43 protein-coding genes, 1 pseudogene and 1 riboswitch (2 of these 45 running past the window's edge) are annotated in these 57671 nt (G+C 66.3%); of the genes and pseudogenes, 18 read left to right on the forward strand and 26 right to left on the reverse strand.

Annotation, left to right across the window (positions count from 1 at the left end):
* Positions 1-218, reverse strand: partial view of a bifunctional aspartate kinase/homoserine dehydrogenase I gene (gene thrA, locus ACZ9YD_RS03760; RefSeq protein ID WP_465073816.1) — the 5' portion only. 2302 nt of this gene lie to the left of the window's left edge; only the first 218 of its 2520 coding nucleotides appear in the window; it begins with the start codon at positions 216-218; its stop codon lies beyond the left edge, outside the window.
* Between the two features lie 434 nt (positions 219-652).
* Between thrA and ACZ9YD_RS03765 the strand changes: the two genes are divergently transcribed.
* The 6 genes from ACZ9YD_RS03765 to ACZ9YD_RS03790 all read left to right on the forward strand — a co-directional run bounded on the left by ACZ9YD_RS03765 (position 653) and on the right by ACZ9YD_RS03790 (position 11965).
* Positions 653-2425: a methyl-accepting chemotaxis protein gene (locus tag ACZ9YD_RS03765; RefSeq protein WP_465073817.1), complete on the forward strand. Its 1773-nt coding sequence runs from the start codon at positions 653-655 to the stop codon at positions 2423-2425.
* Positions 2426-2478: 53 nt separating this feature from the next.
* Positions 2479-2573: riboswitch (TPP riboswitch) on the forward strand.
* A gap of 118 nt (positions 2574-2691) precedes the next feature.
* Positions 2692-4569: a phosphomethylpyrimidine synthase ThiC gene (thiC, locus tag ACZ9YD_RS03770; RefSeq protein ID WP_465073818.1), complete on the forward strand. Its 1878-nt coding sequence runs from the start codon at positions 2692-2694 to the stop codon at positions 4567-4569.
* 123 nt (positions 4570-4692) lie between these two features.
* Positions 4693-5289, forward strand: a complete 597-nt coding sequence (locus ACZ9YD_RS03775; RefSeq protein WP_465073819.1) for a DUF4136 domain-containing protein — start codon at positions 4693-4695, stop codon at positions 5287-5289.
* A gap of 370 nt (positions 5290-5659) precedes the next feature.
* A complete protein-coding gene (locus ACZ9YD_RS03780; RefSeq protein WP_465073820.1) occupies positions 5660-7984 on the forward strand; it encodes a winged helix-turn-helix domain-containing protein in 2325 nt (774 codons plus the stop codon).
* 111 nt (positions 7985-8095) lie between these two features.
* The gene (locus ACZ9YD_RS03785; protein ID WP_465073821.1) at positions 8096-8968 is read left to right on the forward strand and encodes a helix-turn-helix domain-containing protein; all 873 of its coding nucleotides are present in this window, start codon (positions 8096-8098) and stop codon (positions 8966-8968) included.
* A 189-nt stretch (positions 8969-9157) separates the two neighbouring features.
* Positions 9158-11965, forward strand: a complete 2808-nt coding sequence (locus tag ACZ9YD_RS03790; RefSeq protein WP_465073822.1) for a TonB-dependent receptor plug domain-containing protein — start codon at positions 9158-9160, stop codon at positions 11963-11965.
* Between the two features lie 335 nt (positions 11966-12300).
* Here the strand turns inward: ACZ9YD_RS03790 and ACZ9YD_RS03795 are convergent, their stop codons facing one another.
* Positions 12301-13410: an HDOD domain-containing protein gene (locus ACZ9YD_RS03795; protein ID WP_465073823.1), complete on the reverse strand. Its 1110-nt coding sequence runs from the start codon at positions 13408-13410 to the stop codon at positions 12301-12303.
* A 128-nt stretch (positions 13411-13538) separates the two neighbouring features.
* Positions 13539-14069 (reverse strand): inorganic diphosphatase, encoded by a 531-nt coding sequence (ppa, locus tag ACZ9YD_RS03800; RefSeq protein WP_232150232.1) that lies wholly within the window; start codon positions 14067-14069, stop codon positions 13539-13541.
* A 194-nt stretch (positions 14070-14263) separates the two neighbouring features.
* Between ppa and ACZ9YD_RS03805 the strand changes: the two genes are divergently transcribed.
* Complete coding sequence (locus tag ACZ9YD_RS03805; RefSeq protein WP_465073824.1) at positions 14264-15823, forward strand: M91 family zinc metallopeptidase; 1560 nt, start codon at positions 14264-14266, stop codon at positions 15821-15823.
* Positions 15824-16083: 260 nt separating this feature from the next.
* A complete protein-coding gene (locus ACZ9YD_RS03810) occupies positions 16084-16620 on the forward strand; it encodes a hypothetical protein (RefSeq protein ID WP_465073825.1) in 537 nt (178 codons plus the stop codon).
* A 260-nt stretch (positions 16621-16880) separates the two neighbouring features.
* On the opposite strand, the gene ACZ9YD_RS03815 is transcribed toward ACZ9YD_RS03810, so the two are convergent.
* Together ACZ9YD_RS03815 and ACZ9YD_RS03820 are read right to left on the reverse strand one after the other, a co-directional pair.
* Positions 16881-18932, reverse strand: a complete 2052-nt coding sequence (locus ACZ9YD_RS03815) for a sodium-translocating pyrophosphatase (RefSeq protein ID WP_465073826.1) — start codon at positions 18930-18932, stop codon at positions 16881-16883.
* A gap of 165 nt (positions 18933-19097) precedes the next feature.
* A pseudogene (locus tag ACZ9YD_RS03820) lies at positions 19098-19903 on the reverse strand (ABC transporter ATP-binding protein).
* 141 nt (positions 19904-20044) lie between these two features.
* On the opposite strand from ACZ9YD_RS03820, the gene ACZ9YD_RS03825 reads away from it, so the two are divergent.
* The 3 genes from ACZ9YD_RS03825 (at position 20045) to ACZ9YD_RS03835 (ending at position 22238) form a co-directional block, all read left to right on the forward strand.
* The gene (locus tag ACZ9YD_RS03825) at positions 20045-21253 is read left to right on the forward strand and encodes a DesA family fatty acid desaturase (protein WP_465073827.1); all 1209 of its coding nucleotides are present in this window, start codon (positions 20045-20047) and stop codon (positions 21251-21253) included.
* Between the two features lie 80 nt (positions 21254-21333).
* A complete protein-coding gene (locus ACZ9YD_RS03830; protein WP_465073828.1) occupies positions 21334-21633 on the forward strand; it encodes an EF-hand domain-containing protein in 300 nt (99 codons plus the stop codon).
* A gap of 149 nt (positions 21634-21782) precedes the next feature.
* Positions 21783-22238 carry a hypothetical protein gene (locus ACZ9YD_RS03835; RefSeq protein WP_465073829.1) on the forward strand — a complete coding sequence of 152 codons (456 nt, stop codon included), beginning with the start codon at positions 21783-21785 and terminating at the stop codon, positions 22236-22238.
* Positions 22239-22257: 19 nt separating this feature from the next.
* On the opposite strand, the gene ACZ9YD_RS03840 is transcribed toward ACZ9YD_RS03835, so the two are convergent.
* Positions 22258-23160 carry an NAD-dependent epimerase/dehydratase family protein gene (locus ACZ9YD_RS03840; RefSeq protein ID WP_465073830.1) on the reverse strand — a complete coding sequence of 301 codons (903 nt, stop codon included), beginning with the start codon at positions 23158-23160 and terminating at the stop codon, positions 22258-22260.
* Between the two features lie 130 nt (positions 23161-23290).
* On the opposite strand from ACZ9YD_RS03840, the gene ACZ9YD_RS03845 reads away from it, so the two are divergent.
* Positions 23291-24190: a LysR substrate-binding domain-containing protein gene (locus tag ACZ9YD_RS03845; protein WP_465073831.1), complete on the forward strand. Its 900-nt coding sequence runs from the start codon at positions 23291-23293 to the stop codon at positions 24188-24190.
* A 19-nt stretch (positions 24191-24209) separates the two neighbouring features.
* On the opposite strand, the gene ACZ9YD_RS03850 is transcribed toward ACZ9YD_RS03845, so the two are convergent.
* The 4 genes from ACZ9YD_RS03850 to ACZ9YD_RS03865 form a co-directional block, all read right to left on the reverse strand.
* Positions 24210-24728, reverse strand: coding sequence for a hypothetical protein (locus ACZ9YD_RS03850; RefSeq protein WP_465073832.1), 519 nt, complete (start codon positions 24726-24728; stop codon positions 24210-24212).
* Positions 24729-24868: 140 nt separating this feature from the next.
* Positions 24869-26641: a sodium:solute symporter family protein gene (locus tag ACZ9YD_RS03855; RefSeq protein WP_465073833.1), complete on the reverse strand. Its 1773-nt coding sequence runs from the start codon at positions 26639-26641 to the stop codon at positions 24869-24871.
* Between the two features lie 10 nt (positions 26642-26651).
* Positions 26652-27104, reverse strand: coding sequence for a DUF4212 domain-containing protein (locus ACZ9YD_RS03860; protein WP_465073834.1), 453 nt, complete (start codon positions 27102-27104; stop codon positions 26652-26654).
* 8 nt (positions 27105-27112) lie between these two features.
* The gene (locus tag ACZ9YD_RS03865) at positions 27113-28489 is read right to left on the reverse strand and encodes a DcaP family trimeric outer membrane transporter (protein ID WP_465073835.1); all 1377 of its coding nucleotides are present in this window, start codon (positions 28487-28489) and stop codon (positions 27113-27115) included.
* Positions 28490-28697: 208 nt separating this feature from the next.
* On the opposite strand from ACZ9YD_RS03865, the gene acs reads away from it, so the two are divergent.
* Entirely contained in the window at positions 28698-30656 is a 1959-nt protein-coding gene (acs, locus tag ACZ9YD_RS03870) for an acetate--CoA ligase (RefSeq protein WP_465073836.1), read from the forward strand.
* A gap of 196 nt (positions 30657-30852) precedes the next feature.
* A complete protein-coding gene (locus tag ACZ9YD_RS03875; RefSeq protein ID WP_465073837.1) occupies positions 30853-31518 on the forward strand; it encodes a response regulator transcription factor in 666 nt (221 codons plus the stop codon).
* Between the two features lie 225 nt (positions 31519-31743).
* Here ACZ9YD_RS03875 and ACZ9YD_RS03880 read toward each other — a convergent pair whose 3' ends face one another.
* Positions 31744-33045 carry an amidohydrolase family protein gene (locus tag ACZ9YD_RS03880; RefSeq protein ID WP_465073838.1) on the reverse strand — a complete coding sequence of 434 codons (1302 nt, stop codon included), beginning with the start codon at positions 33043-33045 and terminating at the stop codon, positions 31744-31746.
* The gene (locus tag ACZ9YD_RS03885; RefSeq protein ID WP_465073839.1) at positions 33042-34427 is read right to left on the reverse strand and encodes an amidohydrolase; all 1386 of its coding nucleotides are present in this window, start codon (positions 34425-34427) and stop codon (positions 33042-33044) included. Before ACZ9YD_RS03885 ends, ACZ9YD_RS03880 begins: the two co-directional genes overlap by 4 nt.
* A gap of 176 nt (positions 34428-34603) precedes the next feature.
* Between ACZ9YD_RS03885 and ACZ9YD_RS03890 the strand changes: the two genes are divergently transcribed.
* Positions 34604-35380 (forward strand): AMP nucleosidase, encoded by a 777-nt coding sequence (locus ACZ9YD_RS03890; RefSeq protein ID WP_465073840.1) that lies wholly within the window; start codon positions 34604-34606, stop codon positions 35378-35380.
* 257 nt (positions 35381-35637) lie between these two features.
* On the opposite strand, the gene ACZ9YD_RS03895 is transcribed toward ACZ9YD_RS03890, so the two are convergent.
* Complete coding sequence (locus ACZ9YD_RS03895) at positions 35638-36057, reverse strand: hypothetical protein (RefSeq protein ID WP_465073841.1); 420 nt, start codon at positions 36055-36057, stop codon at positions 35638-35640.
* Positions 36058-36163: 106 nt separating this feature from the next.
* On the opposite strand from ACZ9YD_RS03895, the gene ACZ9YD_RS03900 reads away from it, so the two are divergent.
* Positions 36164-36706 (forward strand): DUF924 family protein, encoded by a 543-nt coding sequence (locus ACZ9YD_RS03900; protein ID WP_465073842.1) that lies wholly within the window; start codon positions 36164-36166, stop codon positions 36704-36706.
* 13 nt (positions 36707-36719) lie between these two features.
* Here ACZ9YD_RS03900 and cls read toward each other — a convergent pair whose 3' ends face one another.
* The 7 genes from cls to ACZ9YD_RS03935 form a co-directional block, all read right to left on the reverse strand.
* Complete coding sequence (gene cls / locus ACZ9YD_RS03905) at positions 36720-38144, reverse strand: cardiolipin synthase (RefSeq protein WP_465073844.1); 1425 nt, start codon at positions 38142-38144, stop codon at positions 36720-36722.
* Positions 38145-38792: 648 nt separating this feature from the next.
* Positions 38793-38957 (reverse strand): 50S ribosomal protein L33, encoded by a 165-nt coding sequence (gene rpmG / locus ACZ9YD_RS03910; protein WP_096296520.1) that lies wholly within the window; start codon positions 38955-38957, stop codon positions 38793-38795.
* An 11-nt stretch (positions 38958-38968) separates the two neighbouring features.
* Complete coding sequence (gene rpmB, locus ACZ9YD_RS03915; protein WP_096209782.1) at positions 38969-39205, reverse strand: 50S ribosomal protein L28; 237 nt, start codon at positions 39203-39205, stop codon at positions 38969-38971.
* 318 nt (positions 39206-39523) lie between these two features.
* Entirely contained in the window at positions 39524-40135 is a 612-nt protein-coding gene (locus ACZ9YD_RS03920; RefSeq protein WP_465073846.1) for a DUF2894 domain-containing protein, read from the reverse strand.
* Positions 40125-40766 (reverse strand): OmpA family protein, encoded by a 642-nt coding sequence (locus ACZ9YD_RS03925; RefSeq protein ID WP_465073847.1) that lies wholly within the window; start codon positions 40764-40766, stop codon positions 40125-40127. Before ACZ9YD_RS03925 ends, ACZ9YD_RS03920 begins: the two co-directional genes overlap by 11 nt.
* Positions 40763-43114, reverse strand: coding sequence for a DUF802 domain-containing protein (locus tag ACZ9YD_RS03930; RefSeq protein WP_465073848.1), 2352 nt, complete (start codon positions 43112-43114; stop codon positions 40763-40765). The genes ACZ9YD_RS03925 and ACZ9YD_RS03930 overlap by 4 nt, the downstream gene beginning before the upstream one ends.
* A 10-nt stretch (positions 43115-43124) precedes the next feature.
* A complete protein-coding gene (locus tag ACZ9YD_RS03935) occupies positions 43125-43835 on the reverse strand; it encodes a DUF3348 domain-containing protein (protein WP_465073849.1) in 711 nt (236 codons plus the stop codon).
* A gap of 368 nt (positions 43836-44203) precedes the next feature.
* Between ACZ9YD_RS03935 and ACZ9YD_RS03940 the strand changes: the two genes are divergently transcribed.
* Positions 44204-45046: a toll/interleukin-1 receptor domain-containing protein gene (locus ACZ9YD_RS03940; protein ID WP_465073851.1), complete on the forward strand. Its 843-nt coding sequence runs from the start codon at positions 44204-44206 to the stop codon at positions 45044-45046.
* Positions 45047-45056: 10 nt separating this feature from the next.
* Here ACZ9YD_RS03940 and ACZ9YD_RS03945 read toward each other — a convergent pair whose 3' ends face one another.
* Positions 45057-46796 (reverse strand): MutS-related protein, encoded by a 1740-nt coding sequence (locus tag ACZ9YD_RS03945; protein WP_465073852.1) that lies wholly within the window; start codon positions 46794-46796, stop codon positions 45057-45059.
* A 125-nt stretch (positions 46797-46921) separates the two neighbouring features.
* Between ACZ9YD_RS03945 and ACZ9YD_RS03950 the strand changes: the two genes are divergently transcribed.
* Positions 46922-48682, forward strand: a complete 1761-nt coding sequence (locus tag ACZ9YD_RS03950) for a DUF2207 domain-containing protein (protein ID WP_465073853.1) — start codon at positions 46922-46924, stop codon at positions 48680-48682.
* A gap of 55 nt (positions 48683-48737) precedes the next feature.
* Here the strand turns inward: ACZ9YD_RS03950 and ACZ9YD_RS03955 are convergent, their stop codons facing one another.
* The 5 genes from ACZ9YD_RS03955 to ACZ9YD_RS03975 form a co-directional block, all read right to left on the reverse strand.
* On the reverse strand, positions 48738-51665 hold the full coding sequence (locus ACZ9YD_RS03955; protein WP_465073854.1) for a bifunctional diguanylate cyclase/phosphodiesterase: 2928 nt from the start codon (positions 51663-51665) through the stop codon (positions 48738-48740).
* 179 nt (positions 51666-51844) lie between these two features.
* Positions 51845-55012, reverse strand: a complete 3168-nt coding sequence (locus tag ACZ9YD_RS03960) for an efflux RND transporter permease subunit (protein WP_465073856.1) — start codon at positions 55010-55012, stop codon at positions 51845-51847.
* A gap of 293 nt (positions 55013-55305) precedes the next feature.
* A complete protein-coding gene (locus ACZ9YD_RS03965) occupies positions 55306-56295 on the reverse strand; it encodes an efflux RND transporter periplasmic adaptor subunit (RefSeq protein ID WP_465073858.1) in 990 nt (329 codons plus the stop codon).
* Positions 56292-57587: a TolC family protein gene (locus ACZ9YD_RS03970; RefSeq protein WP_465073859.1), complete on the reverse strand. Its 1296-nt coding sequence runs from the start codon at positions 57585-57587 to the stop codon at positions 56292-56294. The genes ACZ9YD_RS03965 and ACZ9YD_RS03970 overlap by 4 nt, the downstream gene beginning before the upstream one ends.
* 53 nt (positions 57588-57640) lie before the next feature.
* On the reverse strand, positions 57641-57671 hold the end of the coding sequence (locus tag ACZ9YD_RS03975; protein WP_465073861.1) for a DUF2946 family protein. It continues 317 nt past the right edge of the window; only the last 31 of its 348 coding nucleotides appear in the window; the start codon falls outside the window, past its right edge; it ends in the stop codon at positions 57641-57643.

A 57671-nucleotide genomic window follows, 5' to 3' on the forward strand; every position in this document is an offset into this window, starting at 1 on the left:
GCAGCGGCCGCATCGCCGAGTGCGACCAGCGCATTGGTGGTGCCCGCCATCGCCGAGACCACGACCGGCCGCAAGCGCGCGTCGGCAGGCACGAGGACGGCGAGCCTGCCGATATGTGCGGCATCGGCCAGGCTGCTGCCACCGAACTTGTGCACGTGACAGGCGAGTGCGGGCGATGCCAAGGGGGCGGGTGAAGCGAGTGGCGCGACAGCGGACATCGGAGAACTCCTCATGGAGCTCCGCAGCCGGCAGGGTCGGGACGAGGCGTCCGCACCCCGGGTCGGGATGCGGAGCGGGCGGTCAGATCAACTGGCGCACGTCCACATCCCGGGGCCGGTGGTACCGGTGCCGGGGATGGTGGTCGTGGTAATGGTCATCGTCAGGGAGGCAGGAGTCGTCGCACGTGGCTGCTCACCGGCATGACCGGTAGCGAGGCTGCGGGGCGAGTGCGTGTTGCGATGCGTCATGGCCGCAGAACAGCATGGGGCTTCGTGCGGTGTCAACAGTTCGATCTGAAACGATGGGACGTCCTGCCACCGAGCATCGCGCTGGACCTCAATTCGGCGGGCCTACGGCCGCTAACGAGGCGGGGCGGAAGCGCAACGGATTGATCATCATGTCGGAGTGCGGGAACGTCGCGACCTCATGCGTCATGGACGGTTTGCCGGACGCACCCATTGGCCTGTTGCGCCTGACCAGTCACGGGCGCATTGACGAGGCGAATGCCGTGGCACGGGATCTGCTCGGCCTGGGGGCCAGGCCGGATACCGGTTGGCCGGCACCCTGGGGCGTTCCACGCGACGCACTTCAAGCGCCCGAGGGTGTCTGGATCGCACCCGGCGGCGACCCCGCGCGTCGGCTGCGTTACCGGCGCGCAGGCGAGGGCTGGCTGGTATCGCTGCCGCACGCCGAGACTGCAGCACTGCTGCGCGACCAGGCACGTCGGGAAGCAGGTGCGCCTGCGCTGTCGATGTCGATGTCGGTGGCCAGCGCCGAACCGGCGGACGACGCGCGCGGTCTGCTGGTCCGGGTGGGTGCCGGCCTGACCGCCTGCGATCTGGACCTGGACCTGGAGCTGGGCGACAGCGCACTGGCGGCCGAGTGTCACCTGTCCGCTGGCTTCGGCAATCTGACCGAGGCGATCCGACAGGCGGTGGCGCTGTCGGTTGATATCGCTGGTGCGGTGCCGGAGGTGGTCGCGGACAACGATCGCCTGGTGCAGCAGTCGCAGACCCAGGTCGATGCACTCGTCGAGGTCATGGCTGCAAGCCGTCGCCTGCTCGACGGTGTACAGGCCGCCGCCAACGAATTGTCGGCCGTCCGCGCCGAAGCCGCGCGCGCGGATGCCAGCGTGCGCGCCGGTCGCGAGGCGGCGGCGGTCCTGGCGGACGCGATCTGCGAGGTGGAGCGTCGCGTCACGCGGGCGACTGAAGTCATCGCAGTGATCGATGCGGTGTCGATGCAGACCAACCTGTTGTCGGTCAACGCCGGCATCCAGGCCGCACACGCCGGGCCGGCGGGACGCGGCTTCGCGGTCGTGGCGACCGAGATCCGGTTGCTCGCCGAGCGCGCCGCCAAGGCGTCGCGGGAAGTGCGCGGCATCGTCGAAGACACAGTCGCTGCGCTCGGCGACGGTACGGCGTCCGCACATCAGACCGGCCACGTCCTTTCGGAGGTCGGCGATCTGCTGACGCGCGCGGGTGGGGCGATGGCCTCGGTCGCGAACCGGATCGGCGCGCAGGATGCCGAGATCCTCGCGATCGACCAGGCAGTCGAACACGCCACCGGTCTCGGTCGGAGCAATCTGGAGCGTGCCGCGCGCGTTGCCGAGCGCAGTGAAGCGCTGGGTCGCAGCGTCGCCGAACTGCAGGACTGCGTGGGATTGTTCAAATTACCCGCCGATCCGATGCGTGTGGCGCGGCATGCCCAGGTGCGGGATCTGGCGCGCGTCACTGCGGCGGACATCGGTCGCACCCTGGACGCGGCAGTCGCACGCGGCGACATCGACGTCGACGCGTTGTTCGACCGGAATTACACACCCGTGCCGGGTATCGAGCCGCCGCGATTCCGTACCGCATTCGATGCCGTGTGCGACCGGCTGCTGCCTGCGTTGCAGGAGCCCGTGCTCGACGCGCATCCGTGGGTCGCATTCGCGATCTGCGCGAATCCCGACGGCTACGTACCGACGCACAATCTGCGTTTCTCCAAGCCGCTGACCGGTCGCCGCGAAGCCGATCTGGTCGGCAACCGCACCAAGCGCATCTTCGGCGACCGCGTGGGACGAAGCGTCGGCGCGCACACCGATCCCTGGCGGCTGCAGGTGTACCGCCGCGATACCGGCGAGATCATGTTCGACCTGTCCGCGCCGGTGTTCGTGCAGGGCCGGCATTGGGGCGGCTTCCGCCTGGGCTACGCACTGGACTGAATTACAGCGTCCCGGAGCATGCTGGTATGCCTCCCGGTTTCGCGGTCTAATGCGCCCCGAAGCGGGGGTACCGGCATTGCCGGTTGAGAGAGTCCCTTCGAACCTGATCCGGTTAATACCGGCGTAGGGAAGCTTCGCAGGACTCGCCGCAGAACCGTCCTCCGCATCCATGTGCGGCGGTTGCCGCGTCAGGCCCGCGCCGCCGCTTCGTCCGCGAGAAGGAGAGCCCGCCCTCGGGCTCCCGTCGCCACCACAGGACGAATGCCATGAATGCCGTGCCTTCCACGCTGCTGCAGCAGACCGACCAGCTCTCCGAATCGGTGACGCGCCCGATCCCGGGCTCGCGCAAGATCCACGTCGAGGGCTCGCGCCCGGACCTGCGCGTGGCGATGCGCGAGATCGTGCAGACGCGCACGCCGACGTTGTTCGGCGGCGAGGAGAACCCGCCGATCACGGTCTACGACCCTTCGGGCCCGTACACCGATCCGGGCGTCACGATCGATCTCGCCGCGGGCCTGGCGCCACTGCGCGCGCGCTGGATCGAAGAGCGCGGCGACACCGAAGCACTGCCGGCATTGAGTTCGGCGTTCGGCCGCGGCCGCGAACACGACCCGAAGCTCGCGCACGTGCGGTTTCCGTCGCGCACGCTGCCGCGCGTGGCGAAGGCCGGCGCCAACGTGACCCAGATGCACTACGCGCGCCGCGGCATCGTGACGCCGGAGATGGAATACGTCGCGATCCGCGAGAACCAGCGCCTCGAACTCGTGCGCGATGCGCTGCTGCGCCAGCAGCATCCGGGCGAAGCATTCGGCGCGAACATCCAGCAGGTGATCACGCCCGAGTTCGTGCGTGACGAAATCGCACGCGGCCGCGCGATCCTGCCCAACAACATCAATCACCCCGAAAGCGAGCCGATGATCATCGGCCGCAATTTCCTGACCAAGATCAACGCGAACATCGGCAACAGTGCGGTGTCGTCGGGCATCGCCGAAGAAGTGGAAAAACTGGTCTGGTCGATCCGCTGGGGCGGCGACACGGTGATGGATCTGTCGACCGGCAAGCACATCCACGAAACGCGCGAGTGGATCATCCGCAATTCGCCGGTGCCGATCGGCACGGTGCCGATCTACCAGGCGCTGGAGAAAGTGGACGGTCGTGCCGAGGAACTGACCTGGGAGATCTTCCGCGACACGCTGATCGAGCAGGCCGAGCAGGGCGTCGACTACTTCACCATCCACGCGGGCGTGCTGCTGCGCTACGTCCCGCTGACCGCGAAACGCGTCACCGGCATCGTCTCGCGCGGCGGTTCGATCATGGCGAAGTGGTGCCTCGCGCATCACCGCGAGAGCTTCCTCTACGAACATTTCGAGGACATCTGCGAGATCATGAAGGCCTACGACGTGGCCTTCTCGCTCGGCGACGGCCTGCGGCCGGGCTGCATCGCCGACGCCAACGATGCCGCGCAGTTCGGCGAGCTGGAGACGCTCGGCGTGCTGACGAAAATCGCGTGGAAGCACGATATCCAGACCATGATCGAAGGCCCCGGCCACGTGCCGATGCAGCTGATCAAGGAGAACATGGACAAGCAGCTGCGCGAGTGCGGCGAGGCGCCGTTCTACACGCTGGGGCCGCTGACCACCGACATCGCGCCGGGGTACGACCACATCACCAGTGCGATCGGCGCGGCGATGATCGGCTGGTTCGGCACGGCGATGCTCTGCTACGTGACGCCGAAGGAGCACCTCGGCCTGCCGAACCGCGAGGACGTGCGCGACGGAATCATGGCCTACAAAATTGCCGCACACGCATCCGATCTCGCCAAGGGCCATCCCGGTGCGCAGGTGCGCGACAACGCACTCAGCAAGGCGCGGTTCGAGTTCCGCTGGCAGGACCAGTTCCACCTTGGCCTGGATCCGGAAAAGGCCGAAGCTTTCCACGACGAGACCCTGCCCAAGGACGCGCACAAGGCCGCGCATTTCTGCTCGATGTGCGGGCCGCACTTCTGCTCGATGAAGATCACCCAGGACGTGCGCGAGTACGCGGCCGAGCACGGGGTCGGAACCGAGGACGCGCTAGCCGCGGGCATGGCGGAGAAGTCGGCGGAGTTCCGCGCACAGGGCGCCGAGGTCTACCGCCCGGGCTGAATGCACAGCGGCCGGATGAACCGTTCCTCCGGCCGTCGCATCCGCGCGACGCTGCACCGCGTATGTTCAGTAACGGTATCGGGACAGCGCGTCACGATCCGCCCCAGAACAGGGAGATCCGATATGAAGACTTCGACGTCCCGCGTCGCCGCATGGCTCGTGGCGCTGTGCGGCCTCGCACTGCTTGCAGGCTGTGCCACCGGCCCCCGCATCACCACCGAGGCCGATCCGCGCGCGGACTTCTCGGCGTACCGCACCTGGTCCTTCTACACGCCGCTGGCGATCGAGAAGGAAGGTTACGAGACCCAGACCAGCGAGATCGCCAAGGCGGCCGTGCGCGCCGAGATGGAGCGCCGTGGCTACCGCTACAGCGAAGCCAACCCGGACCTGTGGGTGAACATCAACGCCTACATGGAACGCCGCACCGACGTCAGCAGCTATCCGACGGTTGACTACGCGTACTACTACAGCTACCGCGCCCGCGGTTACTTTGCGGTGCCGTACTGGAACGAGCGCACCAACGTGTACCGCTACACCGAGGGCACGATGAATATCGACCTGGTCGATGCGCGCGCGAAGCGTCTGGTGTGGGAAGGTATCGCGGTCGGCCGCGTCTCCAACAACAAGCCGGATCAGCGGGCCCAGCGGATCAACTCGACGATCGCGGAGATCTTCGCGAACTATCCGCACCAGGCCGGCGCACGCGCGCAGGCGATGTAAGCCGGGCACCTCACTGCAGCAATTAAAGAAGCGGGCCATACGGCCCGCTTTTTTCGCGCTGACGTGCGCTGTGCTGTTTCCAGTCCGTCCGCTGGGCTGATGTCGCGGAAACCTGCCGCTGCAGAATCTGGCCGCTCGGCTGCGATGCAGCGGCGGAGCGCCGTGTCGGAGTGGGCATCACCGACGCTGATGTCCTGTCATGGAATGGCCTGACGATAGAGCTTGAGCAGGCTTCCGGGTGTTTTGAACTGGCCGGGGCCGGCAGACCAGCCATGACCTGTGTCACGCGCGCTGTGCCGAATCCGGCCGCAGACTGCACGTCATTCAGCCTTCCTTGGCTACCCTCGCTCACCTGCAAGTTGGTGCTCCGATGCCGAACCCGATGTCTCCCGACGTGCCGACGCCATTGCGTCTTCGCGTGGGCGACGGCGTCGTCGATCTCGCGACGCGCGAGATCCTCATGCCCGAAGCGCGTGGTCCCCGTCGCGTCACACCGAAGGCGATCGGTGTGCTGCGGATGCTGGCGCGCGTGCCAGGCGCTGTGGTCGGGCGCAATGATCTGCTCACCGAAGTGTGGCCCAATACGCTGCCCACCGATGATGTCCTCACACAGGCGATAACCCAGCTGCGCAAGGCGTTCGGTGCTGGGGCCGCCGGTGAGGATGTGGGCAAGCGTTATATCGAGACGATTGCCAAGGGAGGCTATCGTCTCAACGTCGCGGTGGAAGTGCTCGCATTCGATCCAGCGCACGTCCTGTCAGATGGCGGGTTGACGACTGACCCTGCGTTTGAAGCCGCGACACTGCTTTCGTCCCCGGCGTCGGCGCCCCCGATCAGGCCCCGGAACGTTGCGCTGGAGCGTGGCGTCTGGCTGCTGGCTACGGCGGTACTCGCGCTGGTCGCCTTGGTGCTAGGCGGGCTCTGGGCAACGTTCGAGTCCTCGCGTCTTTCGGGCGATCCTGTGGAGATTGCGCCCGGGCCTGCGCCAGTCAGTCGCCCCTATCGCCTGATCACCAGCGCTACCGGCTTTGCATTGTCTCCATCCTTGTCGCCCGATGCCTCGATGGTGGCCTACTCCGCCTCCGGTAACGGCCATAACACACAACAGTCGGTGATCTTCGTCCAGACGACATCGAGCGCATCGCCCCGCGCGCTCTCGCGGCCATCGCCTGGTGCGCGAGACGACCTGCCGGCCTGGTCGCCGGACGGTCGCGAGATCGCGTTCGCGCGTTGGGAGATCGATGGGGCATGCCGCGTGCTGCTGGTATCCGCCAACGGAGTCGGCGATGAGCGCGAGATCGCACGTTGCGATGGCAGCGACCTGCTGAGCTTCGACTGGCTTCCCGATGGTACCGGACTGCTGTTCGGCACCATGACAGGCAGTGGAAGCGAGACGCGTCTGCGGATCCTCGATCCGGTCGCCGGCCGTTGGCGCGATCTCGATTACGCCGGTGCTGCCGGTGATATCGACTACGCGCCGCAGGTGTCTCCGGACGGGCTGTGGATCGGATTTATCCGCAATCCGCAAATGGGCGATCTGTGGAGGGTGCCTGTCGAGGGCGGCGCGCCACAGCAAGTGACCCGGCTGGGCGCAGAACTGCGGGGCTGGAGCTGGGCGCCGGACAGCAGTGCGATGGTGTTCGGCCTGCGCGTCGACAGCGAAGCGCGTCTGTATCGGGCAGATGTGGACACTGGCGCAGTCATAGATCTTGGCATCGAGGATGCGCAGTCGCCCTCGATCTCGCCGCGTGCCGGGATGATGGCATTCGTGCATCGGCGGCCGCAGTTCGGGATCTTTAGCGTGGACTCGGCAAGCGGAGAGTGGCATCGCCTGTTCACATCCTCAGGTCGGGATTCCCAGCCGACGCTTGCGCCTGACGGCGAACAAATGGTTTTCACATCCGATCGCGCGGGTCTCTTCGAGCTGTGGTGGGCTCGTTTGGGTGCGCCAGATTCATTGCGTCCGATCGAGGGGGTGCGACCTGATACCCGTCAGGCGCCATCCTGGTCTTCAGATGGAAGGCGGTTGCTGGTCACAGCACTGGATGCTGCCAATTCGCCGATGATCCTCGAGATCGAGCCGGCGAGTGGGCGGATAACCCCGCTTGAAGTGCCCGGCGAGCGCCCTGCACAAGCCGTGTATGGGCCTGCGGATACTGTATTCGTGCTTGAAGACGATCGTGACGCAGGGGGTACCTCGCTCGTGGCCTATGATCGCGCGGCGTGGCGGGTTCGAGGCCGTATCGAAGGGGTATCGCAGGTCAAATTTGACGCCATGCATGATCGGGTGCTCTACACCCGGATCGATGCCAGCGGTCTTTGGATGGCGCCGTCGTCGCTTGACGAAGCCGGGATCGTCCGTTTGAGCGCCACCATGCCGTCACGTTGGCGCTATCGCAGCTGGTCGTTGGCACCGGATGGTCGCATTGCGTATCTCGACGCGACGGCAGCCTGCTGGGCCAGACTGTCCAGGTACCGCATTGATGCTGCACGACTTGTCACCGATGGCGATGAGTGCGTCGATCCGGTCACGCGTAGCGCAACCAATGGCTTCTCGTTCGATGGCGCTTCTTCGTATGTTTCGCTGGCTTCCGAGGATGGCAGCGGCATCGGCTTCATGCCACTTTCGCGAACGCGGCCTGGAAGTGGCGGGATTTTTAAGTGGCTGATATCACTGAAGAATAAGCTTTCGTAAATCCTTCGGGTCTCATTTCGCCACGATTTCGGCAAACTCTACGTCCTGCTTCGGGCAAATTCCGGGCATATCCGGCAAAACGTGCGCCTGCAAAGTATTCCGGGTGCCGAAATGTCGAATTGTCTGTGGGCTGCACGCGGCCAGATGCAAGCGCTGGAAGGCCTGTCACAAGCAGCCCGTTGTATCGGTGCGTCCCGATTGGGTGCTGTGCAGGTGACCGCGCCCGTCTTCAGTCTCTGGATCCAGGTACGCGGTGACGGCTGGATCGAATCGCGGGAAGGCCGTTTCCGGATGCGCCGTGGCGACTGGATGGCGTTCGAGAAGGAATCGTCGCCACTGGTGCAGAGTGGTCCGCAGGGGCTGTGTGTTGGCATCGCACTGGACGGCAGTGCCTTGGAATCAATGCAGGCACTGAGTGATGGAAGTCTTTACGCAGGTCGTGGGCGATTGCCTGGCAGCGAGGTGCGAATCTTGCTGCGGCTCTGGCGCGAAGCGGCACAGGCGGACGGTGATGCCCTGTCGGTGCGTCCGCTGCTGCTGCAGCTTGCGCACGTCCAGCGTGACCTTGCAGCGCGCGTCCGCCGCTGCCCAGGCCGCTCGCGCAGTCGCAAGCGGCAGGTGTTCGGCCGCATGCAGCGAGCACGGCTATATCTTGAAGGCAACGCGGATCGCGTCGTCAGGATCAGCGAGCTGGCGGATCTCACGAGCTTCTCCAGCTGGTACTTCTCCAAAGCGTTCCATGCGTTATATGACGAGAGCCCTCAAGCGCTTTCTGTCCGGCTGCGATTGGAGCGAGCGGCGCAGCTGCTGGGTACAACGTCGATGATGGTGGGCGAGGTGGCGGCAGCCAGCGGATTCGACAACTGCTGCAGCTTCGCGCGCGCGTTCAAGAACCACCATGGTGTGCCGGCGAGTCGGTATCGCAGTAATTTGAGCCGCCCCGACGGCGGGATGAGCGGTAACGAGACGTGCGCATCCGCTTAACATGAAGGCGTGACGCAGATCGCTTCAAAGCAGCCCAGCTTCCACATGCGCCAGATTCGGCAAAGCGAGTGGCTGGCAGCGGCAAGGCAGTGAAGGTGGCTCCGGACGTAACGTGCGAATGGCGTCTTAACGCCTCAGTAACGCACACACTCTGGAGAGAGAATTTTGAAGAACCTTCGCACTCCCGCTATGCGGAAGGGCCTTTTGCCGGCGGCGATCCTCGCTGCCTTTGCGCCGGCGGTCACGTTCGCGCAGGAGCAGGCCGCGACTGGCACAACTGAGCTCGACCGTATCCAGGTCACCGGCTCGCGTATCCGCGGCGTCGAGATTGAAAACTCGCAGCCGATCCTGACTGTGTCGCGTGAAGAAATTGCGCGCTCGGGTCAGGCGACGGTGGCCGACCTGCTGCAGAACATCTCGTCCGCGGGCTCGCCGGCCATCTCGCGCGCCGACGCGCTGGCATCCGGCGAGAATGTCGGTGGCTACTACATCGATATCCGTAACCTCGGCGCCAACCGCACGCTCGTCCTGCTCAACGGTGTGCGCCTGGGCGCAACGACCGGCGGCCTGCAGGATCTGAGCCAGATCCCGGTGTCGGCCATCGAGCGCATCGACATCCTGAAGGACGGTGCATCCGCCCTGTACGGCTCCGATGCGATTGCGGCTGTGGTCAACGTCATCACCCGCTCGCGCTTTGACGGCGCGGAAGCCTCGGTCCAGTACGGCCAGTACACCGACGGCGACGGTGGCGAGACGATCTACTCCGCTACCTTCGGCACCAGCAACGACCGTGGCGGCATCACGCTCTCGGCCGAGTTCCTCGAGAACGACCCGGTGTTCGCAGGCGATCGTTTCTTCAGTGCGTTCGGTAATGCCGGTCCGGATTACCCAGGCTCGGGCTTCAGCCCGGTTAGCCAGAATGGCTCCTGGTTCAATGAAGCACTTCAGCAGTGGGTCACCCTGCGTGATGGCGGTGACCCGACCAATGCAGCCGATTACGTGCCGCATACGGCCGATTACAATGCCAACTCGAACCAGCAGATGCTGCTGCAGACGGGTCTGGAGCGTAAGTCGGTGTTTGCGAACATCAATTACGACCTGACTGACAGCATCACGTTCAACAGCGACATCCTCTACAACAAGCGCGCCACCGACCAGCAGATCGCTGGTTACCCGTACCAGTCGGCTGCCTTTGGCACCCCGCTGTCCGGTGACAGCGTGTTCAATCCGGTCGGCGAGGACATCGAATTCCGTCGTCGTCTGTGGGAGGTGCCGCGCACTACGCGCAGCGAGCTGACCACGTTCCGTGTCGTGGCTGGTCTCAGTGGCTATTTCGAGGTCAACGAGCGTCCGTGGGACTGGAACGTCAGCTACGCGAACAACCGCAACGAGCTGACCAAGACCGGCCACGGCGATGCCAGTCTGCTGGCAACCGCGCCTGCCCTTGGTCCGTCGTATCTCGATGCCAATGGCGTGGCGCGCTGTGGTACGGCTGCGGATCCAATCGACGGCTGCACACCGTGGAACCCGCTGCTTCCGTTCGGCGTGGCCGGCCAGGGTTCGCTTGCTAATCCCGAACTCCAAAACTTCCTGTTTCCGACCTATACCGATACCGGCGAAACCAGCAGCAAGATCTATTCGGCCAATCTGAGTGGCGGCCTGTTCGAGCTGCCGGCTGGCGATCTGGGGTTCGCGGTTGGCGTCGAGCGTCGTGAAGAGACGGGTCGTTTCGTACCGGACGCGTTCAACCAGAGTGGAAACTCGACCGGCCTGCCGGCGACGACCACCCAAGGTGAGTACGAGGTCAACGAGGCCTACGCCGAGCTCAACATCCCGGTGTTGTCCGACATGGCATTCGCGCAGGAGCTGACCTTCAATCTGGCGTCGCGTTACTCCGATTACAGCAACTTCGGTGAGACGACCAACTCCAAGGCTAGCTTCATCTGGCGTCCGATCGAGACGGTTGCGTTGCGCGGCACATGGGCGCAGGGCTTCCGCGCGCCGTCCATTGACAACCTCTTCGGCGGCATCGGCGGCAGCTTCGAGAGCTACACCGATCCTTGTTCGGTTGGCGTGTCGGGCAGCGTTGCGGGAAATGCGGCATGTACGGCGGCCGGCGTGTCGCCGACCTACGTGCAGCTGGGTCAGGGTCTCGAGCCCTGCACCGCGTGGCCGTGCCAGACGCCGGACCAGTTCCTGTCCGGCTCCAACCCGGATCTCGGCCCGGAAGAGTCCATCAGCAAGACCGCGGGCATTGTCTGGAGCCCGGGCTTTGCAGAAGGCCTGACGCTGAGCCTGGATTGGTACAACTACAAGCTGTCCAACTTCATCATCTCCGACAGCGTCGACCGCATCCTGCGTGACTGCTACGTGTTGGGCGATGCCAGCCGTTGTGCCGGCATCACGCGTGCTGCTGACGGCCACATCAGCAACATGTTCTTCGGTCTGACCAACCTCGGTGAACTCGAGACGGAAGGCTGGGACTTCGGTGCGCGTTACCGTCTTGCCGATACCGCAATCGGTCGCTTCAACTTCGATTGGCAGACCAGTTACGTCTCCAAGTACGACACGCTGGGCCAGAACGCCGATGGCGACAACATCTACGTCGGCGGTGTGGGCGATCCGGGCGTCTTCCGTATCCGTTCGACGCTGGGCACCAACTGGGAAATCAACGAAGAGTGGAACTTGACGTGGAACATGCGTTACTACTCCGGTATCAACGACGGCTGCGTCACGAACCGTCCCTGCACGGATCCGGATCGCTTCCAGAACGGTGAGACCGCTCCGCGTAACCGACTGGGTTCCAACACGTTCCACAACGTCCAGGTGGCTTACAACGCACCGTGGGACGCGACGGTTTCGCTCGGCGTGGACAACGTCTTCGATAAGGAAGCGTCGATCATGTTCAGCGGCGGCAATGTCAGCACGGCATTCCCGTACTACCCCGAGTTCGATATCGGCCGCTTCATGTACATGCGTTACACCCAGCGCTTCTGATCCATCGAAGCCCTGTGTGATTTACTGCGGCCCCGAAAGGGGCCGTAGTTCTGTGTGGTGCCACCGCGTGTCGAACATCCATACCTGTTCAAGAAAAGGCCGCCCGAGGGCGGCCTTTTTTTTGCTGTCGGCGCGGCCGATTCTCCACGTGATTCACGCTTCGCTCTTCTGCCGCGCCATCAATTCGACGCGTATAAGCCCAATCGGTTGGTAAAAAAGATGGCCATGTCGCCGCCGTACGCGTCGCCACAGGATGACGTCTCACCCAGACGTAGGGCCACTACGCAGACGCTGGCGTAAGTGTCGCGCCCCGGGTGATGCAGGCGCGCGTCAAGTCAGGCAGGCTGCGCGTCTTCCACACCACGCAAGCGGTCTGCATGCGCACGCCATCCGTCGAGCTTGTCGAGGACGCCGGTGCGCTGCAGATACTCCTCGCGCACGGGCTCGCCTGAGGCGAGTGCGGTCGCGACATGGACTGCGCCGGTGATCCAGAAGCTGCGTGTGCCAGCCCGGGCGGGATCGCGCTGGAACGCTACCGCTTCAATGATCGGCATCGGCAGGCCCCACAGGCCGAGCAGATAGGCGCCTGCTTCGGTATGGCCCGGTGCGTCTTCGGGCTGTGTCTCCGCGGGCGCGCGTTCGTCCCGGACGCCCGGCAGCAGCAGGCCGATGTCGGCAAGCAGGGCTGCGGTGGCGCCGAGCTCGGCGCTGGATTCGGGCAGCAAGCGTCGGGCGAGCTGTGACGCCACCAGGGCGCGCTGTTGCATCGCCGGGCGGTCGAGATCGCTGCGCGCCGCGTGCGCAAACACCTCGCTGGCCAGCACCAGATCGCGCATCGTCGCCATGCCCAGCCGGGTCACGGCCGAGCGCAGATCGGTGATGGTGCGGCCAGCCGAGAAATACGCCGAATTGCACAGCTGCAGGACCTTGGCCGCGATCGCAGGATCTCCCGAAATCAGCTGCGCGATGTCGTTGGCGCTGGTGTCGTCGTCGGATTCCAGCGCGTGCGCAAGCGCCAGATAGGTCTGTGGCGGCGATGGCAGTTTTTCGATCTGGCCGATGCGCTCGCGCAGAACCGGGTTGTCGAGCAGCTCGCGCAGTTCCTCGAGGCTGCCGATCGCTTCCAGCAACTGGGCCTCGCCAACCGGCAGCGGTAGAAAACGATGCGCCAATGACAGCACGCGCGCAGGCGGCTGGCCGCCGAACACCGCGATGCGCGAGGTTTCGGGACGCAAGGTGCGGATCTGGCCGAGCAGGGTCGCAACCGGCATGTCCGGCAACGTCGGCGCAACGACCACGACATCCTGCGGCGCGTCGGCAATCAGGGCAGTGGCGGCCGTGCCGTCGACGGCGCGCTGGACCTGCCAGGCGTCGTCCATGTCGGACACGAGATCGATGAGGCCGGACGGCAGGCTGTCTTCGCCGCCCACGAACAGAATACGCACGATGGAAATCCCCTGATCGTCGCGGGCACCCACCCGGTGGCGCGACTGGCGACGATAGTAGCAATCACGCCGCTCCTGTATCTGCGGCGTGTTGCGAACTGTGACGGCAGCGACGCCGTCGCGACGCTTTACTCGGCCGCGTAGGCAGCGATGGCCTCGTTGAGCAGCGCCTTGGCCTCGGCCGCGTCGCCCCAGCCGCTGATCTTCACCCACTTGCCCTTCTCGAGATCCTTGTAGTGCTCGAAGAAGTGGCCGATGCGCTCGAGCCAATGTGCCGACACCTTGTCGAGGTCGTCGACATGCGCGTAACCGCCGAACACCTTGTCGATCGGCACGGCGAGGATCTTCTCGTCGCTGCCGGCCTCGTCGGTCATCTTCAGCACGCCGACCGGGCGGCAACGGATGACTGAGCCCGGGATCAGCGGCAGCGGCAGCACCACCAGAACGTCGGCCGGGTCGCCATCGCCGCAGACGGTGTTGGGCACGTAGCCGTAGTTGCAGGGGTAGCGCATCGGCGTGGACAGGATGCGGTCGACGAAGATAGCGCCGCTTTCCTTGTCCACCTCGTACTTGACCGGCTCGGCGTCCTTCGGGATTTCGATGATGACGTTGATTTCGTCCGGCGGATTCTTGCCGGTGGAGACGGAGCCCAGGCCCATAGCGATGCACTTCCAGTGGTCGTAAGAGCGCCCATTTTACGGCCTGTGATGTTGCGGCGCAGCGGTGATCGTGCGCGGTGGTTTCCGATGCAACAGCAAACGCGTCGACGGACCAAGGGTACGCCCCAGTATGGTCCGGCCATACGGTGGCGTACATATGGACGCCCGACTTTCGCTGACGCAGGCCCGTCCCGATGACCACGCTCGATTCGCTGTCCCCGACCGCCACCGCCGCGCAAGGCTACTGGCAGAACCCGCTGGCCCCGAACGACACGCACACGCATGACGGTCCAGCCGCCGGCGGTGTCGACGACCACGCCGACATCGGGGGTCTGGGCGATGGTCCCGATATCTCGACGCTGGATGCGCCGGAGCGTGCGCCCAATGGCGCGATCGGCATCGACGGCGGCAGCACCAACGCCACCGGGCGCACGACCGGCAGCACGCCGGACGGCAAGCCGGTCGTCAGCGACAAGCTGCACAGCGATGCCAATGTCGACGTGACCCGCGAGCGTACCCAGGCGCAGGGCTACATCAGCCGTGACCAGGTGGTGTTCACCACCGGCACCGGCGACGACAACGTCGGTGTGAGCCAGCGCGACGACGGCACCCTGGACGTGTCGGTCAACGGCGACAGTTACGAAGTGCGTCTGGCCGAAGGCCAGGAACTGACCCTGCGCACCGGCGCCGGCAACGACACCATCCAGGTCGCGTCGAACGTGCAGGTCAATGTCGTGGTCGATGCCGGCGATGGCGATAACAACCTCGACATCGAGGGCGACGGCGACAACCGCATCACCAGTGGCGACGGGGATGACACCATCCGCGCCACCGGCAGCGGCCGCAACGACATCCACACCACTGGCGGCACCAACGAAATCTTCGGCGGTAGCGGCGTCAACGTGATCTACGGCGGTGATGGCAGCGACACCATCCATGCCGGTAGCGGCACCAACTACATCGAAGGCGGCCGCGGTGACGATGTGATCCACGGCGGTGGCACGTTCGACATTCTTTCCGCGGGCGGTGGCGACGACGTGGTGAACGTGGGTGACGGCCGCACGACGGTCTATGCCGGCGCAGGCAGCGACACGATCGAAGGCGCGAACGCGCAGGCCACGATCTATTCGGAAGCCAGCGACGTCGTCAATGCGGCGACGGGTGCACGGCCGACCGTCGTCAATGTCGAGATCGACAACACCGTCGGCGATCGCGGCGTGCGCGTGCAGGGCTCCGATGCCTTCGTGCAGCGCATGCAGTCCGAACTGGATTTCCTGCGCGCCTCGCCGAACGGCCAGCAGATGATGGCCGAGTTCGACAAGGCGGCCGAGGCCAAGGGCAACACCGTGACGATCCAGGAGTTGTCGAACGAGGACAACGGCTACGCCCAGACCTTCAGCAATGACGCCGACATCGTCAATGGTCGCCCGGGCGCCGGTGGTGACGTGACCATCAGCTACAACCCGTCCTTCCACATGGACGCGTTCCCGGCACCGTCAGTGGTCCTGTTCCATGAGATGTCGCACGCCTACAACGGCGTCAACGGCTCCTTCCTGCAGGGCACGTATCGCGGCACCGGCCCTGACAATGGCCAGGTGCCCAACGCCGAACGACAGGCCGTTGGACTGGAGACCAGTGCCACGCCATACGACTTCGACGGTAGCGGCGCGATCACCCACAATCCGATTTACTTGACCGAGAACGGCATCCGCCGCGAACTGGGCATGCCCGACCGTCCGAGCTACGCGCTCTGACAGTAGGTCGTGACGTGGGGGCGGTGCATGCGTGCATCGCCCCTTTCCTGTTGAGGCGCCTGCATCCAGCGTCGTGACAACCCCCCAGGATCACTGTGCCGATGACCGACGATCCGCGCGCTCTCGTCAGCGCGCCACCCTCACACCTGCACGACCATGCTCCGTTCCGGAGTGCCGTCGCCGCCGTGTGTCTCGCCTGCGCAGTACTGCCGGCACCGGCGGTGTCCAGCGACTCCCCACGTCCCGTCCCGAGGTCCGCAATGCCCCCTAGCGATTCCGCGCGCGCCCACGTCGACGCCGAAGGTGTCGGACTGGAAGCGGTGTTCGCGCGCGAAGACGAGGGTGTGCGTGTCGACTACCGCATCCGCAATACCGGCACGGTGCCGCTGGTCGTATTCGACCGCGGCGATCGCCATGCGGTGCTAACGAAGCGCATGGCGTCCGGCGATGTCGGTGTGCCTGCACTGCGCGAATATGCCGGCACGCGCGCGACGCTCTCGCATGTCGCGCGTGCGTTGCCCACGCCTGCGCCGACCGTGCCGCCCACGCCCCTCGCGCGCCGGGTCGAGCCTGGCGCGAGCGTCGATGCCACCTTCCGCTTCTCCAACTGGCTCGCTTCGACGCCGGCGCAGGTGCAGTGGTGCGTCGGCATCGGCATTGCGGACGACGCGCGTCTGTTCGCGTCCGACGACAGCGGCGACGTGCAGGTCTGGCAGGCCGACTTCGGCTATGCCGACGACCAGCAGGTGCTGTGTACGCCGTGGTTCGATATGACGAGTGGGACATTCGAGAAGTAGGTGTGCGTCGAGCGATGGGACCGTGAAATCCGCGACGCATCACCCGCGTGCATCGTTGCCGATCCCGAGATCACGCTTCGTAGGATGGGTAGAGCGCAGCGAAAACCATCGGCGCATCGATCAACCGGCGCGAGGTTCGAAACCTCGCGTGCTTGTCTGGCGCGGCGTCTGCTTCAGCCCTCACCCCAACCCCTCTACCCCGGCGGGCACGTAGTCCCGGAGGGAGAGGGGCTAGAAGCAATGCAAAGTGAGGCGCTCAATTAGAGCAGCGGCACCAGCAGCAACGCCACGATATTGATGATCTTGATCAATGGGTTGATCGCCGGCCCCGCGGTGTCCTTGTAGGGATCGCCGACGGTATCGCCGGTCACTGCGGCCTTGTGGGCTTCGCTGCCCTTGCCGCCGTGGTGGCCATCCTCGATGTACTTCTTGGCGTTGTCCCAGGCGCCGCCACCTGTCGTCATCGAGATCGCGACGAACAGGCCGGTGACGATGGTGCCGATCAGCAGACCACCGAGTGCGCGGATGCCGGCGCCCGGTCCCATCAGGGCATTCATGCCGAGCGCCACCACGACCGGCACCAGCACCGGCAGCAGCGACGGCACGATCATTTCCTTGATCGCCGATTTCGTCAGCATGTCGACCGCGCGCGAGTAGTCCGGCTTCGCGGTGCCGGCCATGATGCCGGGGATCTCGCGGAACTGGCGGCGCACTTCCTCGACCACCGCGCCTGCCGCGCGACCCACCGCTTCCATCGCCATCGCGCCGAACAGGTAGGGAATCAGGCCGCCGATGAAGAGGCCGATGATCACCGCGGGATCCGCGAGGTCGAACCGGAACTCGGTGCCCGGATACTTCGCTTCCAGGTTGTGGGTGAAGTCGGCGAACAGCACCAGCGCCGCGAGCGCCGCCGAGCCGATCGCATAGCCCTTGGTCACCGCCTTTGTCGTGTTGCCGACGGCGTCCAGCGGATCGGTGACATCACGGACTTCCGACGGCAGTTCCGCCATCTCGGCGATGCCGCCGGCGTTGTCGGTGATCGGCCCATATGCATCGAGTGCGACGATCATGCCGGCCATCGACAGCATCGCCGTCGCCGCGATCGCGATGCCGTACAGCCCCGCGAACGAGAAGCACGCCCAGATCGCGAAGCACACCGCGATCACCGGCATCGCGGTGGACTTCATCGACACGCCGAGGCCGGCGATGATGTTGGTGCCGTGGCCGGTCGTCGACGCCTGCGCGATGTGCTGCACCGGTGCGTATTGCGTGCCGGTGTAGTACTCGGTGATCCAGACGATCGCGCCGGTCAGCACCAAGCCGATCAACGCACACCAGTAGAGATTGGCGGCGCCGTGTACGTTGTCGGCCATCAGTTGCATCGTGATCGGCCAGAACAGCGCGGCGGCGATGACGCCCGACACGATGACGCCCTTGTACAGCGCGCCCATGATCGAGCCGCCGGCTTTGACCTTGACGAAGAACGTGCCGACGATCGACGCCAGGATCGACGCGCCACCGAGCACCAGCGGATACAGCACGCCGTTCGCGCCGACGGTGGGCGCCATCAGGAATCCGAGCAGCATGGTCGCGATCACGGTGACCGCGTAGGTCTCGAACAGATCGGCCGCCATGCCCGCGCAGTCGCCGACGTTGTCGCCCACGTTATCGGCGATCACCGCGGGATTGCGCGGGTCGTCCTCCGGGATACCGGCTTCGACCTTGCCCACCAGATCCGCGCCGACGTCGGCGCCCTTGGTGAAGATGCCGCCACCGAGACGCGCGAAGATCGAGATCAGCGAACTGCCGAAGGCGAGGCCCACCAGCGCATGCAGCGCGGCTTCGTTCGCGATGCCGAAGTGGGGCAGCAGCATCCAGTACCCGGCCACGCCAAGCAGACCGAGGCCGACGACCAGCATGCCGGTGATCGCGCCGCCGCGGAACGCGACGTCCATCGCCGGCCCGATGCCGCGGCGCGCGGCTTCGGCCGTGCGCACGTTGGCCTTCACCGACACGTTCATGCCGATGTAGCCCGCCGCGCCCGACAGGACCGCGCCGAGCAGGAAGCCGATGCCGGTCGCCCAGCCCAGAAACACGCCGATCAACACGAACAGCACGGCGCCGACGATCGAGATCGTCAGATATTGTCGATTGAGATACGCGCGGGCGCCTTCCTGGATCGCGCCTGCGATTTCCTGCATCCGTGCGTTGCCGGCAGGTTGCCGGTTGATCCAGCCGGCGGAGATCACGCCGTAGAGAATCGCGATGGCGGCACAGCCCAGTGCCAGCCACAAACCGTGTTGCTCGAGCATGGAAACCCCTCCCAGAGTCGGTATGCCAAGACGGACAGCGGTGATGCGGTGATGCGCGCCGACTATCGCACAGCGCGCGCGGGCCGGCGCACTGGCTTGAGGACAGGTCCTCGGATGGGGCGACGCCTGCGATGCCGTGCCAAAAGACACCGGCAGCCGAAATGCCTAGCCGGCCATCGTCAGTGCCAACGTGCCGTCTGCATCGGTGCGTATATGCACCGGCGCGTCGAAGGCCTGCGACAGCAACGCATCGGTCAACACGAGGTCGCGCGGACCGTCGGCGAGCACGCGGCCCGCGCGCAGTAACACGACGTGACTGATCTCGGGGATCAGTTCTTCGAGGTGATGGGTGACCAGCACCAGCGTGGTGCCGGCGCGAGCGATTTCGCCGATCTGTGTCATCAGATGTGCGCGGGCGACGACGTCGAGTCCGCTCGAGGGCTCGTCGAGCAGCAGTGCGGCCGGTGCATGGAACAGCGCGCGCGCCAGCAACACACGGCGCGCTTCTCCGGCCGACAGCGTGGCGTAACGACGTGCGGCGAGATGGCCGGCCTGCATCCGCTGCAGCGCCGCAAGTGCCCGCGCATGCAGCGCTGGATCCGTGGCGCTGGTGTCGGCGATCGCGCCGAGCGTCGCGCCGGCGACCACCGCGCTCGCGGTCAGCGACGGCAATGTGCGCAGATCTTCGTGCAACCGTTGGGTCACGATGCCGAGCTGACCGCGGAGGCTGCGCACATCCCACAGATGCGCGCCCAACACGCGCACCGGAACGCGGCCGTCGTCATGGGCCAGCGGATGCAGTTCGCGGGTCAGCAGTTGCATCAGCGTGGATTTGCCGCTGCCGTTCGCGCCGAGATCGCGGTGTGCCGGCCGAGCGGAATCGTCAGATCGAGCGCATCCAGGACGACATGGGCGCCGCGACGCACCGTGGCGCGATCCAGTTGCAGCAGGTGCGTGAGGCTTCGATTCATGCGGATGCGCGCCGCGCCGTCGCATGAATGGGACCCGGGCGGCGAGTCTGAATCGCGGGGTCTTCCATACGTGACGGGAGGGATGGAAAGGGGGTGGGGATGGCGCCATGATGCATGGGTTCACATCTTTCAGACGCGCCCATGTCCCCCACGATTCTCGAATTCCTGTCCGGTGGCCTGCTGCAGTTCGGCTGGGTCGCGATGCTCGTCTACCTGCTGATCGCCACGCAGCTGACGATCCTCGCGGTCACGCTGTACCTGCATCGCAGCCAGGCACATCGTGGCGTCGACTTCCATCCGGTGATCGCGCATTTCTTCCGGTTCTGGACGTGGCTCACCACGTCGATGATCACCCGTGAGTGGGTCGCGATCCATCGCAAGCACCACGCGAAGTGCGAGACCGAGGACGACCCGCACAGCCCGCGCTTCAAGGGCATCAAAACGGTGTTCTGGCAGGGCGTTGAGCTGTACCGCGAGGCGCGCGGCATGCGCGCCGACATCGAGCAGTACGGCAAGGGCGCGCCGAGCGACTGGATCGAGCGCAAGGTCTATACGCCGTGGGCGACGTTCGGCCCCACATTGCTGCTGTTCGTCAGCTTCGCGCTGTTCGGTTTCAAGGGCGTCGCGGTGTGGGCGATCCAGATGGCGTGGATTCCGTTCTGGGCCGCCGGCGTCGTCAACGGCCTCGGCCACTGGTGGGGTTACCGCAATTTCGAAACCACCGACACTGCGACCAATCTGACGCCTTGGGGTCTGTGGATCGGCGGCGAAGAGTTGCACAACAACCACCACGCATTCCCCAGTTCGGCCAAGTTCGCGCTGCGCAAGTGGGAGTTCGACATCGGCTGGGCGGTCATCAAGGGACTGGAATCGGTGGGCCTGGCGAAAGTGCTGCGCGTGGCGCCTTCGCTCGACATCCGTCCCAACATCCATGCGCCGGACACCGACACCATGAAGGCGTTGCTCACGCATCGGTTCCAGGCGATGACCGACTTCCAGCGCAACGTGCTGAAGCCTGCGCTGCGCGAAGAGGCGCGGGCGGCCGGTGCGCGGCTGCGCGCGCTGTTGCCGCGCAAGTTGCGCAAGGGTCTGGTCGATGACGGTCGCTGGCTGCAGCCCGACGCACGCCAGCAGTTGCAGCAATGGGTCGACCAGCGCCCGCGCATCCGCACGCTGGTCGAACATCGCGCGCGTCTGACTGCGCTGCTCGAAGCACGTTCGCACAACGCCAGCGAAGCGCTGCATAGCCTGCAGGTCTGGTGCCGCGAGGCCGAGGCCAGCGGCATCCGCGCGTTGCAGGAGTACTCGGCGCGGCTCAAGGGTTACTCGCTGCAGAGCGCGCACGCCTGAAAACGCACGGCTCGATCGCGACACCACGGCCGGTCCGGCAGCGGGCCGGCCGCATCGCGTGTGCAATCGTCGCGCTTGCGATGAGTACTGCCGCCGGCGCGCAGGTCACGCGCACGTCCGAGTATCTCGAGCACATGGACACCGACGGCGATGGCCGCGTTTCGCTCGCCGAGTACCAGGCGTGGATGCGTTACGGATTCGACCAGATGGACCGCAACGGCGATGGCGTACTGACGGCGGATGAGCTGCCGGGCGGCAAGGGCCGACCGGTGACGTTGTCCGAACACATGACCAGAATCGCCGCGACGTTCAACCGCCAGGACACCAACCGCGACGGCTATCTCGACGCGCGCGAACTCGCGGCGCCACCGCAGAAATAGATGTGCGTTCTTACGCGCATGCACGCGGATGGATTCGAGCAGCGTTCGTAGGACGGAACTCGCGCGATATCTGCGCGGGTCCACGTGACCGGAGACGGCGTTGTTATCCTCGGGGCGGGATCGATCGGATCCGCTTCAGGGAGGAAGACATGACGCATCTCGTGCACCTGCGCCGCGCAGTCGGCTGGTTCCTGGTCGCGCTGCTCGCCACCGCGGTGCTGATGAACCTGATCGGATTCTTCAGTCCGTTCTGGGGCTACTGGCGTCATCCGGGCGATACGACGCAGTCGCGCGCCTTGCTGGATGCGTCGGCGCCGTGGGCGGCGGGCCTGTCGCTGCTGTTCCTGTTGCCGGCCTGGCATGTGTCGCGGACGTTGGGGTCGCCGTTCGCGCGCGGCATCGTGCTGGCGATGGGTGCGCTGGTCGTCATCGCAGATCTGCTGTTGCTGTGGGCCGCCCACGGCATCGACGATTCCCTGGTTGCGCGACTGGTGGCGAGCCTTGCGGCGGGCTATCCGTTCGTCGCGTTCGTCGTCTTCCTCTGGCTGCTCTGGCGCGCACTGCGCATCGCAGCGCCGCGGCAGGCGGCGCCGGGCGGGACCTGACCGCCCGGCTGCGTCGAAGTCAGTCCAGCGGCATCTCCGTTTCGATCCAGTGCGTGACCGAATCGTGGCGAGGCGCCCAGCCCAGTTCGCGGCGCGCGCGCGTGCCGCGGACGCGGCTGTTGGACCCGAACGAATAACGCGCGTGCCCTTCGCCCCAGACCTGTGCGGCTTCGTCGACGGTCCACGATTCGACCGCGCCGAGCCCGAGCCGCGTCGCGATCGCCGCACCCAGCTCCGCGTACGAGGCTTCGCCGTTCTCGACGAAATAGAACGCGCCTGCAGGTGCGTCCGCGAGTGCGAGACGGTACAGCGCGACCACATCCTCGATGTGCACGTTCGACCAACGGTTGATGCCGCGGCCGACAATGCGGACCACGCCGCTGCTGCGCGCCTGCTGCACCAGCGGCGGGATCTGCACGCTGTCACGCGCCAGGCCCGTGCCGCTGCCGTAGATCATCGTGTTGCACAGCACGACGCTGCGTACGCCGTCACCGGCCGCGGCGAGGATCAGCGTGTCGACCGCATGGCGGGCCTGCTTGCCGGGCTCGACGATCAGCGGCGTGTTCTCGTCGAAGATGTGGGGCGACAGCGCATTGCCCGCGACGTCATCGCCGATGACGCTGGACCCGCTGGTGTGCAGGAAGGCCTTGCCTGAACCGCGCAGCCCGTCGAGCAGGGCCTCGACCGCGCCGCGGTGGTCGCTGCTGGCGGCGTTGATGACCGCGTGCGCGCCTTGCGCCTCTCGGGTCAGCAGTTCGCGGTCTTCGAGCGTGCCGAGCACCGGCACGATGCCGAGCGACTCGACCCGAGCGGCGGCCTCGGCTGAGCGGACCAGGCCGCGGACCGTGTGGCCGTCGCGCAGCAGGGCGGTAGCGAGCGAGCCGCCGATGAAACCGGTCACGCCGGTGATGAAGAGATCCATGGAGACGTCTCGATGCGGGGAAGACGGCCAGTCTGCGCCGGCCGATTTGCATCAGAAACCCGTCGTTCGGAAGATGTCTTTTGATTTATGGTCAATAATCAAGCCCTGATTTTCCGCGAAAGGCCTGCCCATGAAGACCACGCTGGACGAACTGCAGGTCTTCGTGGCGGTCGTCGACAGCGGCTCGATCACCGCGGCCGCCCGTCAGCTCGAGCAGACGGTGTCGGGCATCAGCCGTGCGCTGGGCCGCCTGGAGGACAAGCTCGGCACCACGCTGCTGCAGCGGACCACGCGTCGGATCTCGCTCAGCGAGGAAGGACGCGCGTTTCTCGGGGACGCACGCGACGTGCTCGCGCGCATGGACGCTGCCGAGGACCGCATGCGCGGTTTGCGCGCAGGACCGTCAGGCGTGCTGCGCGTCGATGCGGCGACGTCGTTCCTGCTGCACGTGCTGGTGCCGCGGGTCGCCGCGTTCCGTGCCGCGTATCCGAAGATCACGCTGGAACTCACCAGCAGTGATCGCACCATCGATCTGCTCGAGCATCGCACCGACATCGCCATTCGTGTCGGCCCGCTGAAGGATTCGGGTCTGGTCGCGCGGCACCTGCTCGACAGCCGTTTGCGCGTCCTGGCGTCACCGGCGTATCTGGACGCACATGGCACGCCCATGTCGGTCCCCGCGCTTGCCGATCACGCCTTGCTCGGCTTCACCGGACTGCCGCATCTCAACGTCTGGCCGTTGCCCGGCCCGGATGGCGAAACACTGACGATCGCGCCGACAGTCGCCGGTTCCAGTGGCGAAACCGTCCGCGCGCTCGCGGTGTCAGGCGCCGGCATCGCGTGCCTGTCCGACTTCACCACGGAACAAGATCGCCGCGCGGGGCGGCTGGTGGAACTGCTCGTAGACGAGACGCGCGACGTGCGCCAGCCGGTGCACGCGGTGTATTACCGCAATTCCGGCGTGTCCTCGCGGATCCGCGCTTTCGTGGATTTCATTGCCGGCGCACTGGCCGGCCACGGTGTTGCCTGATGCGGTCAGCGGTCAGCGGTCAGCGGCCACAGGCTTCGCGCAGTACCGGATCGTTTGCATCCAGCGGATTCCACTTGGCGTTCGCAAGCGTGCCGTCGTCGGCAAACACCACCTGGTCGAGCAGATCGGCGCGGCGGTGTTCGACGCAGTCGAACATTGCGCCGAACTGCCGGGTCGGTTCCCAGCGACCGGCCAGCACGACCTGGGTGAGCACCATCTGCGGATGGGTCGGATTGCGCCGGTCGGCGCGATGGTCGATCGCGATCAGCCGGTTGGTCACGGGCGCCACATAGGTCCAGGGGCGGTACCAGGAGTTGGCCTGGTTGGTGGACGCGATCACGACACCGTCGGGGTAGGCCGAGGTTGTGCGGTCGAACCAGGAATATTCGAACCAGATCGCCATCGCCAGCATGCCCGCCCCGGCCGCAGCGGGCACGATCCACTGCGGCAGGCGCTTGCGCATGGCGATATTGATCGAGAGCGCGATACCGGCCAGGCCGAAGCCGGCGGCGATGATGGCGATGAATTCAAGCAGCATGGAAGGCAGTTCCGGCGACGGGCGAAGACGCCCACGATTATCGAACAGACCCGGGTGGCGCATGCATCGGCATGGGCCCGGAAACGAAAACGGCCCGCCCCCGGAGGGGCGGGCCGCGTCACATCAGGATTGCAGTGCGGTCAGTGATTGATCGCCGCGCCTGCGCCGCGCGGAACGCGGATGTCCTCGACCATATGCTCGATGTGCGCCGGCACCGGTGCGGTCATCTTCATCGTGATGTAGGCAGCGATGAAGTTCAGCAGTGCGCCGATCGCGCCGAAGCCCAGCGGCGAGATGCCGAACAGCCAGTTCTCGGGCGAGTCGGCCAGCATGTTCGTCCCCGGGATGAAGAACCAGCCCTTGTAGGTGAACAGGTACACGCTGGTGGATGCCAGACCGACCACCATGCCCACGACCGCGCCGGTGGAGTTCATCTTCTTGGAGAAGATGCCCATCATGATCGCCGGGAACAGCGAGCTTGCCGCCAGTCCGAACGCGAACGCCACGGTCTGGGCCGCGAATCCGGGTGGATTCATGCCCAGCCAGGTGGCCACTGCGATGGCCGCTGCCATCGACACGCGCGCGGCCAGAAGCTCGCCCTTGTCGCTGATGTCAGGCTTGAACGTGCGTTTGATCAGGTCATGACTGACCGCCGACGAGATCGCCAGCAGCAGACCGGCTGCCGTCGACAGCGCCGCTGCCAGGCCACCGGCCGCGATCAGGGCGATCACCCAGCCGGGCAGACCTGCGATCTCCGGGTTTGCCAGCACCAGGATGTCCTGGTTGAAGGTGATCATCTCGTTGCCCTGCCAGCCACGCTCTGCCGCCACCGCTGCGAACTCGGGGCTGGCTTCGTTGTAGGACTGGATCATGCCGTCGCCGTTCTTGTCCTCGAACGCCAGCAGGCCGGTCTTTTCCCAGTTGTGCATCCAGTCCGGGCGCGCCTCGTAGGTGAGCGACGGTGCCTGGGTGCCTTCGGGGTAGATCGTCGTCATGATGTTCAGACGCGCCATCGCGCCCACGGCCGGGGCCACGGTGTAGAGCAGGGCGATGAACACCAGCGCCCAGCCCGCCGACTTGCGGGCATCGGACACCTTGGGCACGGTGAAGAAGCGGATGATCACGTGCGGCAGGCCCGCGGTGCCGACCATCAGCGACAGCGTGAACAGCGTCATGTTGAGGGTGGAATCGTGCAGGCCGGTGTAATCGTTGAAGCCCAGGTCCACCAGGATCTGGTCGAGCCTGGCCAGCAACGGCATGCCCGAATCAGTGTGGGTGGAGAACAGTCCCAGCTGCGGGATCGCGTTGCCGGTCAGCTGCATCGAGATGAACACCGCCGGGATCGTGTAGGCGATGATCAGCACGATGTACTGCGCCACCTGGGTGTAGGTGATGCCCTTCATACCGCCCAGCACGGCGTACACGAACACCACGCCCGATGCGATCAGCAGGCCGGTGTTGGTGTCGACCTCGAGGAAGCGTGAGAACGCCACGCCGGCACCGGTCATCTGCCCGATGACGTAGGTGATCGAGATCATCAGCAGCGACGCCACCGCCACCAGGCGTGCCGTGCGGCTGTAGTAACGATCGCCGATGAAGTCGGGCACGGTGAAGCGGCCGAACTTGCGCAGGTACGGTGCCAGCAGCATCGCCAACAGCACGTAGCCGCCGGTCCAGCCCATCAGATACGCAGAGTTGCCGTAGCCGACGAAGGCAATCAGGCCCGCCATCGAGATGAAAGATGCCGCCGACATCCAGTCGGCGGCGATCGCCATGCCGTTGGTGATCGGGTGGACGCTTCGGCCCGCTGCGTAGAACTCGGACGTGGACGCGGCGCGTGCCCAGATCGCAATCGCGATATAGACCAGGAACGAGCCGCCGACGAAGATGAGATTAAGTGTGAATTGATCCATGGCCGGCCCCTTATTTCTCGTCCACGTCGTACTCGCGATCGAGCCGGTTCATGTACCAGGTGTAGAAAACAATGATCGCGATGAAGGACAGGATCGAACCCTGCTGCGCGAACCAGAAGCCCAGATCCGTGCCACCGATGCGGATGCCGCTGAGCAGCGGGCGCAGGAGGATGCCGAATCCGTACGACACCAACGCCCAGATCCCCATGCAGATGAAGATGATTTTGAGGTTGGCCTTCCAGTAGTTACTTGCGGTCTTGTCTAGCATGTGCCGTCCCTCCTCGGTCGGGATGTGGAGCCGTCGGTTCGATGCGGTTGCGGTCGTGCGGATGCAGGTGTCGTCGTGGACATGCGTCGCTTTCCCCATGTGTCTGTAACGTCGACTGCGACTGTCTTCGGGCGTCATGCCCGTGACATCGTCATACGATGCGGCGTGGATGACGCCGGCCAATGCCGGCGCCATGACTCACGTCAGAACGAGTAGCGCGCCATCGTGTGCAGGCGCATCAGCTCGCCGTCGGTTCCGGATTCGAGCGTGCGCTCGCCCCAGATCGCTTCGACGCCGAAGTCGAGCTTGGGCACCGGCGACCAGATCATGTTGGCGTGCACCGAATGCACCTTGCGGGTGACACCCAGGCCGGTCCAGGCCGCGTCGTTGTCCCACTGCGAGCGCGAATAGAACAGGTTGCCGCGGACCTTCGGGGTGAACACCTGGCGCAGGCCGACATAACCGGCCCAGCCGCCGAGCGCGTCGATGTCGCCGGCCGAATCCACCATCGCATCCTGCTGGATCGTGGCCAGGCCGATGTAGCGGCCGATGCCGTCGCCACCGCTGACCTGGTAGCGGATGTCGGTGCTCTCGCCCAGCTTGACCAGGCCGCTGACCTGCGCGCCGTAGCCGGTGTCGGTGCTCTCTGCGCCCACCACGGGTTCGTACTTCAGCTGGCGTGCCATGCCGGCGAAGCTGACATGGCCCCAGTCACCCTTGTGGGTGTAGCGGGCAATGACGTCGGGAATCGCGCTGTTGTCGCCGCCGATCACGCGCGCGCCGCCGCCGAAAGGCTGCACCGTGGTTTCGGGACGTTCGATCGAGATCGCCCATGGGCCGCTGGTGTAGCGCAGCTGCGGCTGGCGCACGAAGGCCACGCCGTCGGTCGGGCCGACGAAGTCGACCGCGTCGAGCAGGGCGCCGGTGTCCATGAAGTTCGACCACGTCTGACCGACCAGCCAGTTGTTGTAGGTCAGGTAGGCGTGGCGCAGCGTCGCACCGTAGGTGTTGGTGGCCGCCGGATTGCCGAGCGCGCCGCCGAAGAAGTCGAGTTCCACGCGCGCGCCGAGCTTGTCGCCCGAATCCAGCACCGTGCTGGCGTCGAACCACAGGCGCGAGAACTTCAGATGCGCGTCGGAATAGGTGTCGGGACCTTCGCCGCCGACCGGAATCGCACCGGGCACATAGAAGTCGCGGCCCGCCGATCCCTGGGCGATGTCGCCGTCGGTGGTCTTGGTGACCATCGCGTCGGTGCGGATCATGCCGCCCACGGTGAACTTGGTGCCGGGATTGGCGCCGGGCGTGATCGTCGTGGTCTGGATCGGCGCCGCGGCGCCGGTGCCTGCGGCCACCGCAGGTGCGACGGGCTGGGCCGCCTGCGCGGTCCGGACCTCGGTCACCACGGTGTCGGTCTGCTGCTGTTGCGTCACCAGCTGCTGGACCATGGCCTCGAGCTGGGCCACGCGGGCTTCGAGCTCGCGTTCCTTGGCGGTCTGCGCAAATGCCACGCCGGGCAGGGTGAGCGCGGCGAGCACAGCGGCAGCCAGCAGGCGCGGCCGCGCCTTCGTTATATGAGTCATTGGTTCCCCTCCCACGGGTATTCGAAAAAGCGGCGACACGAGCGGATGCCGATCGGGTCCACAGCGGAGACTGCACCCATGCAGGGCGCACGCCCATTCGCCATTGGTCGTACCCCGTCCCGGGCCTGAGCGGTTAGACCAAGGTCTATCGGATCGCAGCGGCGAATCCGTCACACTGGCCGGACGCGTCTGAAGGAGGCTCCATCCCATGTCCCATTCCGCAGAAATCCATCCGGCGCCGGCCGGCTTCGCCGGTCCCGACACCATCACCGCCGAGGCCTACGCGCGCGATTACGCGCGCTCGGTGCAGGACCCGGACGCCTTCTGGGGCGAGGCCGCCAAGCGCCTCGACTGGTTCAAGGCGCCGACGAAGATCCGCAACGTCAGCTACGACCTGCAGGACTTCCGCATCCGCTGGTTCGAGGACGGCGAGCTCAATGTCAGCGTCAACTGCCTCGACCGGCACCTGGCGACCAAAGGCGACAAGACCGCGCTGATCTGGGAGGCCGACGGCCCCGACACCGAATCGCTGCACGTCAGCTACCGCGATCTGCATGCGCGCGTGTGCAAGCTCGCCAATGCGCTGCGCAACCTCGGTGTGGGCAAGGGCGACCGCGTCACCATCTACCTGCCGATGATCGTCGAGGCGGCCGTCGCGATGCTCGCCTGCGCGCGCATCGGCGCTGTGCACTGTGTGGTCTTCGGCGGCTTCTCGCCGAACTCGATCGCCGACCGCGTCTCCGACTGCGGCAGCAAGCTCATCATCACCGCCGATGAGGGCCTGCGCGGCAGCAAGAGCGTGCCGCTGAAGGCGAACGTCGACGCGGCGCTGAAACTGCCGGGCACCAATACCGTAGAAACCGTGCTGGTCGTGCGCCACACCGGCGGCGCGGTCGACATGCAGATGCCGCGCGACCGCTGGTACGACGCGGTCGTCGACGACCAGCCGAACACCTGCGAACCCGAGCGCATGAACGCGGAAGACCCGCTCTTCATCCTCTACACCTCCGGTTCCACCGGCAAGCCGAAGGGCGTGCTGCACACGACCGGCGGCTACCTGCTGTTCGCCAGCTACACGCACGAGGCGATCTTCGACCTGCGCGATGACGACGTGTACTGGTGCACGGCCGACGTGGGCTGGGTCACCGGCCACAGCTACATCGTCTACGGCCCGCTGGCGAACGCCGCGACCTCGCTGATCTTCGAGGGCGTGCCGAACTATCCGGACGTCTCGCGCTTCTGGAACGTCATCGACAAGCATCAGGTCACGATTTTCTACACCGCGCCCACCGCGATCCGCGCGCTGATGCGCGAGGGCGAAGCGCCGGTCAAGAAGACCTCGCGCAAGTCGCTGCGCCTGCTCGGCAGCGTCGGCGAGCCGATCAATCCGGAAGCCTGGCGCTGGTACTACGAAGTCGTCGGCGACAGCCGCTGCCCGATCGTCGATACCTGGTGGCAGACCGAAACCGGCGGCATTCTGATCTCGCCGCTGCCCGGCGCGATCGACGCCAAGCCCGGTTCGGCGACCAAGCCGTTCTTCGGCGTGCAGCCGGCGCTGGTCGATGCCAATGGCGCTTTCCTCGAAGGCGCGGCCGAAGGCAACCTCGTCATCACCGATTCCTGGCCCGGCCAGATGCGCAGCGTCTATGGCGACCACCAGCGCTTCATCGACACCTACTTCAAGGCGTATCCCGGCACCTACTTCACCGGTGACGGCTGCCGTCGCGACGAAGACGGCTATTACTGGATCACCGGCCGCGTCGACGACGTCATCAACGTCTCCGGTCACCGCATCGGCACTGCGGAACTGGAAAGCGCGCTGGTCGCGCATCCGAAAGTTGCCGAGGCCGCGGTCGTCGGTTTCCCGCACGACATCAAGGGCCAGGGCATCTATGCCTACGTGACGCTCAAGGCCGGCGAGGAATACAGCGAAGACCTGCGCAAGGAACTGGTCAAGCACGTGCGCAGCGAGATCGGTCCGACCGCATCGCCGGATCACATCCAGTGGGCACCGGGTCTGCCGAAGACGCGCTCGGGCAAGATCATGCGTCGCATCCTGCGCAAGATCGCCGAGAACGCGCCCGACCAGCTCGGCGACACCAGCACGCTGGCCGATCCGTCCGTTGTCGATTCGCTGGTCAAGGACCGGTACATACCGAAAGTGTGACGTTGGAGCGGGTGATGTGTCTGGAGCTGCAGGCGGGTCGAGGCGATGCCTCGCTTCGCAGCGGATCTGTCGTCGATCGCGCGCGGCGTGCGCCGCGCGCGTTGCTCTGGCGGTCGGCCATTGCAACGTCATGCCACACCGGCCGCGCATCACCGACACCCCACGCATTCCATTTCCAAAGGCTTCACGCGCGCCAATGACCACCCTGCTGATTGCCGACGATCACCCGCTGTTCCGCGAAGCACTGCGCGGCGCGATTTCCCGTGCCCTGCCGAACGCGCGCCTGCGCGAGGCGCACAACGTGGATGCCCTGTACGCGATGGTCGAATCCGAACCGGATGCCGACCTGCTGATGCTCGACCTCAACATGCCTGGCGTGCACGGCTTCAGCGCACTGGTGCATCTGCGTGCGCAGTTTCCGCAGCTGCCGGTGCTGATGGTGTCCGCGCGCGAAGAGCCGGCGGTGATGCGCCGCGCGCTGGATCACGGCGCGTCCGGCTTCGTGCCGAAATCCGCCGATGCCGAAACGCTGGCGCGCGCGGTCACGCAGGTCCTCGACGGCGATCGCTTCGTACCGGAAGCGGCCGCGTCGGCCGCCGGTGTGTCACCCGGCGAGCACGACGTCGCCGCGCGCCTGCGCGATCTCACGCCGCAGCAGTTCCGTGTGCTGCAGATGCTCGGCGACGGCATGCTCAACAAGCAGATCGCTTACGAACTCGGCGTGTCGGAAGCGACCGTCAAGGCGCACATGACCGCCGTGCTGCGCAAGTTGGGCGCGTCGAATCGCACGCAGGCGGTGTTGATCGCCGGCAAGCTCGCGGTGGATCCTGATCCCGACGAGATTCCTGCGGACGCGCGCTAACGCGTTCCGTGCACGCATCGCTGGTGTGACGACCCGCCTTATTCTTCACGCACGCTGTGAACTGCTCCTTCCCCGCTCGCGGGGGAAGGCTGGGATGGGGGCAAATGATCCGCTCGCGAAGCAGTCTGCTTCCGCAGGGTTTTGTGCGTTAGAAGCGAGTGTCCGGAGGTCTGACGGTTCGCCCCCACCCAACCCTCCCCCGCATGCGGGGGAGGGCTCGCAGCCTCAGCGCTTCTGATACGCCCGCGGCAAACCACCCTCGTTCGCCGGCGTCGCCGGACGCAGATAGCGATCCCGCAGTTCCGTCTGGCGCGAGCGCATCTCGATCGCGCGGCCGTCGAACCAGACCTGGTCGGCGGTGCTGGTGACGTCGAGCGGATCACCCGACCACAGCACCAGATCCGCGGTGCGACCGACCGCGATCGTACCGATGGACTCGCCGACGCCGAACGTCTCCGCCGGCACCCGCGTCAGGCCTGCGAGGCCCGCGTCCCACGGCAGGCCGTGCGCGACGGCGTTGCCTGCGAGCTGACGCAGCTTGCGTGCGTTGTGCGAGGCGTCGCTGGCCTGGGCGAAGCCGACGCGCACGCCGGCAGCTTGCAGACGCGCAGCGTTCTCCATCGTCGCGCCGATCTGGTCGAAGTCCGACGGCAGGTTCACCAGCGGATCGACGAACACCGGCACGTTGGCTGCCGCGATGTCCGACGCGACACGCCAGCCTTCGGCGCCGCCGCGGATCGCGATGCGCAGGCCATGACGCTTCGACCAGCGCAACAGCTGGCGGATGTCGGCCGCGCGGTTCACGCCGACGACGATCGTGCCGCGACCATCGAGATACGGGGCGAGTGCGCGCTTGCCGGCCGGGGTCAGCGCGGCGACGTGCGAGTCAGCCGGCAGGCGACCGCGCGCTTCGTCGATCAGCTGGTCGAGCAGCATCCATTGCGCCGCACGTGAGGAGCCGCTTTGCTCCGCACCATCGGTGCCAAGCGCGAGATACAGCACCTTCGGGCCCGCGGGATCGACGCTGCCGTCGAGACGCATCACTGCGCCCTGGCCGCCGATGATCGAACTCGCGCTGCCGGCCGAGATCAGGGTGAAGCCGATGCCCTCCACGCGGGCCACGGGAATCACGATCGAATCGGGATTGAAGGCCAGCGTGACGTCGAACTCGGGCCGCACGGCCATATCGCTGGCCTCGCCGAGCGACAGGCGATCGTCGCGGGTGCCGCTTTCGCCCGAGACTTCTTCGATGCCGATGCCGGTCACGCCGCCGAACAGCGTCGGCGTCAGCGGACGACCGTTGGCTTCGACAACCTGTGCATCGCCAGCGGACAGACCCGCGCCGACGGCGGCGACGCGGCCATTGCGCACCAGCACGTCGGTGTTCTGCAGCGAACCCTGCGGGCCGGCGGTGTGCACCGTCGCGCCACGGATCAGTACCGACTGCGCGGCGACGGGGAGAGTCGCGGCGAGCAGCGCGCCGACGATCAGCAGGCGCGTCATCGTGCGTGGCAGACGGCGGCTCATCGGGCACCTCCATTGGCAGCGGCGCCCTGGCCGAGCATGAAATCCGAGACCGGCTGACGTGCCGGATCGAAGCGATCGTAGACGTGCGCGCCGTCGATCCACACCTGTTCGGCGAGTGCGTAGACGGTGAACGGATTGCCGTTCCACAGCACCGCATCGCCCATCTTGCCGGCCGTCAGCGTGCCGGTCTGATCGAGCACGCCCAGCGACTTCGCCGCGTTCTCGGTGAGCCAGCGGATCGCGTGTTCGGGCGTGATCTCGATGCCCGCGCGGTGTGCGCTGGCGATGACCTTGGCCGCTTCCTGGTTGAGGCGCTGGATGCCTTCGTCGGAATCGGAATGCACGATCGCGCAGCCCCCCGGCGCGCGGTCGACGATCGCGATGTTCTCCTGGATGCCGTCGAAGGCTTCCATCTTGAAGCCCCACCAGTCGGCCCACAGCGCGCCGCAGACACCCTCGGCGCCGAGACGGTCGGCGATCTTGTAGGCCTCCACGCCGTGGTGGAACGCGGCGATCTTGAAGTCGAACTCCTTCGCGAGATCCAGCATCTGCGCCATCTCGTCGGCACGGTAGCAATGGATGTGCACGAGGATGTCGCCATCCATCGCGCCGGCCATCGTCTCGACCTTGAGGTCGCGCTTGCCGGGCGAATCGCCGGCCTGCTTGCGGCGGTATTCGGCCGCGTCGATCAGCGCCGCGCGATAGCCGGCGACGTTGCCCATGCGCGTCGCCGGGCCGCCTTTCTGGCCGTAGACGCGCTTTGGGTTCTCGCCGCAGGCCATCTTCAGGCCGTAGGGCGCGCCGGGGAACTTCATGTCGGTGACCATCGTCGCGGCGACGTTCTTGAGCGTCACGCCGCGGCCGCCGATCAGATTCGCCGAGCCGGGCAGGATCTGCAGCGAGGTCACGCCACCGGCGAGCGCCGCGCCGAAGCCCGGGTCTTGCGGCCATACCGAATGTTCGGCCCAGACCTGCGCGGTGTTGGGCGCGGTCATTTCGTTGCCGTCGCTGTGCGCGCTGGCGCCCGGGCTCGGATACACGCCCAGATGCGAGTGCACATCGATGATGCCGGGGGTGACCCACTTGCCGGTGCCGTCGACGCGCTGCGCGTTCGCCGGTGCGTCGAGGCCGACGCCGACCGCACTGACGCGCCCGTCCTGCAGCAGCACGTCCGCGCCTTCGAGGCGCTGGCCGTCGCCGATCAGCACGGTGGCGTTGGTGATCAGCACCGGCGCCGATGCGATCGGTGCATAGGTGCTGGCATAGGCGGAGGCACCGACGTGCGAGGTGTCGGACGACGCGGCAGGTTTGCCGGATGTGGACGTGGTGGCGCAGCCACCAAACAGAGCAACCGCGAGCGCGGCAGACAACAGGCGGGACATCGGTAACTCCCCGAAGACGTGTGGACGGATGGATTTCCCCAGCACGGCGGCGAGGCGACGTGCGACAGCGACCGAGTGTACCTGCGGCCGCGCAATGCGCGCTGCGACCGGTGGCGCGTTCCGCGGAGCGCGGCGGGCCGCATGCGAGAATGGCGGCGTATACGGAGAAGAAGACGATGAAAGAAAAAGAACAGATCGTCGAGAACTGGCTGCCGCGCTACACCGGCGTGCCGCTGGACCAGTTCGGCGAACACATCCTGCTGACCAATTTCGGCGGCTACCTGCATCATTTCGCCCGTCTCACCGGCGCCGAAGTCGTCGGCCTCGATCGGCCGATGCCCAGCGCCACCGCCGATGGCATCACGATGATCAACTTCGGCATGGGCAGCCCCAATGCCGCGACGATGATGGATCTGCTGTCGGCAATCATGCCCAAGGCGGTGCTGTTCCTTGGCAAGTGCGGCGGCCTCAAGCGCAAGAACCAGCTGGGCGATCTGGTGCTGCCGATCGCGGCGATCCGCGGCGAGGGCACCAGCAGCGATTACCTGCTGCCCGAAGTGCCGGCATTGCCTGCGTTCGCCCTGCAGCGTGCGGTGTCGACGATGATCCGCGACCTCGGCCACGACTACTGGACCGGCACCGTCTACACGACCAACCGTCGCGTCTGGGAACACGATGCCGCGTTCAAGGAACGCCTGCGCATGATGCGTTGCATGGCGATCGACATGGAAACCGCGACGATCTTCGCTGCCGGTTTTGCGAACCGTATTCCTGCCGGCGCGCTGCTGCTGGTCAGTGATCAGCCGATGATTCCAGAAGGCGTCAAGACCGAAGCGTCGGACGCGCTGGTAAGCGCGGATTTCGTCGAGCGGCACATCAACATCGGTATCGAGGCCTTGAAGCTGATCCGCCGACATGGCAAGTCGGTGCGGCATCTGCGGTTCGACGAGTAGCACTGCGGAGCGTCGTTCCTGACGCTGCGAGCGCTGAGCTCTGAACACCTCTCCCTCCGGGAGAGAGCCTGCCCCGGACCTGATCCGGGGTCGACGCGCAAAGCGCGTCGGGTGAGGGCTGGTCGTGATGCGCATCGAAAAGCACCCGCACCCCAACCCCTCTCCCGGAGGGAGAGGGGCTCAAGACAATGATCGAACCGCACCACAAAAAAAGCCCGGCATCCGCCGGGCTTTTTCATGCCACCACCGCGCCGCACTCAGTTTGCCGCAGGGCGCTTCACCACATAGATCAGGCCATCCGCATGCGCCTGGATCAGATCGGCTTTTGCGATCTGGATCTGCTCGCTTTCGTCGAATTCGATCGTCGACAGGTCGCTCTTGATGTCGCTGCGCGAGACCGATTTATCCGCCAGGGCAGCGTTCTCGGTGATCACCACCACGCCCGCGGCGTCAGCGGACACCACCTTCATCAGGCCGTAGGCCGGATCGATCGGCTTCTGGTTTTCATCCGTAAACGGGTAGTCGGAAAACGCGCTGAGCTCGGCAGCGTAGAGGTCGCCGACTGCCGGCGCTTCGAGCAGTGCGTTGTCGGCCTCTCCACGCTGGCAGGCGGCCAGCAGCATCACACCGGACAGAACGAACAGGGCAGACAGCAGGCGGATCGAGCGACGCGTCATGAAGCACTCCGATAGATGAGGATGAACAATCGCGACGAGTATAGGTCGGCGCGGGACGAAACCACACGTCGTGCGCAGTACATGCGGCCGCGCTAATCTGCGCCCCATGGACACGATCACACCCGAACATGTCGTCGCCTTCTGGCGCGACGCCGGCATGCAGAACTGGTTCCAGGGCGGCGATGCCTTCGACCGCGAATGCGACGAGCGCTTCCGTGATGCGCACTTCGCTGCAGGTCGTCGCGAACTGGAAGACTGGCTCGACACCGCCGAAGGCGGACTCGCGCTGCTGATCCTGCTCGACCAGATTCCGCGGAACATCTTCCGCGACAGTGGACACGCGTTCGCGACCGACAGCCTCGCCCGCCAGTACGCCCAACGCATGATCGACGCCGGCCATGACCGCAGCTTCGATGCCGATCTGCGCGGTTTCGTCTATCTGCCGTTCGAGCATTCCGAAGACCTGGCCGATCAGCAGTGGTCGATCGCGCTGTTCGCCGATGTCGACAACGACGAGTACCGCAAGTACGCGCAGGCGCATCTCGACGTCATCGAACGCTTCGGGCGTTTCCCGCATCGCAACCGCGCGCTCGGCCGCGTCAACACGCCGGACGAGCAGGCATGGCTCGACGAAGGCGGCGGCTTCTAGCGCGCTCCCGCAGTCAGAGAAACGAATCCGCCAGGCGCGCGATGCCTTCGACGCTGCGCCGCCAGGTCGGCCGCCGCTTCCACTCTTCTGCTTCCAGCACGTCCGATTCGCGCAGATAGTCCTGTTCGATCTCGCGCAGCCGCGCCACGACGCCCGCGTCGAAGCACAGCAGACCCGCCTCGGCATTGAGCATGAAGCTGCGGATGTCGAGATTGCTCGACCCGACCAGCGCGATGTCGTCGTCGATGCTCAGGTGCTTGGCATGCAGGAAATGCGGCCGGTACAGCGCGATGCGTACGCCGGCTGCGAGCAGTTCATCGTAGAAGCCGGCCTGCGCCCATGCGGTCAGGCGCTGGTTGTTGGTCGCCGACAGGATCAGCTGGACCGAGACCCCCGACAGCGCGGCGACACGCAGCGCGCCGAGCGTGGCCTCGTCGGGCACGAAATAGGGCGTCACCAGCACCGCGCGTCGACGCGCGCGCTGCACCAGCGCGACCAGCACATCACGTGCATTCTCGAATGGATAAGCAGGGCCACTCGGCAGCAATTGCGCGGGCACATGACCGCTCGGCGCGATCGGCGGCGCATCGACGTCCAGCACTTCGCCGGTCTCGATGTACCAGTCGCTTGCGAACAGCGCCTGCAGCTGTGCGACCACCGGCCCGCGCACGCGCGCGACGACTTCGCGATTGGGGTGGCCCGCGACGAATTCCGGATCGGCCAAGTTCTGTGAGCCGGTCAGCGCAAGGCGTCCGTCGATCACCGCAATCTTGCGATGGTTGCGCAGATCCATTCGCGCACTGCGGCGCCATGCGAGGCCACCGGCCAATGTGGCCTGCACGCTGACACCCGCCTCACGTAGCGGACGCCGGAACGCGCGCAGGCCATGTTTGGCGCCCACCGCATCGAGCAGCAGCCTGCAACGTACGCCGCGCCTGGCCGCACGTTCGAGTGCGCCGGCGACCGTGCGGCCAGCGGTGTCGTCGAGCATCAGATAGTAGAGCAGGTGCACCTCGTGCGTGGCAGCGTCAATGCCGTCGACCAGCCGTTGCAGTGAGACTGCGTAGTCGTCGAGCAGTTCGACCGCGTTGCCATTGGTCGGCATGAAATCACCGAGCCGCTCCACCAGTCGCGCCGCATCCGCCGGCGCGGAGAACGCATCGGGCGGACACCAGCGCAGGGCGGTCAATGGCGCCTGCCGCTGCCGGATCAACCGCGACGCCTGCGCCTGCCGCTCGCGCCGCAACTTCGACAGCCACGGATGGCCGAGCAGCAGATACGCCGGCAAACCCAGCAACGGCACGAAGCCGATCAGCAGGAGCCAGCTGCGCGCCGCCGACGAACGGGTGTTCGCCGGAATCCACAGCAGGGCCGCGATCCGGATCAGCCAGTCGGCCACGAGGATCCACAGGCCGATGTGCAGGTCGTGATTCGACATGCATTCGAGTGTGGCATGCGGATGCGGCGGGGATGGGTGAACCGGCCTGCTTCAGAGCGCCGCACGCGCAGGCCAGCAACGCAAAGGCTGAAAGTGCGTGATGCGCGCTCGGCAACGCCTTCCCCCGCTTGCGGGGGGAAGGTTGGGATGGGGGCGAACGGCCCGGTCGCGTTATCAATGCCTGCGCACGAATTCGCGCTTGATGATGCGTTCTGTGGATCTGGAGGATCGCCCCCCCCCCAACCCTCCCCCGCAAGCAGGGGAGGGCTAAAGCCGAGGGCTTGCAGCTCGGACGTTGCGGAATCGCTTCCAACCCCCTCCCTCCGGGACTACGTGTCCGCCGGGGTAAAGGGTTGAGCGAGGGGCGCGCGCTGCGCGAGCAGAGGCCCGCACGGGATTCCCGCGAGATTTCTGGATCCCGGACACACAGAACCCGCCTTGCGGCGGGTTCTGTGTTGAGGCGCTGGATGACCAGCCATTCGGCTGTTGAACAGCGCTTCCGGCGTTCGCCGGGATGACCTTCCGGCAGCCACGCGCTCTGCGCGCGGGCCGTGGGTACAAAAAAAGCCCGCCTTGCGGCGGGCTTTTGGATCCCAGCCTTCGCTGGGATGATGCAACGTCAGCCGCGCTGAAGCGCGGGTCGTTGCATCACTTGATCTTGCCTTCCTTGTAGATCACGTGCTTCCGGACGACGGGGTCGTACTTCTTGAACTCCATCTTGCCGGGGGTGTTCTTCTTGTTCTTGTCCGTGGTGTAGAAATGCCCGGTGTTGGCCGAGGAAATCAGACGGATCTTGTCGCGCTTGCCTGCCATGTTCTAACTCCTCAGACCTTTTCGCCGCGGGCACGAAGCTCGGCGAGGACGACGTCGATGCCGTTCTTGTCGATGGTGCGCAGGGCCTTGGTGGATACACGCAGCTTGATCCAGCGGTTTTCGCTGGCAACCCAGAAACGACGCTCATGCAGGTTCGGCATGAAGCGGCGACGGGTCTTGTTCATGGCATGCGACACGTTGTTGCCATGCGTCGTACGCTTGCCAGTGACTTGGCAGACTCGGGACATTACGCACCTCGAAGTATTTGATATCGCCCTTAGCCAGGGAGATGGCGGCCCCGATGGCAGTGCCATCGCGCAATACGGGTGGGAACAGCGTTCGGTGCACCGCAGTCGGGAATCGCGCTTCCGGACGGCAGGTCAGTCATGTTTCCATGAGCTGGACGCAGCGAGCCGGCCATTCTGCGGAAATTCTCCTTGCCGCGCAAGGTCTTGGGGCGAGAAGGCATCGAATCGCCTTGTAGGAGCGCCCTTGGGCGCGATGCGCAGTGCAGGGGAAGCCCCATCGCGCCCAAGGGCGCTCCTAGAGGGCGCGATGTAATCCGCTCAGCCCCGCTTGCGCGCACGTGGCTTGGCCCGGGGCTTCGCGCCCACCGGCGCCCCGGTCTCCTTGCCGGTCAGCACGCCGGCGTCCTGCAGTGTCTCCAGCCACGACAGCGTGTCGACGTAGGCGAGGAACTGGCGCAGGTATTCCGGCGACAGGCCGCCCATCAGGGTCAGCGAACGATGGGCCAGGGCGGCGGAGTTCAGCGGGCCGGCGCCGGTCGGCACCTCGGCCAGCGACTGGCGGACCTGGCGGCCGGTGCGCAGCGTCGACCACAGCGTGCGGAAGTCGTCGACGGCCGGCAGTTCGGGATAGACGGCGCCCGCTGCAGCGGCCTGCGCGCGCGCGGTCATGCCGTCGACCAGCGTGCCCAGTGCGCTGCGCTGCGGGGTCGCATCCGTTGCATCGCGCGATCGGCCTTCGACATCGCGCGCATACGCCTCGATCAGCGCCGTCAGCTTCGCGTCGAGTGCGCGCCGCACCGCGCCGTTCCGTGCCGTCGCGTGCCGCTGCAAGGCTGCGATGCGATGGAAGCGCAGCGGATCGACACGGTCGGCGCCCCGCGCGCGCCAGCCATCGAGCAGTGCGTCGATGTCGATACCGTCAGCGGCCATCGGTCTTGGCGGCCTGCTGCCGCGGCACCGGCGCCATCTCCACGCGGCGGTTCTGCGCGCGGCCTTCGGCGTCGTCGTTGGAGCCCACCGGCTGCTGCGCGCCGAACGCGGCCGCGAACACCGATTCGGCCGGCACGCCTGCGGCGATCAGGCCGCGGGTCACGTTCAACGCGCGCTGCGCCGAGAGTTCCAGGTTGTCGGAAAAGCGGTTGCCGTCGCGCACCAGGCGGTCGTCGGTGAAGCCGCTGACCATCAGGATCTCGTCGCGCGATCCCAGGTAGTCCGACAGCGGTCCGGCCAGGCTCTGCAGCAGTTCGCGGCCTTCGGGCTGCAGCTGGTCGGACGCGTCCGAAAACAGCACGCTGCCGCGAATGCCGATGCGGCCGTCGATCAGGGTGATGCGGCCCGCGGCCAGTGGCGCGGCCAGCGCCTGTTCGAGCGTCTGACGGCGCTGTGTCTCGGCCTCGCGCTGGGCGATTTCCGCGTCCAGCTTCATTTCCAGCTGCAGTTGCACGCCGATCACGCCGACCAGAATCAGCACGAACGCGCCTAGCAGCACCGACATCAGATCGCCGAACGCGGCCCAGATCGGCGCGGACGATTCATAATCGTCTTCCAGCTCCACGCTCATGCGGATGCGGCGCGCGATGCGCCGAGCTGCTGCAGGTCTTCGATGATCTGCTTCTGCGCCAGCACGCTGAGATCCACCACCTCACGCGCCTGCGCCACGTAGTACGCCAGCTGTTCGTCGCTGCGCGCGAGCGATTTCTCCAGCGCGTCCTCGATGCCCTGCAGGCGCGTCGCGAGCTGCTGGTTCGATTCGCCGAAGACGTCGACCGCGGCGCCGAAGGCCTCGCCGAGACTCGCGACGTCCGCCGCGCCGACGCTGAGCGTCGTCGCCACGCCGTCGAGTTTTCCGGTTTCCGCTTCGATGTGATCGGTGAAGCGCGTCCCCACACGTTCCAGCAGATCGGCGGAGGTCGCGACCAGCGCATCGATCGCCGCGCGTTGTTCGGTCGAGGCGTGATTCACCGCGCTCAGCAGCGTGTCCAGCGTCGACAGCATCTGCGTGCGTTCTTCCAGCATCGCGGTGTCGCGCACCATGCTTTCCGACAGCGACCGGCGCAGTTCGGCGATGACCTCGGCGGCCGCGCGCGGCGCTTCCGATGCAGTGTCGACCAGACGCGAGATCTCGGCGATGGTCTCGCTGGCGTGCGCCTGCGTCTGCGCGCCGATGGTGTCGGCGGTGGTCGCGAGCGTGTCGCAGATCGCCTGCTGCTGGCGCGTGGTCTCGGCGCCGGCCTGCGCCCAATCCTCGCGAAGCGCGGCGCCCATCGCGGTCAGGCTGTCGGTCCACGCGGCAAGGCGCTGCGCGTCCTGCGCGGCGAGTGCGGTCTGCAGACCGGCGTGCGAGCTGTCCACTTGCTGCAGCAGCGCGGCCGAATGCGTTTCGAATGTCGCCGCGGCTGCCGTCAGCGCCTGCTGGTGCTGCGCGCTCATCGCGTCGTTGGTCGCGGTCTGCTTTTCGAGTGCGTCGTTCCAGGCGGCGCTCACGCTGCCGGCGGTCGCGTCGAGACGCGTGGCGACACCGTCTACCAGTGCGGTCGCGCGCTGTTCGAAGGTCTGGCCGATACCGTCGAGCGTGGTACGCAGATCGGATGTCAGTGCGGCATGCGACGCCTGCTGCGCGGTCAGCGCGTCCTGCCAGCGTTCGGCCACGCTCGCCGTCGATGCATCGAAGCCTGTCGTCAGTGCCTGCAGCTGGCGGTCGACGGCGCCGGTCACGGTCTCGTGCAGCTCGGTGGTCTGCGCAGTCGTCGCGTCGAGACGCGTGGTGACGTCGCCGAGCAGGCCGTTCGCGCGCTGCTCGAACGTCTTGTTGAAGCCGTCGAGCGCGTCGCGCAGATCGTGCGCCAGCGTCTCGTTCGACGCCTGCTGGCCATCCACCGCCTGCTGCCAGCGCTGCGCCACGGTTGCAGTCGATGCTTCGAAGCCGGCGGTCAGCGTCTGCAGCTGGCGTTCGACCGCGTCCGACACTGTCGCCTGCAGCGCTGCGGTTTCGCGTGCGAGCGCGGCCATCGTGGTTTCGAACACCGGCTGCAACGCGGCCGTTGCGGCGCGCGCGCTGTCGGCGACGCTGGTCTGCAGTGCGCGTTCGACCGAACCGGCCAGCTGCGTGTAGACCGCTTCGGTGCGACCGTGGAACGCGTCCTGGCTGGCGGCGTGGCGCTCACCTGTCGCCGCGTTCTGCTGCTCGATCGTCGCCATCATCGCGCCCAGCCGCTCGACCAGCGCCGGCATCACTTCGGTCTGCTGCTGCAGCAGACGCAGGGTTTCCTCGCGCTGGTGCGCCTGCGAATGCGTGCGCAGGGTCGTCGCGGCGGCCACGTCCAGCAGTTGCACGGTGTGCGCGCGTTCGCGACGCAGTAGCGCCGAGGCCAGGCCCAGCATCGCCGAGGTCGCGATGCCCGCGATCGAGGTGCCGAACGCGAAGCCCAGACCCTTGACCGGCGCGGCCAGCGAATCGCGGATCGCCTGCAGATCGGTCGCCGTCTCCAGCGCCATGCCGGTGCCGCGCAGCATCACCATCATGCCCAGCAGCGTGCCCAGCATGCCCAGCAGCACCAGCATGCCGACCAGATACGGGGTGAGGGCCGGCACCGGCAGTGCGACGCGTTCGCCCTCGATGCGCAGACGCACCGCATTGCGCAGACCGGCATCCAGCTCACCCAGCCAGTCACCCAGTGACGCCGGCGGTTCGTTCAATTGCGCCACGCCATCGGCCAGTGTCGCCGTCGCCTGCCGGTAACGCAGCAGCTCCAGACCACCGGCGAGATAACAGGCGCCGATCAACAGCGAGACCGCGAGCGCCAGCGTGTTCGAACCGACGTAGCTGATCGCGATCCAACCGACCACGGCCAGGCCGAGGGCGAATACGAGCGCGGGAAGGAGAGTGGTGTGGCGACTGCTAGAGGACATAAGGACTGCGTCAGTGGGTGCGAAGCGCTGCGAGCAGCCCCTCGACCGGTTGGAAACGGACATCCAGCTCGGCGATCAGCACGCCCTGCATGTCCCTGCGAAAACCATCGAGCCAGGCCGTGGACGGATCCGTGGCCGACGCACCCGCAGCGGCGCGCAGCCGCTCGAAATGCGTTTCGAGCAGTGCCGGCACCGCACCGAGCAACGCGTGCTCGCGCGGGCTCAGCGCGCCCTCCATCACTGCATCCACCTCGGCAAGCCGCGCCATATCGGTGGAGCGCTGGGCCAGCCGGTCGCGCAGATCACCGCGCAACCGGCCTGTCGCGATCAGCATCGAGCGCTGCAGCGCCAGATGCCGCTGGCGGAAGGGCGCGAAGTCGATCGCGGCCTCCGGTGCGGTTTCGGCACCGTCCGAGGCCTCGGCTGCCTGCGGTTGGGGAATCGCCAGTTCCGGCGCCTCGGCGATCGACGTCAGCAGCGTCGCCCGTGTCTTGGCGCAGACGGCAGCGTCGTCACGATCAACGACTTGCGCATCTTGTTCAGTCTCGGACGCCTTCGCGTCCAGCACCTTCGACAGCACCACCGCCCGCGTCCAGTCGAGCCACTGGCTCAAACGCTCGGCCGGCGCCGGGCCGCCTTGCGACAGCGTGTCGTCGGTCAGGCGGGCCAGCAGCCGGATGAAGGTCGGGCCGTGGAAAGCGGGGCGGGGCGGGGAATCCAAGGAGGGAGCGCGCAAAAGACGGCGATTTTACAGTGGGGCGTCCGACAAAGCCCGCTTGCCAGGTTGCGCCTGCCACGGAGTGGCTTGACGGCTTGCCGCGCAGTTATGTCGTGCGGCTTTTCATGGGGGAGTTCCGGCGGGCTACGACGGCTCCAGAGCATATTTAGTAATTCGAGACGACTCTGATACAACGTCGCACCCCTGTGATATGGGTGAAAGCAACTCGCGCTGCGGAAGGAAAGCTTAGACATAGGCCGAGTGGCCGCAGCTAATCCGTCGTTGACACGTCAGCAGGTGTTGAGGACTATCAGTGCATATCGCTATAAGCGTAGACCGCCACCAATCCCACATGATCCAAAGGAGTAATCGTGAAGGTCTTCATCAGTTGGTCGGGGCAATTAAGCAGGCAACTTGCCGAGGCGATACGTGATTGGCTGCCAGGGGTTCTCCAGTCCGCCACTCCTTACTTCACTCCGTCCGATATCGAGAAAGGTACGCGATGGGCAACCGACATTGCCAAGGAGTTAGAAAGCTCGCAAGTGGGTATACTTTGTGTAACGCGAGATAACCTGCATTCCGACTGGATACTATTTGAAGCGGGGGCGTTATCAAAGAGTCTGGATAAAGCGCATATTTGTCCAATAATTTTTGGAATCACGAACACGGATCTTGCCGGGCCTCTCAAGCAGTTTCAGACAACTGAGTTTGATAGATCCGACTTTCATAAATTAATCGGAGTAATAAACTCTAGGCTCGGCGAGCAGAAGCTTGCCCCCAAGACACTTGATGTCGTATTTGACAAGTGGTGGCCGGATCTGGAAAAAAAAGTGCGCGATATCTTGGCGGGCGCCTCACAGGGAGAGCCTCAAAAGCCCGTAAGGACTGATCGAGAGTTGATTGAAGAGATTTTGCTGCTCAACAGAGCCAACTCCAGAAACAACGCAAGGCCATCCTTGTCTTTAAAGGCAATTTCAGAGCTGCTTGAAGCTCACATTGAAGTTCATGACAGCCAAGCTAGCCAAGAAGGAGGCTATCAACACGCCTTGGATATTCTTAAGAAGGCAGACGGCGCACTTCAGTACATTGCGGAGAAATACAAGGACAGTTCGGAGAGAGTTGGAGAGCAGTATGAGCGTTTAAAGAATCTTTCGTATACGACAGAGGATCGGGAAGAAGTGCAGGATATTGACGACGTGGACATTCCTTTCTGACTCTTCGAAGCTAGTCGATAATATAACTTGCATGGTTAATATGTATTGGGAGGCGGAGCGGGGTTGGATTAACTTTCCGGCACTGCTGCTGTGTCTGGCTGAGTTCCAGGTGGGAGTGCGGAGTGCCTCGGCTTCCCTTTTCAACTAATCCATAATTCTCTGTGTATCTCAACGCATCCGCGACGAGATCCGCCGGAAACCCATTCCGCGCCAGCAGCTGGATCGCATTGCGTCGATCAGTACGCCCGGTTCGCAAGCGGTAGTCGAACCAGCCGTCGACATCCGGATCTTCCTGGAAGTAGTACAGGTCGTAGGGCCCGGCGACGTCGTCCTGCAGTTCGACGTCGTGCGTGGTCACCAGCACCTGGGCATTGCGACCGAGCCGTTCCAGCACGGCGCGGCCGGCGGCCAGGCGTTCGACGGTGTTGGTGCCGTTGAACAGTTCGTCGATCAGGAACAGACGGCAGGTGCCGCGGTCCGCGCTTTCGATGAAGGTCTGGATTGCGTTCATCTCGGCGAAGTAATGGCTTTTGCCGGATTCGACCGAGTGTTCGCCGCGGATCACCGCCATAACCCGTGTGTGCGGCAGCGTCGCCCGGGTGGCGAAACAGAAGCCGAGCGTGCGGCCGACGATCAGATTGATGCCGACCAGTTTGATGAAGGTGGTCTTGCCGGCCATGTTGGAGCCGGTGATGAGGGCCGAGCGCCCGTCGAGCTGGATCCAGTTCGCGACCGGCCGTGCCGTCAGCGGGTGCGTGGCATCGACGAGCTCGAGCAGGGATGCGGTCGAGATCACGGTTTTGCAGTGTTGCGGTCGCTGCTCGAGGAACGACGCGACCGCGATGGCGGCATCCACCGCGCCCACACTTTCGAAGGTCGTCGCCAGCTCCGTACGCACGCGAACGAAGCGCGTGACGGTGCGGCCGTAGGCGGCGAGTTCGAGCAGGCACAGCACGTTCAACCAGACCGCGACGACCTGCACCCATGGCGAGTACAGGACGGCGATCCAGCCGAGCGAAGCACGGATCTTGCGCCGCAGTGGCGCTTCGGCACGCAGGCGGTCGAGTTGCGGCAAGGCGGATGCGCCGCCGCGAACCTTGGCCAGGCCGTCTGCGACACGCAGCAGCTGGCTGCAGCCCTTGAGCAGTTCGATGTCGCGGAACAGCGGCGCCGAGAGGCTCAGCATCAGCATCAGATTGACGCCGACTGTGAGCAGCAGCGCCCAGACCGGCAAAGGCGTCGCGATCACGAGCATCAAGACGGCGGCACAGACCAGGCTCCACCACGGCAACAGGCGGTGGAGTGGCCCGACTTCGGGTGGCGCGCCGAAGATGAAGCGGGCCAGCTGCCAGTTCGATGCCGTGTCCAGACCCGCGAGCGCGAGTTGAAGGCGTTCGCGCAGTGGCGCATCGGCACGCAGCGTCTGGCAGCTGGCGCAGTGCGCCGTTGCCTGCGCCGGTGCGACGTAGCGCCGGAGCTGGCGGTAGAGGCACTGGCTGCCGAGCGGAGTCTCGGTCGTGTCCAGATCGGCGAACAGGCGCGGAAACTCGAGGTCGGTCCAGGTCTGGTCGTCCACGACGTCGCCTGCCGATGCGTCGCGTGTCAGGTCGAAACAGCGGCGGATACCGCTGTGCGCCTTCTCGCCCGGCTGGCCCCACTTCGCACGCAGGTTCGCCAGTGCCTGGCGCCGTGGGAACAGGGCGTCGAGCACCGCGCGACCGCCATCCCTGAGCAGTGCGTAAATCGTCATGCGCTCGACTGTAGCCGGGTCGGACGACCGCGCGCGACGGCCATCCGGCGTGCAGGCCGCGGCTGCCGATATCGCGTCGGGTTAGCATCGACACGCGTTCGCACACCTTCTTCCGGAGCCGCCCGATGATCCGTCTGCTGCTGTCGTGTCTGCTGTTGTTGTGCGCCGCGCCGCTGCTGGCGCAGGAGCGCATCCTGTCCTACGACAGCGATCTGCAGCTCAATGCCGACGGCAGTCTGGACGTGACCGAGCGCATCCGGGTGCGGGCCGAAGGCGAGCAGATCCGCCGCGGCATCTATCGCGATTTCCCCACGCACTACCGGGACCGCTACGGCAACCGGGTCGTGGTCGACTTCGAGATGCTGGGCCTCACGCGCGATGGGCAGCCCGAGCCGTTCTTTCTGGAAAACAAGTCGAACGGCGTGCGCATCAACACCGGCAATGAGGATTTTCTGTCGGTGCCGGCGGCGTTCACCTACACGCTGCGCTATCGCACGTCGCGGCAGCTGGGCTTCTTCGACACGCATGACGAGCTGTACTTCAACGCGATCGGCCACGGCTGGGCGTTTCCCATCGAGGCGGGCGGTGCGACCTTGCGCCTGCCCCGCGACGTGCCGGCCGCCGATCTGATCGCCGAGTGCTACACCGGCGAACAGGGCGCGACGACGCAGGCCTGCACGGCCGAGGTCACCGGTCCGGGCGCCGCGCGCTGGACGCTGACCGCGCCGCTGCAGCCGGAAGAAGGACTGACCACGGTGCTGTCGTTTCCGAAAGGCCTGTTCGTCGAACCGACCCGCGCGCAGCGCCTGCGCTGGATGCTCAACGACAACCGCGCGGCGCTGATCGCGCTGGCGGGGCTGATCGTGATGCTGGCGTTCGGCCTGCTGCGCTGGCGCCAGGTGGGGCGCGATCCGAAGGCGGGCCCGGTGGTGGTCGAATACGAGCCGCCGGACGATCTGTCGCCGGCGACGCTGCGCTACATCGAGAAGAATCACGTCGATACGCGCGCGTTCTCGGCCGATGTGCTGTCGCTGGCCGTGGCCGGCCATGTCGACATCCATCGCGACGGGAAGAAGGTGCGCCAGGACGACTGGCGTGTGCAGCGTGCCGCGCGTACGGGACGCGCGCTTGCGCCAGACCAGTCGGCATTGCACGCCGATCTGTTCGAAGATGGCGACGTGCTCGCGTTCGACGAGGACAATGCGACGCGCATTCTGGGCATCCTGGCCGCGCACCAGAAGCGGATCAAACAGGCGATGGCGGCGCGCTTTCCCGCCGGGCTGTACCGCTACAACGGCAGCAGCATCGCGTGGATGGCCTTGCTGATGGCGGTGTTCGTGATCGCGACGGTGGTGTTCGGCATCGGCTCGGGTACCGGCCTGCTGCTCGCGGTGCCGTTGCTGATCGCGATGGTCGTGGTGTTCGTCCTGTTCGTGTTTCTTCTGCCGACGGTGACGCCCGAAGGCCGACGCATGCGCGATCGCATCGAAGGGTTCCGGCGCTATCTGAGCGTGGCCGACAAGCAGGATCTTCAGCGCCTGAAAGCGCCGGACGCGGACGCGCCGACGCTGGACGCGGGACGTTTCGAATGCCTGCTGCCCTATGCGGTGGCGCTGCAGGTCGAGGATGCGTGGACGAAGAAATTCACTGCCGCCGTGGGCGCGAGCGCGGCGGCGGCCGCAACCGCCTCGATCGGTTGGTACTACGCGAGCGGCCTGCAAGGTGGCGCCGGAATCGGCGACATGGCCGGTTTCAGTAAGGCCATCGGCAGCGGACTTACCGGGCAGATCGCTTCGTCGGCGTCGCCGCCGGGGAGTGCATCCGGAAGCGGAGGTGGCGGGTTTTCGGGCGGCGGCGGTGGGGGTGGAGGCGGCGGCGGGCGTTAGAAAGCGGCGAGCGCTTCGCCTCCGGCCTTTCCGCAGCGGGCGGGACAGGCGCGGCTCACGCGCGCATCATCGCGTGCCGATCCCAGTGCGCAGCCGGCTGCGGTCGGCCGAAATGGTAGCCCTGGCCATACAGGCAGCCCATGCGTTGCAGGTGCGTGGACTGGGCCTCGGTCTCGATGCCCTCGGCCAGCACGTCCAGCCCGAGCGAATGCGACAGCGCGAGAATCGCGCCGATGATCACCGAGCTGCGTTGGGCCGCGTCGCCGCCGAGTGGATCGATGAAGGAGCGGTCGATCTTGATCATCTTCAGTGGAAACCGGTGCACATAGCTCAACGAGGAATAGCCGGTGCCGAAGTCGTCGAGTGCGGCCTCGACGCCCGCAACGCGCAGGCGCTCCAGAATCCGCGCCACCGCGTCCGGCTCACCGAGCAGGGTGCCTTCGGTGACCTCGATGTGCAGCCGCGACGGCTCGAAGCCGGACGCCTCCACCATCGCCAGCAGACGCGTATCGAAATCCTCGTTCTGAAAGTGGCGCGGCGAGATGTTGAGCGTGATGAACTCGTCGTCGCGCACGAACCCGACCGCCGCCGCGCAGGCCAGGCGGTACATCTGCCAGTCGATGGCTTCGATCAGGCCGCTCTCCTCGGCGACGCCCAGGAACTCGCCGGGCGCGAGCAGACCGCGGGTCGGGTGCCGCCAGCGGATCAGGGCCTCGTACCCGACGATCTCGCCATCCGCCAGCCGCACCAGTGGCTGGAAGAACGGCTCGAACTCGTTGCGGATCAGTGCCGCACGCAGCTCGTGTTCGAGCTCGAGCACATCCATCGCTGCGCGCTGCAGGGTCTCGTCGAACATGACGAACCGCGCGCGGCCTGCGCGCTTTGCGCGGTATAGCGCGACGTCCGCGTCGTGCAACAGCGCGTCGATGTGCTGATAGCGCGCATCGCCGGTGGCGATACCGATGCTGGTCGACCCCTGCAGCAGGCGACCGGCGATCTGCATCGGTTCGGCGAACAGATCCAGCACGCGCTGGGCCACCTTGCAGGCGGCCCGAGGCCCCGACGTGTCTTCCAGCAGGATCGCGAATTCGTCGCCCGACAGGCGCGCCACGAGATCCGGCGCACGCACGCACGTCGCCAGCCGTCGCGCGACTTCTCGCAGGACGTCGTCGCCGGCAAGGTGTCCCAGACTGTCGTTGAACAGCTTGAAGCGATCGACATCCAGGTACAGCAGCGAAACGCGACGTGTCGGATTGTGCTGCAGCTGAGCCAGCGCGGACACCAGCCGTTCGCGCAGATAGAGCCGGTTCGGCAGGCCGGTCAGCGGGTCATGCATGACCTGGTGCTTGAGCTGCGCCTCGACGTGTTCGCGCACGGCGATCTGTTCGCTGAGTTCGCGCGTGCGCGCTTCCACCCGCGCCTCGAGCTCGGCATTGAGCGTGCGCAGCGTCTCGGCGGCGCGTCGTCGTTGCAGAGAATGGGCGATCTGCGAGCTGACGAAGTTGAGCAGCTCGGCATCGCCCGCGTCGTAGATCACGTCGGGCCGATAGCTCTGCACCGCGACGAGGCCGATGATCTCGTCGTCGACGCACAGCGGTGCGCCGAGCCACGACAACGATTCCGCCCCCGTCGAGCCCGCACGTTCGAGTTCGCCGCACGCCACCAGCGCGTCGACATCGCGCGCGTCCGCCAGCAGCGGTTTGCCGTGGCGGATGACGTATTCGGACAGACCTCGCCCCAGCCGGCGCGGCTTGCGCCCAGCATCCTTGTCATCGACCGAATAGGGGAAGTGCAGGTGGGTGCGCGTGTCGTCCAGCAGCGCGATGTAGAAGTTGTCGGTATTGATCAGTTCGCCGACCGTGTGGTGCACCTGCTGGTAGAAGCGAACGCTGTCGTCCTCATCGGATGTCGCCAGCGCTGCGATGCGATAGAGCGCTGCCTGAAGGTGCTCTGCACGCAGGCGCTCGGCGACCTGTTTCTGCAGGTCCGCATTGGTCTGGGCGAGCTGGCGTGTGCGTTCGGCGACGTGGCTTTCCAGCGTCTCTTGGGACTGTTTGCGTTCGACCGCGTTGAGCACGTGTTCGGCCACGAACGCGAGCACGGCGCTGTCCGCCGCGCTGTAGGGCTCGACGTCCTCGCGGTAGCTCTGGACCACCAGCGCACCCACCGCGAGCCCGTCACGCAGCATCGGCACCCCCAACCAGTCGAACGAACGCGCGCCACGTGCCTGCAGGGGGCCGGAGACCTGTTCGCGAAGCCGCTCCAGCGTGCCCCGCAGAGGAACGCAATCGTGCAACACGTACCAGGTCAACCCGCGTTCGAGCCGGTCGATGGGCACGTCCTCGGTCGGCGAATATTTTTCGTCGTTGTACTCGTCGGCGAAATAGATGAAGCGCACCGACTGGCGCTTGTTGCTGAACATTGCGATGTAGAAGTTCTCGGCGTACATCAGCCCGCCGATGATCTCTTGCAGTCCACGCAGCAGGGAGGGCATGTCGCGCCCGGAGCCGGCCATGTCTGCAATCGCGAACAGCGCATGCTGCAGTTTTTCGGCGTGGGCGAGTCGTGCGACAGCGCCGCGCAGCCGCTGGGCGGTCAGCAGTTCGGCCATGCGGTGTGCGATGGCAGCGAGCCTGTCGGTGTCCAGCGCCTGGAGCCCCTCGCCGAGCAGTACCGCCGCACTGTCGCCGTCGTGGCACAGCACACGCGTGCCGGCGGGTGCCTGCCCGCCGCCGCGGCGGGTGTCGACCGCCAGCGTTGCCCGCTCGATGGGTGCGGCGGGATCTCCCGTTATTGCCCAGCACCGCGGCTCGTGCGGCCACTGGTACCAGGTGACCATCGCCACCGGCTGCGGACTCATGCCCTGCAGCAGGCGCAACACCGGCTCGGGCCCGGCTGCATCCAGCAGCGCGCGCTCGAATGCAGGCAAGCTGCCGACAGGAGACGGGCCGATCGCGGAGCGCTTGGAGGGTGCCTGGGTCACTTGGTCAGTCGGTGGCGGCGGGCGACCATCGGGACGCGCCTGGCGTGGCGTGAGTACCCATGCACCCGAGGGCCTGTTATGCGTCATCGGCCGATGTAGGGGAAGACTTGAGTGCCCGCGATGCGCGACGGATATCGTGCCGAGCCAGTCGCGGTGGCAACCGAGCCCTTGCCACGGGGTCAATACAGGTCCCGCCGATGCACCCACCGGTACAAGACCGGCAACACCAGCAGCGTCAGCAGCGTCGACGAGAGGATGCCGCCGATGACCACGGTCGCCAGTGGGCGCTGCACTTCCGCACCCGCGCCGACGTTGAATGCCATCGGCACGAAACCGAGTGAGGCGACCAGTGCGGTCATCAAGACCGGGCGCAGGCGCCCGAGTGCGCCTTCGACGATCGCGGTGTGCAGGTCGAGACCGTCGTCGCGCAACTTGCGGATGAAGGTCAGCATCACCAGACCGTTGAGCACGGCGACGCCCGACAGCGCGATGAAACCGACGCCCGCCGAGATCGACAGCGGAATGCCGCGCGCCGCGAGTGCGAGTACGCCGCCGGTGAGCGCGAGCGGCACGCCGCTGAAGACCACCAGTGCATCACGCAGTGAGCCGAACGCCATGAACAGCAGTGCGAGGATCACCGCCAGCGTCAGCGGTACGACCAGCGACAGCCGCTGGCTGGCCGACGCCAGTTGTTCGAACGTGCCGCCGTAGTCGATCCAGTAACCGGTCGGCAGCGTGACCGAACCGGCGACCGCGGTCTGCAGCTCGCCGACGAAGCCACCCAGATCGCGGCCACGCACGTTGGCGGTGACGACGATGCGGCGTTTGCCGTTCTCGCGGTTGATCTGGTTCGGCGCGAGTTGCGTGCCGATCGTCGCCACCTCGCGCAGCGGCACGGTGCGTGGCGTGCCGCTGGCCCAGGTGCCGCTGCGGTCGGATTCGTCGGCGCTGTCGCCTGCGGCGCCCGCGAGCGGAATCGGCAGGTCGGCAAGCGCTGCGGGATCACCGCGCAACGATTCGGGCAGGCGCACGACGATGTCGAAGCGGCGGTCGCCATCGAACAGTTGCCCCGCCGTCTCGCCGCCGATCGCCGCGGCGACCACGCGCTGCACGTCGCCGGGGTTGAGCCCGTAGCGCGCCATCGCACGCGGGTCGGGCGCTATCTCCAGCAAGGGCAGGCCGTCGACCGCTTCGATGCGCACGTCAGCCGCACCGTCGATGCCCTGCAGCACGCGTTCGACCTCGCTGGCGACGGCCTGCAGGCGCTCGAGATCGTCGCCCTGGATCTTCACCGCCACGTCGCTGCGCACGCCGGAGATCAGTTCGTTGAACCGCATCTGGATCGGCTGGGTGAACTCGTAGTTGTTGCCGGGCATGGTCTCGGCGATGGCTTCGAGTTCGCCGACCAGCGTGGCGCGTGGCTTGCGCGGATCGGGCCAGTCGGCGCGTGGCGCAAGGATCAGGAAGGTGTCGGCGACCGATGGCGGCATCGGATCGTTGGCGACCTCGGCAGTGCCGATCTTCGAGAACACGCGCGCGACTTCCGGCACCTGCAGCAGGCGGCGTTCGAGCGCGCGCTGCATCGCCACCGATTGTTCGATGCCGGTGCCGGGCACGCGCATCGCATGCATTGCGATGTCGCCTTCGTCGAGGCTGGGAATGAACTCGCTTCCCATCCGCGTCGCCAGCCAGCCGCAGGCCAGCACCAGCGCCAGCGCGCCGCCGACCAGCCAGCGTCCGTGCCGCAGTGCCCAGTCCAGCGCGGGTGCGTAGCCGCGACGTGCGGCGCGCATCACCCGGTTGTCGTGCTCGGCAACGCGGCCCCGCAGCAGCAGGGCGATCGTCGCGGGCACGAAGGTCAGCGACAGGAGCATCGCGCCGGTCAGCGCCAGCACCACGGTGATCGCCATCGGGTGGAACATCTTGCCTTCCACGCCTTCGAGCGCGAACACCGGCAGATAGACCGCGGCGATGATGCCGAGCCCGAACAGGCTGGGCCGGATCACCTCGGCGCTGGCCGAGGCCGCCACCGCGTGCCGCTCGCGCGTATCAAGCAGTCGGCCGAGCCGCTGCTGCGCTTCGCCGAAGCGGCGCAGGCAGTTCTCGACGATGATCACCGCGCCGTCGACGATCAGACCGAAGTCCAGCGCGCCCATGCTCATCAGGTTGCCGGACACGCCGCCCTGGCGCATGCCGATCACGGTGAACAGCATCGTCAACGGAATCACCAGCGCCGTGAGCAGCGCCGCGCGCACGTTGCCGAGCAGCAGGAACAGCACCACGATCACCAGCAGCGCGCCTTCGACCAGGTTCTTGGCGACAGTGCGGATGGTGCGGTCGACCAGCGCCGTGCGGTCGTAGACCGCCACCGCGCGCACGCCATCGGGCAGGCTCGCGTTCGTCGCCTCCAGCCGCTGCGCCGCGGCCTGCGCCACGGTGCGGCTGTTCTCACCGAACAGCATCAGCACCGTGCCCAGCACGACTTCCGCGCCGTTCTGCGTGGCCGCGCCGGTGCGCAGTTCCCGGCCTTCGCCAACGCTCGCCACATCGTGCACATGGATCGGCACGCCATCGCGCCGCGCCATCACGATGTTGCCGATCGCCTCGACATCGGCGACCTGGCCGGGCACGCGCACCAGCAACTGCTGGCCGTTGCGTTCGATGTAGCCGGCGCCGACGTTGCGGTTGTTGTTGGCGACCGCGGTGACGACATCCTCGAACGTGAAGTCGAGCGCGACCAGCAGCGCCGGATCCGGCGTGATGTGCACCTGTCGCGCGAAACCGCCGATGGTGTCGACCTCGGTCACGCCGCGCACATTGCGCATCTGCGGCCGCACCACCCAGTCCTGCAGCGTGCGCAGATCGGTCGCGGTGTAGTGCGTGCCGTCCGGCTTGCGCGCATCCGCGTCGGCTTCGACCGTGTACATGAAGATCTCGCCGAGACCGGTCGCGACCGGGCCGAGCGACGGGTCGACATCGTCCGGCAGTTGCCCCTGCACCTGCTGCACACGCTCGGCGACCTGCTGGCGCGCGAAATAGAGATCGGTGCCGTCCTCGAACACGACGGTGACCTGCGAGAGGCCGTAGGCCGACAGTGAGCGCGTGTAGTCGAGCCGCGGCAAGCCGGCGAGCGCGGTTTCGATCGGGAAGGTGACGCGCTGTTCCGTCTCCAGCGGCGAATAGCCGGGCGCGGCGGTGTTGATCTGCACCTGCACGTTGGTGATGTCGGGTGTCGCATCGATCGGGAGTTTCGTGAAACACCAGCCGCCGACGGCGACGAGCAACAACGTCGCGGCGAGGACCAGCCAGCGGTGCCGGATGGAGGCGTGGATGAGGGACTCAAGCATGGGAGGCTCCGATGCATGGGTGTGTCATGCGTGCCGTCGTCGGTGTCGTGCAGTGGCGCATTGGAGCGCGCGATGTCTGCTTCGAAGCGAGCAGGCGGAATGTGTCCGCGAACCCCGAGTCCCCCTCATCGTCATTCCCGCGAAGGCGGGAATCCAGTGACTTTCGTGACTGCATTAGGTGGTCTGAGGCGACAGCGAAAAGCAAAGTCCTTGGATTCCCGCCTGCGCGGGAATGACGAGGTTCGAGTAGTTCTAGAAGCCGCAGGCGCCCGCACGATCTGAATACCGCACCCTCAATGCGCATGACCCGCCCCCGCCTTCTCCAGATCCGCCTTGATCGTGTAGCTCTGCGCGATCACCACGTCCTCGCCCACCGCCACGCCATCGACGATCTCCACCTGCCGCGCATCGCGCCGCCCGAGCGTCACCACACGTTTCTCGTAGCGATCGCCCTCGCGCACGAACACCACGTCGCGGCCGTCCATCTGTTGCAAAGCAGTTAGCGGCACGATGAGATCCGCCGGTTGCGTCGACACGGTGACCATCGCGCGCACGGCCGAGCCGGGGCGCCACTGGCCGTCGGCGTTGTCGAGCGTGGCGCGGGCGATCGTGCTCTGGCTCGCGGTCGCAGTGCCGGGCAGCACGCGATCGATGCGCGTGTCTGCGGTCGCGCCGTCGCCGAGGCGGCTGATCGTCACCGGCGAGCCGGCGGCGAGATGCTCGGCATCGCGGCCGAACACGTGCAGGTCGACCCACAGTGTCGACAGGTCGGCGATCTCGTACAGCACCGCGCCTTCGCCGGCGCTCTGGCCGACGGACGCGTTGCGCGCGAGCACCGTGCCGCTGATCGGCGCAGTGACCGTGTACGTCGACAGGCTGAGATTGCTCTCGATCGTCGCCAGCGCCTGGCCGGCGCGCACGCGATCGCCGACTTCGGCGTGCAGGCGGCGGATCGGGCCGGGGAAACGTGCGGTCACGCGGGCGTTGCCGCTTTCCAGCGTGGTCAGCAGGCCCTGTACTTCGTGCTGGTCGGCGATCGTGCCGGCCGCGGCGGGTGCGACGCGGATGCCGACGTCGTCGGCAATGTCGGCCGCGATGGTCGTGGCCTCGTCTGCATGTGCATCGTCTCCGTGTTCGTCATCGGCGTGGTCATCTGCGGGTGCATCGGCCGGCGCATTGGTCGTGTCGGCGGCAGGCGTGGTCGACGGTGCGCTGCACGCAGGCAGTCCCAACATCAGGGCGAGCGCGAGCGATGCGGCAGTCACACGGTGGAACGTCCTCATCGGGCGTCTCCTTCGAACGGGGCAGGCGTCGGGTGCGCGACGACGAGGGACTGGCCGGTCAGGCGCTGCAGTTCGATCAGGGCGATCTGCGCGGCTTCGGCGGCGTCGAGCTGCTGGCGCTGCGCATCGCTGCGCGCGTCCTGCAATTGCGACCATTCGAGATACGACACCGCGCCTGCGCGCCAAGCGCGTTCGGTCGCGCTGGCGGCGCGACCCAGCCGCGGCAGCACATCGCGCGCGAGCAGCGACACGGCCGACTGCGCGACGCGATAGCGGCCGTGCGCTTCGGCCAGCGTGGCCTGCAGCGCGCGATCACCGGTGTCGCGCTCGATCGAGACCAGCGCCAGTTCCGCCGCCGCGGCGCGAATGCCCGGCTGCGCGCGCGCGCGACTGCCCAGCGGCACGACGAAGCCGCCGACCAGCGAGGTGTCGCCGTTCTCGCGCTGATGACGGAGTCCGGCCTGCCAGCCGATGTCCGGCGTGGCGTCGCTGCGCGCGAGCTGCAGCCGCGCCTCGGCGATGCGCTCACGATCGTTGAACTGCAGCAGCTCGGGCGATCGCGCGAGCAGTTCTCGCAACGTGCCGAAGTCGGCGATGTCAGGCAGCGCCAACGGATCGCTGTCGGCAATGGCGAACCCGCCGTCCGGATCGCCCCACAGCATCGACAGGCTGCGCTGCGATGTTTCGATCTCCAGTCGCGCATTGGCGATCTGCAGTTCGGCCTGCGCCTGCGCCGCCTGCGCGGTCAGCACGACGGCTTCCGGCGACGCGCCGGCGGCGAAGCGCTGACGCGCAGCAGCCACGAAGCGCGTGCGCTGCGCGACATCGGCCTGCGCGATTCCCTGGCGCCGCGTCGCGACGACGATGGCGAGATGGCGGCGCGCGGTTTCGGCGAGTAGATCGACGCGCGCGGTTTCACGTTGCAGGGAGAGCGCATCGATACGGGTCTGCGCGAGCGCGCGGCGTGCATCGGGCTTGCCGCCGCGTTCGAACACGCCGGCCAGCGTCAGCGTGGTTTCAAGCGTGCGCGTGGGCGCATCGAGGCCGAGGTTCTCGATCTCGATGCCGGCTTCCAGCGGCGGTCGCAGCGTAGCAACCTCGCGTTCGGCATCGAACACCGCGCGCTGGCCGTCGAACAGGCGCAGATCGGGATGGGCAGCGGCGACGCGCGCGAACGCGTCATCGAGGGTCAGGGCCTGCGCGCTTGCGCGCACGGGCACGGGCGCCGACTGCGCGGCCGCAAGGCACGGCGCAGCGGCGAGGGCGGCCAGGGCCGCCAATCGCAACAACATGGGAACGCTCCAATTTCGGGATGACGAAAAGCCGGCTCAGGCCAGCAGGGGCGTCATGCGGAAATCGGCGGTCGCAACAGGGAG

This window comes from Luteimonas sp. AC640a (assembly GCF_979256585.1).

Coding starts and splice junctions, on each gene's coding strand:
- ACZ9YD_RS03765 (WP_465073817.1), top strand. CDS start 653: ATGGACGGTTTGCCGGACGCACCCATTGGCCTGTTGCGCCTGACCAGT.
- thiC (WP_465073818.1), top strand. CDS start 2,692: ATGAATGCCGTGCCTTCCACGCTGCTGCAGCAGACCGACCAGCTCTCC.
- ACZ9YD_RS03775 (WP_465073819.1), top strand. CDS start 4,693: ATGAAGACTTCGACGTCCCGCGTCGCCGCATGGCTCGTGGCGCTGTGC.
- ACZ9YD_RS03780 (WP_465073820.1), top strand. CDS start 5,660: ATGCCGAACCCGATGTCTCCCGACGTGCCGACGCCATTGCGTCTTCGC.
- ACZ9YD_RS03785 (WP_465073821.1), top strand. CDS start 8,096: ATGTCGAATTGTCTGTGGGCTGCACGCGGCCAGATGCAAGCGCTGGAA.
- ACZ9YD_RS03790 (WP_465073822.1), top strand. CDS start 9,158: ATGCGGAAGGGCCTTTTGCCGGCGGCGATCCTCGCTGCCTTTGCGCCG.
- ppa (WP_232150232.1), bottom strand. CDS start 14,069: ATGGGCCTGGGCTCCGTCTCCACCGGCAAGAATCCGCCGGACGAAATC.
- ACZ9YD_RS03805 (WP_465073824.1), top strand. CDS start 14,264: ATGACCACGCTCGATTCGCTGTCCCCGACCGCCACCGCCGCGCAAGGC.
- ACZ9YD_RS03810 (WP_465073825.1), top strand. CDS start 16,084: ATGCCCCCTAGCGATTCCGCGCGCGCCCACGTCGACGCCGAAGGTGTC.
- ACZ9YD_RS03815 (WP_465073826.1), bottom strand. CDS start 18,932: ATGCTCGAGCAACACGGTTTGTGGCTGGCACTGGGCTGTGCCGCCATC.
- ACZ9YD_RS03825 (WP_465073827.1), top strand. CDS start 20,045: ATGTCCCCCACGATTCTCGAATTCCTGTCCGGTGGCCTGCTGCAGTTC.
- ACZ9YD_RS03830 (WP_465073828.1), top strand. CDS start 21,334: ATGAGTACTGCCGCCGGCGCGCAGGTCACGCGCACGTCCGAGTATCTC.
- ACZ9YD_RS03835 (WP_465073829.1), top strand. CDS start 21,783: ATGACGCATCTCGTGCACCTGCGCCGCGCAGTCGGCTGGTTCCTGGTC.
- ACZ9YD_RS03840 (WP_465073830.1), bottom strand. CDS start 23,160: ATGGATCTCTTCATCACCGGCGTGACCGGTTTCATCGGCGGCTCGCTC.
- ACZ9YD_RS03845 (WP_465073831.1), top strand. CDS start 23,291: ATGAAGACCACGCTGGACGAACTGCAGGTCTTCGTGGCGGTCGTCGAC.
- ACZ9YD_RS03850 (WP_465073832.1), bottom strand. CDS start 24,728: ATGCTGCTTGAATTCATCGCCATCATCGCCGCCGGCTTCGGCCTGGCC.
- ACZ9YD_RS03855 (WP_465073833.1), bottom strand. CDS start 26,641: ATGGATCAATTCACACTTAATCTCATCTTCGTCGGCGGCTCGTTCCTG.
- ACZ9YD_RS03860 (WP_465073834.1), bottom strand. CDS start 27,104: ATGGCGCCGGCATTGGCCGGCGTCATCCACGCCGCATCGTATGACGAT.
- ACZ9YD_RS03865 (WP_465073835.1), bottom strand. CDS start 28,489: ATGACTCATATAACGAAGGCGCGGCCGCGCCTGCTGGCTGCCGCTGTG.
- acs (WP_465073836.1), top strand. CDS start 28,698: ATGTCCCATTCCGCAGAAATCCATCCGGCGCCGGCCGGCTTCGCCGGT.
- ACZ9YD_RS03875 (WP_465073837.1), top strand. CDS start 30,853: ATGACCACCCTGCTGATTGCCGACGATCACCCGCTGTTCCGCGAAGCA.
- ACZ9YD_RS03880 (WP_465073838.1), bottom strand. CDS start 33,045: ATGAGCCGCCGTCTGCCACGCACGATGACGCGCCTGCTGATCGTCGGC.
- ACZ9YD_RS03885 (WP_465073839.1), bottom strand. CDS start 34,427: ATGTCCCGCCTGTTGTCTGCCGCGCTCGCGGTTGCTCTGTTTGGTGGC.
- ACZ9YD_RS03890 (WP_465073840.1), top strand. CDS start 34,604: ATGAAAGAAAAAGAACAGATCGTCGAGAACTGGCTGCCGCGCTACACC.
- ACZ9YD_RS03895 (WP_465073841.1), bottom strand. CDS start 36,057: ATGACGCGTCGCTCGATCCGCCTGCTGTCTGCCCTGTTCGTTCTGTCC.
- ACZ9YD_RS03900 (WP_465073842.1), top strand. CDS start 36,164: ATGGACACGATCACACCCGAACATGTCGTCGCCTTCTGGCGCGACGCC.
- cls (WP_465073844.1), bottom strand. CDS start 38,144: ATGTCGAATCACGACCTGCACATCGGCCTGTGGATCCTCGTGGCCGAC.
- rpmG (WP_096296520.1), bottom strand. CDS start 38,957: ATGGCAGGCAAGCGCGACAAGATCCGTCTGATTTCCTCGGCCAACACC.
- rpmB (WP_096209782.1), bottom strand. CDS start 39,205: ATGTCCCGAGTCTGCCAAGTCACTGGCAAGCGTACGACGCATGGCAAC.
- ACZ9YD_RS03920 (WP_465073846.1), bottom strand. CDS start 40,135: ATGGCCGCTGACGGTATCGACATCGACGCACTGCTCGATGGCTGGCGC.
- ACZ9YD_RS03925 (WP_465073847.1), bottom strand. CDS start 40,766: ATGAGCGTGGAGCTGGAAGACGATTATGAATCGTCCGCGCCGATCTGG.
- ACZ9YD_RS03930 (WP_465073848.1), bottom strand. CDS start 43,114: ATGTCCTCTAGCAGTCGCCACACCACTCTCCTTCCCGCGCTCGTATTC.
- ACZ9YD_RS03945 (WP_465073852.1), bottom strand. CDS start 46,796: ATGACGATTTACGCACTGCTCAGGGATGGCGGTCGCGCGGTGCTCGAC.
- ACZ9YD_RS03950 (WP_465073853.1), top strand. CDS start 46,922: ATGATCCGTCTGCTGCTGTCGTGTCTGCTGTTGTTGTGCGCCGCGCCG.
- ACZ9YD_RS03960 (WP_465073856.1), bottom strand. CDS start 55,012: ATGCTTGAGTCCCTCATCCACGCCTCCATCCGGCACCGCTGGCTGGTC.
- ACZ9YD_RS03965 (WP_465073858.1), bottom strand. CDS start 56,295: ATGAGGACGTTCCACCGTGTGACTGCCGCATCGCTCGCGCTCGCCCTG.
- ACZ9YD_RS03970 (WP_465073859.1), bottom strand. CDS start 57,587: ATGTTGTTGCGATTGGCGGCCCTGGCCGCCCTCGCCGCTGCGCCGTGC.